54 protein-coding genes and 1 tRNA gene (2 of these 55 running past the window's edge) are annotated in these 56,453 nt (G+C 63.0%); 27 read left to right on the top strand and 28 right to left on the bottom strand.

Annotated features, from left to right (window positions below; translation table 11 throughout):
* Window positions 1–2, top strand: a 2-nt sliver of a protein-coding gene (locus RQI28_RS04640) for an SDR family oxidoreductase (RefSeq protein ID WP_311221386.1). It extends 952 nt beyond the left edge of the window; only 2 of the gene's 954 nt are visible here; the start codon falls outside the window, past its left edge; its stop codon straddles the left edge of the window (only 2 of its three bases are visible, at window positions 1–2).
* 28 nt (window positions 3–30) lie between these two features.
* Here RQI28_RS04640 and RQI28_RS04635 read toward each other — a convergent pair whose 3' ends face one another.
* The 3 genes from RQI28_RS04635 to RQI28_RS04625 all read right to left on the bottom strand — a co-directional run bounded on the left by RQI28_RS04635 (window position 31) and on the right by RQI28_RS04625 (window position 2,515).
* Complete coding sequence (locus tag RQI28_RS04635; protein WP_311230453.1) at window positions 31–681, bottom strand: DUF4124 domain-containing protein; 651 nt, start codon at window positions 679–681, stop codon at window positions 31–33.
* A gap of 96 nt (window positions 682–777) precedes the next feature.
* Complete coding sequence (locus RQI28_RS04630; protein WP_311221384.1) at window positions 778–1,389, bottom strand: hypothetical protein; 612 nt, start codon at window positions 1,387–1,389, stop codon at window positions 778–780.
* A gap of 214 nt (window positions 1,390–1,603) precedes the next feature.
* Complete coding sequence (locus RQI28_RS04625) at window positions 1,604–2,515, bottom strand: LysR family transcriptional regulator (RefSeq protein ID WP_311221383.1); 912 nt, start codon at window positions 2,513–2,515, stop codon at window positions 1,604–1,606.
* A 114-nt stretch (window positions 2,516–2,629) separates the two neighbouring features.
* Between RQI28_RS04625 and RQI28_RS04620 the strand changes: the two genes are divergently transcribed.
* Window positions 2,630–3,268: an NAD(P)-dependent oxidoreductase gene (locus tag RQI28_RS04620; protein WP_311221382.1), complete on the top strand. Its 639-nt coding sequence runs from the start codon at window positions 2,630–2,632 to the stop codon at window positions 3,266–3,268.
* Between the two features lie 108 nt (window positions 3,269–3,376).
* Here the strand turns inward: RQI28_RS04620 and RQI28_RS04615 are convergent, their stop codons facing one another.
* From RQI28_RS04615 to RQI28_RS04605, 3 genes are all read right to left on the bottom strand, one after another.
* Window positions 3,377–4,339, bottom strand: coding sequence for a chemotaxis protein (locus RQI28_RS04615; RefSeq protein ID WP_311221381.1), 963 nt, complete (start codon window positions 4,337–4,339; stop codon window positions 3,377–3,379).
* Window positions 4,340–4,607: 268 nt separating this feature from the next.
* Window positions 4,608–5,882, bottom strand: a complete 1,275-nt coding sequence (locus RQI28_RS04610; RefSeq protein WP_311221380.1) for a CaiB/BaiF CoA-transferase family protein — start codon at window positions 5,880–5,882, stop codon at window positions 4,608–4,610.
* 94 nt (window positions 5,883–5,976) lie between these two features.
* A complete protein-coding gene (locus RQI28_RS04605; RefSeq protein WP_311221379.1) occupies window positions 5,977–7,179 on the bottom strand; it encodes an acyl-CoA dehydrogenase in 1,203 nt (400 codons plus the stop codon).
* A 185-nt stretch (window positions 7,180–7,364) separates the two neighbouring features.
* Here RQI28_RS04605 and RQI28_RS04600 point away from each other — a divergent pair, with 185 nt between their 5' ends.
* From RQI28_RS04600 to RQI28_RS04590, 3 genes are all read left to right on the top strand, one after another.
* Complete coding sequence (locus RQI28_RS04600) at window positions 7,365–8,288, top strand: LysR substrate-binding domain-containing protein (protein ID WP_311221378.1); 924 nt, start codon at window positions 7,365–7,367, stop codon at window positions 8,286–8,288.
* A 146-nt stretch (window positions 8,289–8,434) separates the two neighbouring features.
* Window positions 8,435–8,662 (top strand): hypothetical protein, encoded by a 228-nt coding sequence (locus RQI28_RS04595; protein ID WP_311221377.1) that lies wholly within the window; start codon window positions 8,435–8,437, stop codon window positions 8,660–8,662.
* Between the two features lie 507 nt (window positions 8,663–9,169).
* Window positions 9,170–9,328 carry a hypothetical protein gene (locus tag RQI28_RS04590; protein ID WP_311221376.1) on the top strand — a complete coding sequence of 53 codons (159 nt, stop codon included), beginning with the start codon at window positions 9,170–9,172 and terminating at the stop codon, window positions 9,326–9,328.
* A gap of 103 nt (window positions 9,329–9,431) precedes the next feature.
* Here the strand turns inward: RQI28_RS04590 and RQI28_RS04585 are convergent, their stop codons facing one another.
* The 14 genes from RQI28_RS04585 to RQI28_RS04520 form a co-directional block, all read right to left on the bottom strand.
* A complete protein-coding gene (locus RQI28_RS04585; protein ID WP_311230454.1) occupies window positions 9,432–11,093 on the bottom strand; it encodes a histidine kinase famiy protein in 1,662 nt (553 codons plus the stop codon).
* A 485-nt stretch (window positions 11,094–11,578) separates the two neighbouring features.
* Window positions 11,579–11,851, bottom strand: a complete 273-nt coding sequence (locus RQI28_RS04580; protein WP_311221375.1) for a hypothetical protein — start codon at window positions 11,849–11,851, stop codon at window positions 11,579–11,581.
* Between the two features lie 780 nt (window positions 11,852–12,631).
* Window positions 12,632–13,657, bottom strand: a complete 1,026-nt coding sequence (locus RQI28_RS04575; protein ID WP_311221374.1) for an integrase — start codon at window positions 13,655–13,657, stop codon at window positions 12,632–12,634.
* Window positions 13,654–13,884 carry a DUF4224 domain-containing protein gene (locus RQI28_RS04570; RefSeq protein ID WP_311221373.1) on the bottom strand — a complete coding sequence of 77 codons (231 nt, stop codon included), beginning with the start codon at window positions 13,882–13,884 and terminating at the stop codon, window positions 13,654–13,656. The genes RQI28_RS04575 and RQI28_RS04570 overlap by 4 nt, the downstream gene beginning before the upstream one ends.
* Entirely contained in the window at window positions 13,875–14,396 is a 522-nt protein-coding gene (locus RQI28_RS04565; RefSeq protein ID WP_311221372.1) for a hypothetical protein, read from the bottom strand. Before RQI28_RS04565 ends, RQI28_RS04570 begins: the two co-directional genes overlap by 10 nt.
* Window positions 14,397–14,522: 126 nt before the next feature.
* Window positions 14,523–15,059: a phosphotransferase gene (locus tag RQI28_RS04560; protein ID WP_311221371.1), complete on the bottom strand. Its 537-nt coding sequence runs from the start codon at window positions 15,057–15,059 to the stop codon at window positions 14,523–14,525.
* A gap of 53 nt (window positions 15,060–15,112) precedes the next feature.
* Window positions 15,113–15,988 carry a hypothetical protein gene (locus tag RQI28_RS04555; protein WP_311221370.1) on the bottom strand — a complete coding sequence of 292 codons (876 nt, stop codon included), beginning with the start codon at window positions 15,986–15,988 and terminating at the stop codon, window positions 15,113–15,115.
* Complete coding sequence (locus tag RQI28_RS04550) at window positions 15,985–16,653, bottom strand: hypothetical protein (RefSeq protein ID WP_311221369.1); 669 nt, start codon at window positions 16,651–16,653, stop codon at window positions 15,985–15,987. The genes RQI28_RS04555 and RQI28_RS04550 overlap by 4 nt, the downstream gene beginning before the upstream one ends.
* A 249-nt stretch (window positions 16,654–16,902) precedes the next feature.
* Window positions 16,903–17,118 (bottom strand): hypothetical protein, encoded by a 216-nt coding sequence (locus tag RQI28_RS04545; protein WP_311221368.1) that lies wholly within the window; start codon window positions 17,116–17,118, stop codon window positions 16,903–16,905.
* Window positions 17,119–17,125: 7 nt separating this feature from the next.
* Entirely contained in the window at window positions 17,126–17,704 is a 579-nt protein-coding gene (locus RQI28_RS04540) for a hypothetical protein (RefSeq protein WP_311221367.1), read from the bottom strand.
* Entirely contained in the window at window positions 17,701–18,156 is a 456-nt protein-coding gene (locus RQI28_RS04535; protein ID WP_311221366.1) for a hypothetical protein, read from the bottom strand. The genes RQI28_RS04540 and RQI28_RS04535 overlap by 4 nt, the downstream gene beginning before the upstream one ends.
* Before the next feature lie 28 nt (window positions 18,157–18,184).
* On the bottom strand, window positions 18,185–18,328 hold the full coding sequence (locus tag RQI28_RS04530) for a hypothetical protein (protein WP_311221365.1): 144 nt from the start codon (window positions 18,326–18,328) through the stop codon (window positions 18,185–18,187).
* Between the two features lie 32 nt (window positions 18,329–18,360).
* A complete protein-coding gene (locus RQI28_RS04525; protein WP_311221364.1) occupies window positions 18,361–18,777 on the bottom strand; it encodes a hypothetical protein in 417 nt (138 codons plus the stop codon).
* 90 nt (window positions 18,778–18,867) lie between these two features.
* Window positions 18,868–19,632: a helix-turn-helix domain-containing protein gene (locus RQI28_RS04520; RefSeq protein ID WP_311230455.1), complete on the bottom strand. Its 765-nt coding sequence runs from the start codon at window positions 19,630–19,632 to the stop codon at window positions 18,868–18,870.
* Here RQI28_RS04520 and RQI28_RS04515 point away from each other — a divergent pair.
* On the top strand, window positions 19,631–19,879 hold the full coding sequence (locus RQI28_RS04515) for a helix-turn-helix domain-containing protein (protein ID WP_311221362.1): 249 nt from the start codon (window positions 19,631–19,633) through the stop codon (window positions 19,877–19,879). The genes RQI28_RS04520 and RQI28_RS04515 overlap by 2 nt on opposite strands.
* A gap of 209 nt (window positions 19,880–20,088) precedes the next feature.
* Here RQI28_RS04515 and RQI28_RS19715 read toward each other — a convergent pair whose 3' ends face one another.
* Entirely contained in the window at window positions 20,089–20,322 is a 234-nt protein-coding gene (locus tag RQI28_RS19715) for a KTSC domain-containing protein (protein WP_404976960.1), read from the bottom strand.
* A 408-nt stretch (window positions 20,323–20,730) separates the two neighbouring features.
* Between RQI28_RS19715 and RQI28_RS04505 the strand changes: the two genes are divergently transcribed.
* The 13 genes from RQI28_RS04505 (at window position 20,731) to RQI28_RS04445 (ending at window position 35,964) form a co-directional block, all read left to right on the top strand.
* Window positions 20,731–21,117 (top strand): hypothetical protein, encoded by a 387-nt coding sequence (locus tag RQI28_RS04505; protein WP_311221360.1) that lies wholly within the window; start codon window positions 20,731–20,733, stop codon window positions 21,115–21,117.
* A 63-nt stretch (window positions 21,118–21,180) separates the two neighbouring features.
* Window positions 21,181–22,098 carry a hypothetical protein gene (locus RQI28_RS04500; RefSeq protein WP_311221359.1) on the top strand — a complete coding sequence of 306 codons (918 nt, stop codon included), beginning with the start codon at window positions 21,181–21,183 and terminating at the stop codon, window positions 22,096–22,098.
* A 113-nt stretch (window positions 22,099–22,211) separates the two neighbouring features.
* Window positions 22,212–22,706, top strand: coding sequence for a hypothetical protein (locus RQI28_RS04495; RefSeq protein WP_311221358.1), 495 nt, complete (start codon window positions 22,212–22,214; stop codon window positions 22,704–22,706).
* A gap of 33 nt (window positions 22,707–22,739) precedes the next feature.
* Window positions 22,740–23,948: a hypothetical protein gene (locus RQI28_RS04490; protein ID WP_311221357.1), complete on the top strand. Its 1,209-nt coding sequence runs from the start codon at window positions 22,740–22,742 to the stop codon at window positions 23,946–23,948.
* Window positions 23,949–24,006: 58 nt separating this feature from the next.
* Window positions 24,007–24,870: a terminase small subunit gene (locus RQI28_RS04485; protein ID WP_311221356.1), complete on the top strand. Its 864-nt coding sequence runs from the start codon at window positions 24,007–24,009 to the stop codon at window positions 24,868–24,870.
* Entirely contained in the window at window positions 24,867–27,554 is a 2,688-nt protein-coding gene (locus RQI28_RS04480; RefSeq protein WP_311221355.1) for an LAGLIDADG family homing endonuclease, read from the top strand. Before RQI28_RS04485 ends, RQI28_RS04480 begins: the two co-directional genes overlap by 4 nt.
* A 2-nt stretch (window positions 27,555–27,556) precedes the next feature.
* The gene (locus RQI28_RS04475; protein WP_311221354.1) at window positions 27,557–29,650 is read left to right on the top strand and encodes a genomic island protein; all 2,094 of its coding nucleotides are present in this window, start codon (window positions 27,557–27,559) and stop codon (window positions 29,648–29,650) included.
* Window positions 29,651–29,664: 14 nt separating this feature from the next.
* Complete coding sequence (locus RQI28_RS04470) at window positions 29,665–30,615, top strand: hypothetical protein (RefSeq protein WP_311221353.1); 951 nt, start codon at window positions 29,665–29,667, stop codon at window positions 30,613–30,615.
* Between the two features lie 166 nt (window positions 30,616–30,781).
* Window positions 30,782–31,885 carry a N4-gp56 family major capsid protein gene (locus tag RQI28_RS04465; protein ID WP_311221352.1) on the top strand — a complete coding sequence of 368 codons (1,104 nt, stop codon included), beginning with the start codon at window positions 30,782–30,784 and terminating at the stop codon, window positions 31,883–31,885.
* A 71-nt stretch (window positions 31,886–31,956) separates the two neighbouring features.
* Window positions 31,957–32,370: a hypothetical protein gene (locus RQI28_RS04460; protein ID WP_311221351.1), complete on the top strand. Its 414-nt coding sequence runs from the start codon at window positions 31,957–31,959 to the stop codon at window positions 32,368–32,370.
* A gap of 81 nt (window positions 32,371–32,451) precedes the next feature.
* Window positions 32,452–32,796 carry a hypothetical protein gene (locus RQI28_RS04455; protein ID WP_311221350.1) on the top strand — a complete coding sequence of 115 codons (345 nt, stop codon included), beginning with the start codon at window positions 32,452–32,454 and terminating at the stop codon, window positions 32,794–32,796.
* A gap of 3 nt (window positions 32,797–32,799) precedes the next feature.
* The gene (locus RQI28_RS04450) at window positions 32,800–33,471 is read left to right on the top strand and encodes a hypothetical protein (protein ID WP_311221349.1); all 672 of its coding nucleotides are present in this window, start codon (window positions 32,800–32,802) and stop codon (window positions 33,469–33,471) included.
* A 75-nt stretch (window positions 33,472–33,546) separates the two neighbouring features.
* Entirely contained in the window at window positions 33,547–35,964 is a 2,418-nt protein-coding gene (locus RQI28_RS04445) for a hypothetical protein (protein WP_311221348.1), read from the top strand.
* Here RQI28_RS04445 and RQI28_RS04440 read toward each other — a convergent pair whose 3' ends face one another.
* Window positions 35,965–36,342 (bottom strand): hypothetical protein, encoded by a 378-nt coding sequence (locus RQI28_RS04440; RefSeq protein WP_311230456.1) that lies wholly within the window; start codon window positions 36,340–36,342, stop codon window positions 35,965–35,967.
* Window positions 36,343–36,431: 89 nt separating this feature from the next.
* Between RQI28_RS04440 and RQI28_RS04435 the strand changes: the two genes are divergently transcribed.
* The 3 genes from RQI28_RS04435 (at window position 36,432) to RQI28_RS04425 (ending at window position 39,063) form a co-directional block, all read left to right on the top strand.
* Window positions 36,432–36,932 (top strand): hypothetical protein, encoded by a 501-nt coding sequence (locus tag RQI28_RS04435; RefSeq protein WP_311221346.1) that lies wholly within the window; start codon window positions 36,432–36,434, stop codon window positions 36,930–36,932.
* 368 nt (window positions 36,933–37,300) lie between these two features.
* On the top strand, window positions 37,301–38,464 hold the full coding sequence (locus RQI28_RS04430) for an AAA family ATPase (RefSeq protein ID WP_311221345.1): 1,164 nt from the start codon (window positions 37,301–37,303) through the stop codon (window positions 38,462–38,464).
* Window positions 38,464–39,063, top strand: coding sequence for a DUF4276 family protein (locus RQI28_RS04425; protein WP_311221344.1), 600 nt, complete (start codon window positions 38,464–38,466; stop codon window positions 39,061–39,063). The genes RQI28_RS04430 and RQI28_RS04425 overlap by 1 nt, the downstream gene beginning before the upstream one ends.
* A 188-nt stretch (window positions 39,064–39,251) precedes the next feature.
* Here the strand turns inward: RQI28_RS04425 and RQI28_RS04420 are convergent, their stop codons facing one another.
* Window positions 39,252–39,539, bottom strand: coding sequence for a hypothetical protein (locus tag RQI28_RS04420; RefSeq protein WP_311221343.1), 288 nt, complete (start codon window positions 39,537–39,539; stop codon window positions 39,252–39,254).
* 171 nt (window positions 39,540–39,710) lie between these two features.
* Between RQI28_RS04420 and RQI28_RS04415 the strand changes: the two genes are divergently transcribed.
* The gene (locus RQI28_RS04415) at window positions 39,711–47,993 is read left to right on the top strand and encodes a PLxRFG domain-containing protein (protein WP_311221342.1); all 8,283 of its coding nucleotides are present in this window, start codon (window positions 39,711–39,713) and stop codon (window positions 47,991–47,993) included.
* A gap of 69 nt (window positions 47,994–48,062) precedes the next feature.
* Window positions 48,063–48,323 (top strand): hypothetical protein, encoded by a 261-nt coding sequence (locus RQI28_RS04410; protein WP_311221341.1) that lies wholly within the window; start codon window positions 48,063–48,065, stop codon window positions 48,321–48,323.
* A gap of 129 nt (window positions 48,324–48,452) precedes the next feature.
* Here RQI28_RS04410 and RQI28_RS04405 read toward each other — a convergent pair.
* A tRNA-Leu gene (locus RQI28_RS04405) sits at window positions 48,453–48,537 on the bottom strand.
* Between the two features lie 43 nt (window positions 48,538–48,580).
* Between RQI28_RS04405 and cysM the strand changes: the two genes are divergently transcribed.
* The 3 genes from cysM (at window position 48,581) to RQI28_RS04390 (ending at window position 50,408) form a co-directional block, all read left to right on the top strand.
* Window positions 48,581–49,486 carry a cysteine synthase CysM gene (gene cysM / locus RQI28_RS04400; RefSeq protein ID WP_311221340.1) on the top strand — a complete coding sequence of 302 codons (906 nt, stop codon included), beginning with the start codon at window positions 48,581–48,583 and terminating at the stop codon, window positions 49,484–49,486.
* Between the two features lie 111 nt (window positions 49,487–49,597).
* On the top strand, window positions 49,598–50,152 hold the full coding sequence (locus RQI28_RS04395; RefSeq protein WP_311221339.1) for an NUDIX hydrolase: 555 nt from the start codon (window positions 49,598–49,600) through the stop codon (window positions 50,150–50,152).
* Window positions 50,153–50,180: 28 nt separating this feature from the next.
* Window positions 50,181–50,408 (top strand): sulfurtransferase TusA family protein, encoded by a 228-nt coding sequence (locus RQI28_RS04390; protein ID WP_311221338.1) that lies wholly within the window; start codon window positions 50,181–50,183, stop codon window positions 50,406–50,408.
* 84 nt (window positions 50,409–50,492) lie between these two features.
* Here RQI28_RS04390 and galU read toward each other — a convergent pair whose 3' ends face one another.
* The 4 genes from galU to RQI28_RS04370 all read right to left on the bottom strand — a co-directional run.
* Window positions 50,493–51,374 carry a UTP--glucose-1-phosphate uridylyltransferase GalU gene (gene galU / locus RQI28_RS04385; RefSeq protein ID WP_311221337.1) on the bottom strand — a complete coding sequence of 294 codons (882 nt, stop codon included), beginning with the start codon at window positions 51,372–51,374 and terminating at the stop codon, window positions 50,493–50,495.
* 140 nt (window positions 51,375–51,514) lie between these two features.
* Window positions 51,515–54,388, bottom strand: a complete 2,874-nt coding sequence (locus RQI28_RS04380) for a valine--tRNA ligase (protein ID WP_311221336.1) — start codon at window positions 54,386–54,388, stop codon at window positions 51,515–51,517.
* 266 nt (window positions 54,389–54,654) lie between these two features.
* Window positions 54,655–56,112: a hypothetical protein gene (locus RQI28_RS04375; protein WP_311221335.1), complete on the bottom strand. Its 1,458-nt coding sequence runs from the start codon at window positions 56,110–56,112 to the stop codon at window positions 54,655–54,657.
* A gap of 102 nt (window positions 56,113–56,214) precedes the next feature.
* Window positions 56,215–56,453 carry the 3' end of a VOC family protein gene (locus tag RQI28_RS04370; RefSeq protein WP_311221334.1) on the bottom strand. It continues 388 nt past the right edge of the window, so the window shows 239 of its 627 coding nt (coding positions 389–627); its start codon lies beyond the right edge, outside the window; its stop codon occupies window positions 56,215–56,217.

Below are 56,453 nucleotides of genomic sequence, written 5' to 3'. Positions count from 1 at the left end.
GAACTGGCTGCGCGCGCAGCCGCAGCTCATTTACTTGGGGTAGACGTTGCCCTGCCGGTCGTAGCACCGGAAGACGTTGCACTGCGTGATCTGTGCCGGCCGGCTGGGCGCAGGAGACGGCGGCACGACGACGGGGGGGTGCGAATAGTAGGGGTAGGGCGGGGACGTGTAGGGCGTCGCGTATGCAGGTCGATTGGCGCGTGAGCGCTCGGCGTCCAGATAGGCGGCGGGGCTCAGGCAGGCCTGGTCGGCCTGCCGCTGGGCGTTGTCGAGCCGCGAGGCTTCATCGACCATGCCGCGGCCCAGGGTGCTGGTCACTTCCTGCAATTGGCGGCGGGCGTTGTGGCACTGGGCTGATTGCGACGGATCTGCTGCCGCTTCACGCCGGGGCTGGGTACGGCGCTCGCGCGCTTCACGGGCCTCATCCCGCTTTTCCTGCTCGGCCTCAGCCTGCAGACGGTCATGCCGCCGCTCCAACGCTTCGGCGGCTTGTTCACGTTCCTGGCGAATCTGCTCGGCCGACTTGCGGGGCTCCACCTCGCGTGCCGCCGTGCCGTTGCCGCAGTTGCCGTCGGTGTAGGTGACCTTGCCGGTGGCCGGGTCGGTGCAGCGCAGCACCTGGGCTTGGGCGGTATTTGCCAGGAAAGGGACCGCCAGCGCCAGCAGAGCAGCCGTTGGCAACCAGCGGCGAGCCCGTGACCGCATGGCCGGAAGTGAAACAAGCAATGGAGCGGAGGTCATAGGACTGGTCAGTGGTAAGCCCGAACGCCACGCACCTTAACGCCAATCGGGCTTCTGGTTGCCTTCGCCGCGGCGGCGGTTGTTTTCCATCTGTTCCCAGGTGCGGCGATTGCGCTCGGCTTCGTCGCGCCGGTTGCGCTCGATTTCAGGGTTGGGATGGGGCGGCAGGCGGTTGGCGTTGCGTTGCACGCGCTCATCGCGTTGGCGTTCCGCGTCGCGCCGATCGGCATCACGGCGAATTTCCTCGCCACGGCGCCGGTCGTCCCATCGGCGGTCAGCCTCACGGCGGTCGGCTTCGCGCCGGGACGCATCGCGGCGCTCGTCGTCGCGTCGGCGCGCTTCCCAGGCCTGGCGGTCACGGCGCTCGCGCCAGTCGTCGTCACCCCGCTGCCAGCCAGGGCGCTGCGTGTAGATGGGCACCGGAACCGGCACGACCTGGGGGCTGGAATAGATGTAGCGCGGCGACTGCTCGTACACCGTGACCGATGAGCTGGTCGATGGATAGCTGCTGACCGGATAGCCATTGGACGGGTAGTAGCTGCCGCCCTGGTCGTAGTACGGATCGCCAGGCACGGCCGCGCAACCCACGGCCAGGCTGGCCACCACCGTGGCAGTGGCAAGGCGAAGGACGGATGGAAGGTTTGGCATGGCTTGTCTCTTTCTTGCAAGGCGCTCAAAGCGCAGGGTGGCAGCAGCCGCTGGTGGTGCGTCTGAAACATCTTGGTCGTCTGACGCGCTGCGCACCATTTTGGTTGACCCCGACCCCGGTGCTTTGTCGGGCTTTGCCGGGTCTTCACGGTTGTTTCGCATTGTGGGGCGGGGTTATTTGCGCCCATCGATGGCACTTTCGCCTGTTTGTCACTCACTCGCTCACGCCGGGTTGCTGCTGCAGGTAGGCTGCCAAGGCGGCGATGGCCTGGCGCACCTTGGCTGGCTGGGTGTCGCGTTGGGGCGTGACGGCCCAGATGCGCAGTCCATCCACCGGCCCGAAGTGCCACTGCGGCAACAACCGCACCAGCCGGCCGCTGGCCAGCGCGTCGTGCACGTCGATGCTGCCGACCAGTGCCAGGCCCAGCCCGGCCTCGCACATCTGCTGGATCGACAACTGGTTGTTGCTGGCAATGCGCGGCTGTACACGCAACGCCTGTGCCGGCGCGCCGGGCGGGTGCACCTCCACCAGCAAGGCGCCGTTGTCGCGCGCCAGGCCCAGCCAGGGTTGCGCCAGCAATTGTTCGGGACTGGCCGGTGTGCCGTGCTGCGCCAGGCATTGGGGCGCGGCGCACAGCCACCATTGCAGCGTGCCCAGGCGCCGGGCGGCCCAGGTGGAATCTGCCAGGCCGCCGAAGCGCACGGCCAAATCCACCCGCGACTGGATCAGGTCGATCGGGGCGTCGTCCACCAGCAGCCGCAGCCGCAGGGCAGGGTGCTCGGCCAGCAAGGTGCCCAGCGCCGGCGCGATGTGGCGGGCAAAGCCGACCGGGGCGGCCATGCGCAGTTCGCCGCTGGGCTCGTCGCGCGATGCAGCCAACTCGGCGCGGGCCTGCTCGGCCGCCGCACACATTGCGGCGCACTGGGCGTGGTAGCGCGCGCCGGCTTCGGTCAGCGCCAGCTTGCGGGTGGATCGGTGCAGCAGCGTGACGCCGCCGGATTGCTCCAGCAGCCGCACCTGTTGGCTGACTGCCGAAGGGCTGAGCCCCAAGGCGCGCGCAGCGCCGCTCATCGAGCCGTGCTGCACCACACTGGCGAAGAGCGCCATGCGTTTCAGGTCATCCATTGTGAAGCATGCCTTCAAAGAAAAGGCTGAAAAAGCCTTCTAGTGCGTCGATTGTGCAGTCCATACGATAGCGACATCGCCACAACGGCATTTGTCGACCCAAGGGAGCTTTCCATGAACATCGCTTTGATCGGTACCGGTTTCGTCGGCGCCGCCGTGCTGGATGAATTGCTGCAACGTGGCCACCGCGTCACCGTGCTGGCACGCAGCCCTGAAAAGATCGCCGCCCGCGACGGCCTGACCGTGGTGGCCGCCGACGCACAAGACGCGCCCCAAGTAGCTGCCGCCGTGCGTGGCCATGACGCGGTCATCAGTGCCTATAACCCCGGCTGGACGGTGCCTGACATTTACGACCAGTTCCTGCGTGGCACCTCGGCCATTCTGGATGGCGTGCGCACCGCAGGCATCAAGCGGGTGCTGGTGGTAGGTGGCGCGGGCAGCCTGTTCGTGGCACCGGGTGTGCAGCTGGTGGACACGCCCGACTTTCCGGCGGAATGGAAGTCCGGTGCGCTGGCCGCTCGCGATGCGCTCACCCGCCTGCGTGAACAAAAGGATCTTGAATGGACCTTCCTGTCGCCGCCCATCCTGCTGCAGCCGGGCGAGCGCACCGGTCGGTACCGGCTGGGCACCGAAGCGCCTTTGATGAATGGCGACCAGCCCGGCAGCATCAGCGTGGCGGACTTGGCGGTGGCACTGGTCGATGAGGTCGAAGTGCCCAGCCATGTGCGCCAGCGCTTTACCGTAGCTCACTGAGATTGCTATAAAAAATATAGCTGCCAGCGCTTGATGGATAAGCGCTGCAGCACTATTTGACTCATATTCTGCACAAGGTGCGGAGGCCAGCGCAGAAGTCGGCGCAGATCAGGCTGGCAGCACCTTGCGCATGGTCTCGGCCAGGTCTTCCGCGACGAACTTGGCCACGTAGCCGTCGGCGCCTACGCTGCGCACGTGGTCTTCGTTGGCCGAGCCCGACAGCGACGAGTGGATCACCACCGGAATGTGCTTGAACCGCGCGTCTTGCTTGATATTGCGCGTCAGGGTGAAGCCGTCCATTTCGGGCATTTCCAGGTCGGTCAGCACCAGCGCCACGCGGTCGGTCACGCTCTTGCCTTCGGCCTCTGCGCTGCGGGCGATGGCGTTGAGCCGGTCCCACGCTTCCTTGCCGGACTTGGTCATTTCGTACGGTGCATGCAGCGCCTGCAGTTCCTGCTCGATCAGCGTGCGTGCGACGAAGGAGTCGTCAGCCGCGAGGATGATGCTGCCAGGCTTGAGCTTGAGCCGCGGGCCCACCTTGGCCGGGTCGACCTGGTGGGCGTCGGAGGGCGACACCATCTGCAGAATCGCTTCCACGTCCAGCACCTGGGCCAGGCGCGAGCCATCGGTGTTGCCGTCCAGCCGGGCGATGCTGGTGACTAGCTTGCCGCCGGTGCCGCTGCTTTCCGCCGACAGCACCTGCTTCCAGTCCAGCCGCACGATGTCTTCCACCGACTCGACCGCGAACGCCTGCGTGGTGCGCGCGTATTCGGTCACCAGCATGATGTTCAGGCCCGTCTGGGGCTTGCAGCCCACGATGGAGGGCAGGTCCAACACCGGAATGATCTGCCCGCGCAGGTTGACCACGCCCAGCGAATGCGGGGTGGAACCAGCGATCGGGGTGATGTTGGGCATGGCCACGATCTCGCGGATCTTGAACACGTTGATGCCGAACAGCTCCGACTTGCCCAGCGCTTCGTCCTGCCCTAAGCGAAACAGCAGCAATTCGAACTTGTTCGTTCCGGTGAGATTGGTGCGCTCGTCGATTTCCTGCTGCACGGCTGCTTTCATCACTGCTCCTTCGCTTCGATGCGTCTGCTTACAAATTGGAAGATGGTTGGCATTGTGGCCCCATCGGGCGCCGCGTGCGTGCCTGGTTTTCACCCGGTCGGGCAGATTGCATGCCAGCGGGTTTGGACGACGCTTTGGCGCAACGGATCAGCCGGCAGCCAGGCATGGCAACGCAGCCGGGTTCGCCCCCTTCGGATGGGTGGCACCAGCCCGCAGGCGAACCCTGTGCACCGATGAATTTACGGGCGCGCCTTCAAAGAACGCTCTGCTACAGAATTCCAGCGTCGCGCAATGTGCGGATACGCGCGGCGTCCAACCCCAACTCTTTCATCACCTCGTCGGTGTGTTGCCCCAGCGCAGGCGGGGCATGGCGCAGCACAGGCGGGTGGGCCGACAGGCGCAACGGGCTGGCCACCGTTGTCACCGTCGCCACGCCGTCGCCGGTCTCGCCGGGCTTCCAGCGTGGCAGATCCACGCGCAGGCCGCGGGCTTGCACCTGGGCGTCGTCGAAAGCTTGGGCGACGGTGTTGACCGGGCCGCAGGGCACGGCCTTGTCTTGCAGCAGGGTGATCCAGTCGGCCGTGGTGCGGCTGCGGGTGACGTCTTCCATCAACGGAATCAGTTCGGCGCGGTGACGCACACGCAGCGTGTTGGTGGCAAAGCGCGCGTCCTGGGCCCACTGGGGTACGCCGGCCGCGGCGCAGAACCGTGCGAACTGGCCGTCGTTGCCAATGGCCAGCAGCATGTTGCCGTCGGCGGTGGGAAAGTCCTGGTAGGGCACCAGGCTGGGGTGGCTGTTGCCCATGCGGCCGGGCGATTCGCCCGTGGCCAGAAAGCCCGATGCCTGGTTGGCCAGCACGGCCATGCCTACGTCCAGCAGCGCCATGTCGATGTGCTGGCCTTCGCCCGTGCCGGTGGCGGCGTTGTCGCGCGCATGCAGTGCGGCGAGGATGGCGTTGCTGGCATAGAGGCCGGTGAACAGGTCGATCACGGCCACGCCCACGCGCAGCGGGCCGCCGCCAGGGGCGCCGTCGGCCCGGCCGGTGATGCTCATCAGCCCGGTCATGGCCTGCACCATCAGGTCGTAGCCGGCGCGCTCGGCATAAGGGCCGTCTTGCCCGAAGCCGGTGACCGAGCAGTAGATGAGGCGCGGGTTCAGCGCGCGCAGGCTGCCATGGTCCAGGCCGTACTGCTTGAGCCCGCCGACCTTGAAGTTTTCCACCACCACGTCGGCCTGCAGCGACATGTCGCGGATCAGCTGCTGGCCTTGGCTCGTGGCCATGTTGATGGTGACCGAGCGCTTGTTGCGGTTGCAGGCCGTGAAGTAGCTGGCCTGGGTCGTGTCGTTGCCCTCGGCGTCCTTCAGGAAGGGCGGGCCCCAGTGGCGCGTGTCGTCGCCGGCGCCGGGGCGCTCCACCTTCACCACGTCCGCGCCCAGGTCGGCCAGCACCTGAGTGCACCAGGGCCCGGCCAGCACGCGCGACAGGTCGAGCACACGGATGCCGGCCAGGGCGCCAGCCGAGGGGACGGAAGGGTGGTTCATGCGTCGGAAGGTAGTTTAATGATGAAATTGGCCTCTAGCGCTTATTGGATAAGCGCTGGTAGCTATCATATTAATAGCTTCCGAGCTGCGTGGGTCAGAACGCCGCCAGGCCGGTCTGTGCACGGCCCAGGATGAGTGCATGCACATCGTGCGTGCCTTCATAGGTGTTCACCACTTCCAGGTTGACCAGGTGGCGCGCCACGCCGAACTCGTCGCTGATGCCGTTGCCGCCCATCATGTCGCGCGCCACGCGGGCAATGTCCAGCGCCTTGCCGCAGTTATTGCGCTTGATGATGGAGGTGCCTTCCACCGACGCGATGCCTTCGTCCTTCATGCGGCCAAAACGCAGTGCGGCCTGCAGGCCTAGAACGATCTCGGTCTGCATGTCGGCCAGCTTCTTCTGGATGAGCTGTGTGGCGGCCAGCGGGCGGCCGAACTGCTTGCGGTCCAGCGTGTACTGGCGCGCGGTGTGCCAGCAGAACTCGGCCGCGCCCATGGCGCCCCAGGCGATGCCGTAGCGCGCGCTGTTCAGGCAGGTGAAGGGGCCTTTGAGGCCTTGAATGTCGGGGAAGGCGTTTTCTTCAGGCACGAACACGTCGTCCATCACGATCTCGCCGGTGATCGATGCGCGCAGGCCCACCTTGCCGTGGATGGCCGGCGCCGTCAGGCCCTTCATGCCCTTGTCGAGCACGAAGCCGCGGATGGGGCCAACCACATCCTTGCCGTCGCTGCCTTGGATGACTTCCTTGGCCCACACCACGAACACGTCGGCCACCGGGCTGTTGGTGATCCACATCTTGGTGCCCTTGAGCCGGTAGCCGCCAGCCATCTTGTAGGCGCGAGTGGCCATGCTGCCGGGGTCGGATCCGTGGTCGGGCTCGGTCAGGCCGAAGCAGCCGATCCATTCGCCGCTGGCCAGCTTTGGCAAGTACTTCTGCTTCTGCGCCTCGGTGCCGAATTCGTGGATGGGCACCATCACCAGCGAGCTTTGCACGCTGGCCATCGAGCGGTAGCCGGAATCGACGCGTTCGACCTCGCGCGCGATCAGGCCGTAGGCCACGTAGCTCAGGCCGGGGCCGCCGTACTGTTCTGGAATGGTGGGGCCGAGCAGGCCGACTTCGCCCATCTCACGGAAGATGGTGGTGTCCATCTTTTCATGGCGAAACGCATCCAGCACGCGTGGGGCCAGCTTGTCCTGGCAGTACGCGGCGGCGGCGTCGCGAATGGCGCGCTCGTCGTCGGTGAGTTGCTGTTCGATGAGGAAAGGGTCGTCCCATTGGAAAGCGGCGTGGGCCATGGTGTGTCTCCGGTCGGTTGTCTGAGAGGGCTTGCAGGCACCAAATGCATGAACAGCATGTGATGACTGATGTTGGGCATGCTACGGATGCGGGTGCGAGCAAGCAAACGACTTGTTGTCATCCATGAATGCGCAAATGGAATATCTGGGTGCTTTGGTGGGTGATCTGCAGTACGCTCGCGACCATGCATCGCCACCTACCTTCCACCCAGGCGCTGGCCTGTTTCGAAGCTGCGGCCAGGCACGAGAGCTATACCCGCGCCGCACAAGAGTTGCTGTTGACGCAAAGCGCGGTATCAAGGCAGATCCTGGCGCTGGAAGAAGGGCTGGGCGTGCAACTGTTCAGGCGCACCCGCCACGGCGTGGTGCTGACCCCCGCCGGCGCCCGCTATGGCCGGCAGGTGGCGCGCTGGCTGCAGGGGCTGGAGCGCGACACGCTCGACGTGATGGCGCACCAGGGCCGGGGCGGGGCGCTGTCGCTGGCGGCAGTGCCCACCTTTGCCACGCGATGGCTCATTCCGCGCCTGCCGCAACTGGCCGCGCTGCATCCGGACATCGTGGTGCACATCGACACCCGCACGCGCCCATTCTTGTTTGCCGACACTACCTTCGACGCAGCCTTGTATGCCGGCACACCCACTCAGGTGGCGCAATGGCCGGGCGTGCAGGCGCAACTGCTGATGCACGAAGACGTGGTGCCCGTGTGCAGCCCACGGCTGCTGGAATCCGCCGCGCCGCGCGGTACCGGGCGCGCGCACCAGCCGGTGTCCGCGCAGGTGCTGGCGCGCATGCCGCTGCTGCAGCAAAGCACGCGGCCGCTGGGCTGGCAGCAATGGTTCGGAGCGATGGGGGTCGACGCGCCGCGTGCGCTGGACGGCCCGCGCTACGAACTCTTTTCCATGTTGGCCGTGGCGGCTACGCACGGCCTGGGCGTGGCATTGATGCCGCCGATGTTGATCGAGGCAGAGATTGCGCGCGGCGAGTTGGTGGTGGCCTGCCCACGCCCGTTGCGCGGCGAGCGCGCCTACTACCTCATCAGTCCGACGGCGGTGCAGGCGCCTGTGCTGGCTACGTTTGCTGCGTGGTTGCAGGACAGCGCCGCGACTTGAGCGCTGAGGGGCTTTGCGCTGGCGCTGACGATTGCGCCACTGGCAGAGCGCGGCTACGCTGTCAGGCAAGGTCTGGGGCAGGCATCGAGCCAGAGTCGCTCCAGGCTGGCGATTGCGCATAACCGAACCAGGAACCAGGAGCCTTCATGACAGCTATTCCTTCCACCTACCACGCACCCACTTTCGAGCCGACGGTGGACGAGATCGAAACCCTCAAGCAACTGGAGCTCGGCCGGGCCATCAGCGTGCCGGATGCCCTGAAGCACCATCTGTCGGGACGACTGCTGGACTGGAAGCTGATTGCCCATGGCGCGGGCGGAGACCTGCACATCACCGACGCCGGACGGCAGATCATCAAACGGCAAGACAACTGATCGTTCAAGCCCTTCGGGTCAAGCTTTAAGCCGCCGTTGCGTGATGCGCACGGCGGCTTTTTTATGGGTAATTACGTATCGGCAACGGGTTTGGACATGGGAATCGCCGTCGTCCTACAAGAACACTACGCCCCTCCAATTTAATCTTGCGGGCATCGGAAGGCGCCTTGGATGCACTTCCGATTTCTCCGTACCGGGTCTCGTACCTGCTGGCGGTACGAAGCTGACCCAACGGCAGGCTGCGAAGGCAGTCTCCGTCAGCGAAGAGGATGGTTTGAGGGCGCTCCTTGCGGTGGCGCTGACAATCTCGGTCGCATGCCGGCGCTTTGTCTACCTGCTCATCCGTCGGGTTTCTGATGATCAAGCCTATTGAAGGAGTGACTTATGAAGCAAGCCTTGACGGTCGTAGCCGGGTTCGTGTTGTTCTCGAGTCTCGGTATCGCTTACTTGGCTGCTTCGGTCATGGCAAGCGTTTGACCGTGCCCAACCCTCCCGCTGGATAAATCCATGATTGTTTTCACGTTGCACCGCCGCTGTATTCCGCCCGTGAGCTTTATCGCTTCGGGCAAGCCGGGGCAACCCGTGGAGCCCGACGTGCCAGGGGTGCCGCCGGAGCCTGCTGACACGCCGCCTTACTTGCACGGCTTCGGCAAGTTGCAACGTTAACTAACCTAATTGGTAGATCGCTCAGGTTGCCGTGCTGCAGCAACTTCATTCGAGTGATGACGCCGCCACTGTGGCAGCAACGCGATGGGTTTTTGACCTTCGCTCAGCTGTGGTGCACGGCCGCACGCGCCGCTGAATGGCCATCCAGCGCCATTCGAACGCGGCGGGCCAGGTCCCCCATCGCATACGGTTTTTTCAGAACGTCAAATTCAGCGCCTTCCGATACGTCGGTGATGTTGCCATCGCCTGAGTAGCCTGTTGTCAGCAGCAGCGCGATGCGGGGATGGCGACGGCGCACTTCGCGCGCCAGCACAAAGCCGTTCATGCCGCCCGGCATCAACACATCCGAGAACACCAAGTCAGGCGCTGGAGAAGGGTGTGGCGCATCAAGCCGGGCCAACGCCTCGGCCCCACTGGTGACGATCTCAACGGCGTAGCCCAGATTCTCGAGCATGGCGCCAGCAAGGTCAGCCACCTCTTGCCGGTCGTCCACCACCAGCACGCGTTCGGTGCCGCCACGTTCTGCAGGTCTGTCGTCCTGCCCCGTTGGAGGAAGCTGCATCGCCTTGCTGGTGGCAGGGAAGTACAGCCGCACTGTCGTGCCCACTCCGACCTCTGAGTAAATGTTGACCGTACCGCCCGATTGCTTTGCAAAGCCGTACACCATGGATAGGCCCAGCCCTGTGCCTTCGCCTTCCGGTTTGGTCGTAAAAAACGGGTTCACTACCTGCTTCATCAGTTCTGGCGGAATGCCTTCGCCCGTGTCGGTAATCGATAGCGTGACATAGGTGCCGGGCTGCAGTCCACCATGGGTGATCAAGTCGGCACCCTTCACTTCGACGTTGTCGGTGTGAATCGTCACGTGCCCGCCGTCAGGCATTGCATCGCGCGCGTTGGCGACGATGTTGATGATGGCCACTTCCAGCTGCGTGAGGTCGACCTGGCAGTTGCCGAGATCAGGATGAAGTTCCATCACCAGCTGAATTTGACCCGTCAATGTTTCTTCAATCAACGAGCGAATGTTCTGCGCAGCCGCGTTGAGATTGATGGGCCGCCCCTCCAGCCTCTGCTTGCGCGCGAAAGCCAGCAGTTGCTGGGTGAGCGTCGCCGCGCGCTTGACCGCCTCGCTCGCGCTGCCTACGCTGGTCAGCACCGCTTCTGCATCTTTGCCCGTTTGCACGCGCCGCTTCGCAATCTCCAGGTGTCCGGAAATCACCTGCAGCAGATTGTTGAAGTCGTGCGAGATGCCACCGGTCAACTGGCCCAGCGCTTCCATCTTCTGCGCTTGCGCCAGCGCCTGTTCCGCATCGCGCCGACGGCTAACGTCAAGCTGCGATGCAAAGAAATAGACCAGCTCCTGCTGCTTGTTGTAGACGGGCGAGACGAACAGCGCATTCCAGAATGACGAGCCATCCTTGCGGTAGTTCAAGATCTCGGTCGTGAACTCCACACGATTCTCAATTGCCTCCCGGAGTGCCGCCACAGTCGACGGATCGGTGCCTGGCCCCTGGAGAAAGCGGCAGTTAGTGCCAAGAATCTCTTCGCTGGAGTATCCGGTCATCGACAGGAAAGCCCGATTCACGAACACGATCGGCTGATCAGGCTGCCGAGGATCCGTCACCAACATGGGCATGCGGGTGGTTTCAATGGCGGTGAAGAAAATGTCGTCTTCGTGATGGTTCAACGTGCGTACGTCTGAACCGGCCATTGACACTTCGGGAGCCTTGGAGCCGACAATGGGGGGCTTTTCGCCTTGCGAATTCATGCTGCATTAAATCAGCCGGGTGGCCCTTCGCTGTAGGCCGAGTGGCTTTTTCCTGTGTCGGTCAGTGGCGCAAGAGGCGTGAGGGAAGGGTTCTACGGCTGGGAAAGCATATAGGGCCTCTGCGGTGGTTCATCCTTGAACAGACCAGCGGCAGCCGGGTGCTGACCCACGGCCTGTCGCGAGTGACCTTCTGGGATATCTCGCGTCGAATGGGCCTGGACAGGCCTGTCTTCCCCAACATGAAGGTGGGTCTGGAACGGCCAGGCAAGCGCCGTGCACAAGCGATGTATGTTGGAGAGGTTCGGGGTGCCGGATTGAGCGCGAGAGCTTTGTTCGGATGCGTGTCTGGCGAGGTTCAAACCGGCAAAGGCCGGCTAGTCCGTCCCTGCCTTCGACAGTCCATGCGAAGTCAAATCTCGATCATGCGCAATTTGAGCAGCATGCCCGAGCATGGGGCGTCTACATCCACCCCTGTCGAGTTGAAGCTAAGCCGATTCCCGGTTGCTGCTCGCTTCAATTTCACGCAACATTTCGTTGGATTTCTCCAGTGCTTCTGCCGTCTCGGCCAACTGCTGCCCTATTTCGTCAGTCCGCTCCACCGCGGCCAAAACATCCGGGTTTGTTTGCGCCGAAGGCACCTGTGTACTGAGGACCGCATGCACTACTTCGAGCTCGTTCGAAGCCGACTTGATCTGCTCAACAGCTTCGACGTTCTGGCTCAAAACCTCGGGGATGGCGGTATTGCTGTGTGTACTCATGGTGCGGCTTCTTTTGGACTGCGAAAGATTACAGTATTTAACGCCACTGAGGACGATCGGCGCCGCTATATGAAAGCGGGAACGTCAACGCTCAATGCCAAGTATGGAAACATCCTCAATAGACAGTCGCAGGATGCTCGCATTCCGTTGAGGGCGATTTTTCATCGAAGACAGTCAACCATTCATGGCACCTTGTTGAGTCTCCGGAAGACATCGCCAGTGCAGAGGTTGTTGCGTGCGCCACAAAGTCAACTCAAGCAACTCGTCCCCCGTTGACCTCTTCCTCCCAGCTCACTCGAGTCTCGACGTACTTTCGGAGGTTAGAGGCAGAAAGCCGGGCCAATATGCTTTCGTTCTGGGCACCCATGCCACCGAGGAAATGCGTGGCGCTTCCTGACGTTGAGCGCCGACGGCATTTTCGACAAGTCGACTGACGTCGATATATTCATTGATCGATGCGTAGCGATTAACCGAGCCTGATCGGGCTTGGGGTGCTACTCGCAGGCTCAGCCGCAGCTTTCCACCTTCGATTCGCAAAATATCAGGAGGAGAAGCGGTAGCGGCACGCCGCATGCACGTTGCGGAAATGAATGCAAAGCACATTCCTAAACCATAGCAAGAAAGCCATGGTGCCCGGGGCCGGAATCGAACCGGCACGCCTTGCGGCGGGGGATTTTGAGTCCCGTGAAGAAATGAGGATTGGCGCGGGTTTCCAGGCAATCTGTTCCGCAAATCTGGGTGTACCGGCTCCCTCTGTGAGAGACGCGATGCGGAACGTGTTCAGCCTACCGGTTTGAGCTTCCGGACGCCGCCGTAATGGCGTTCCGTGATGCGCTTGTCCGAGTGCTGCAGCAGCTCAGATGCCGCGTCCAGGTTCTCCGATTTCTGAGCAGCGCGCTTGCGCATGTCCCGCAGGTAGAGCGCCCTGATGGAGCGCACCAAGTCGTCGTCGTTCGCCAAGCCGGCCACCACCACCGCCCGGTCTCGAGCCAGATCCCAGCGATATCGTAGCTTCGTGAAGTTGAGCGGCTTGCCGTCTGGAGTGGACAGGAGCATCAGGTGATCAGCGGCAGTGGCCCGCCTGCGCTGCAGCAGGCCGGGGAGGGTGGCCGAAAGGCTCATGTCCCATTCCGCCTCCTTGCCCGTCTTGCTGGCCTCCAGGTGAAGCACGTCGCCGCGAGGCATAAGCACGGTGATGCAGTCGGTCAGGCGCATGCCCGTCGCCGCCCCCAGCTCCATGCAGTCCTTCAGGACCTGGTCTCCCTGAGCATAGATGGCTGCATACAGATGGTCGGGCACCTTCATCTTGCGCGGCTTTTCCTTGTTCTTCCACTTCGACCGCTCCATGCCATGCGCTGGCCAGGGCAGGGATGTGTAGCCTTCGACGCGGGCCCAGTTCCAGATGATCGATAGCAAGGCCATTTCACGGTTGCCCTGCGTCTTGGCTGTGCGCTTGCGGAGGTAGGCACTCAGGATCGGCAGGGTCACCTGGTCCCAGGTGGACGGTCCGAACACAGGGCGGATGCGCCGTAGGTGCTTCGTGTAGCCGGCCTTCGTGACCTTGCTTTCATAGCCCGGAAGTACCTCGATCTCCCAAGCGGCGAACGCCTCTTCCATGTGGCCGGCGATGGAGGGGCCGGTCTCGTGGAACAGTTCTGCCCATTTCCGCAGCGCCAGGTCGTAGTCCGTGCCCAGAGAGACGTCTGGAAGTCCCTCCGGACGCATGTCGTAGAAGTAGTAGGTCACCACTTTTCCGCTGGCGCGCTTGCGGGTGTGGGATCGCAGACGAGGGTGCGCGTTGGTCATACGACCGCCGCTAGGTTCACACCGCGCGCTGGCGTCACTACCCGGCCAGCGAGCCACTCGCGAGTGTGGAACCGGCTCACGAGGAGGCGGGTGCCCCGGCGTCGGTAGGGGATGCCGTCTTGCGTCAGGATGCGCTCCTGTTCGTCGATTTTTGCCGTGCCGGTCAGGTCGCGTAGCTCGGAAGGCTGCAGCAGTTCGGTGGCCAGCGGTTCAGGCTTCAAGGACATTCTCGCTCTCCTCTCCCTCGACTGGCGGTCCGTTCTTCTGCCTGCACCTTCCTGATGGTGTTGATCTTTGCCAACGCCGCGCGCGCTGCGACCAGATCTGCGCACTCAGTGGCCAAATCGGCCAACGTGAACCCCTCCTTTTGGCGGAGGAGGAACACTTCACGCTGCGCCTGCACAGCGTGCCAAAGCGCTTTTGTGTCGGCGCGTGTCAGCTGCGGAGTCGTGGACTTGCTCTCGGCCGCGCGCCGCAGGGCGTGCACCTCGGCTCGAGATGTGGCGTACAAAATGTACGGAATGGTGCCCACTCCGCCGCGTCCGGCCACCATCAACTGGCTGGGCGCCACACCCTGGGCGTGAGCGAGCAGCGCCTGCAGGGCCATGTCATAGGCTCGCTGAGTCGCGCCATCTACCTTCCCCCGGCATGTGGCGAGCTTGCGCGTCTCGTGCAGCAACTCGTGAACCAACCATTCATGCTCGGCGATCCATACGTCTCTGTCGGCTTCATCAGTCATGGCCGGGTCCTTGTGCTGCTGCGCTGGCTTTCATCAGCTTTGCCGTTGGGTGACGCTTCTGAATGTGCAGCGAGCTGATCTGCGCCGGTACGTTGGCCGGTGGCATATTGTGGGAACGGCAAAAAGTCATGGAGCCATCTCCTCGCGCTCTGCTTGGTACAGGGCCTCGGCCATCTCCAGCAGTCGCACCGGATCAGGCGGCGAGCCGGCCTCTCCGACCCTGCCCGCGATCTCCGCGCAGAACTGGATTGCCAGTGCCTCCTGCTTGGGCGACATGACGTCGAATCGAGGCTGCCAGCTTTCGAGCGCCTCCAGTTCCGCCAGCTCATTCGTCAGCACCTGCACCTTGGCGCGCGCTTCCGCCAACCTCTGAAAGGGGATGGGGTGTTTCCCATCACGCGAGAGGACCTTCGGCACTGCAGGTCCAGCAATCTTGAGGGTATGTGCATGCAAGTCAGCGTGCGTCTGGCCGAGCTGTTCGAGAAGTCGCTTGTCGTGTCTGCTGCTGGAACTGGCCACCACACTGACAGCGTGGTGAAGTAACTGGTGCAAAAGCGCCGTGTGTTGTTCAAACCAAGCCGAGACGTCGATGACTTCCGGCACTTCGGCCAGCAGTGCGGCGGCGCTGCGGGCCTGCTGCTTGGCCGCCTCGTCGACCTTCATTGCGGTCACAAGGCTTGGGGATGTAGCTTGTGCGCTTTGTGGGTGTTGGAGCATCAGACCACCTTCACCGTTGTCAGCGCAGCCTGAGCCGTACGCACACAGTTCAACGCCACGTCGAAATACATGCACACCCGGCCTTCGCTCCACTTGCCGAAAGTGAAGCCATGGGCGAACTCCAGGTGCTCCAGCAGGTCGACCAGCTGGCTAGCTTCGAAGGTGCGCGAGCGCAGATCGTCGGGCAGCTGCTGAGTGAGCCTCATGATTTCCAGGTGTAGTCCCGACAGCAGCCACTGCGCGTGCTTCAGCGTGCCGTGCAAGCCTGGGCACTTGTCCGACTCATCAATCCCGGCGTCGCCACCGAACACGTGCACGAGGGTATGCAGAACCGCTGCCGCGCGGGCGAAGCGACAGGACAAGCTGTCGTGCACATCGCTGGGCAGGACTGATGCGCCGTCAGCAGAAGGTGTCTCGACCGGTGGAGCAGCGCGTCGTCTCGCGACTGCTGCGGGGTAGGTTTCCCAGCCGTCCAGCACTCCGGGGTCATTCGTGAGCGCCACCAGTGGCATGCGCGCCTGTTCAATGAAGGAAAGGCGTTCAGGGGATGGAGCATCGCCGGGCACCTGTAAGGCCGCCTTGATCAGCGAAGCAATGGTGTAGGTTTCGTTGACCGTGGTGGCCTCGCCGGAGTCGTAGAACTCCTCTGGGCGACGGCTCATCGCATCAGCGAGATAGTGGGCCGCCCGTAGCAGTCGCTCACTCTCTCCGGAATAGCAAATGGACTCGTCGGTGCCTGCGGCGCAGAGCAGAGCCTCGACCAAGTCTTTCCGCCATTGCACGGCCTGGTCGGGCGTCTTCGACGCTGGCGTGCCGACTACGCGTACTTTGCGCTCCGGCTCGGCGCTCCGGGTCGGTGCTGCGATGGCGCTCATGCTGCACCCCCGGCCATCTGTTTGATCAGCGCGCTCTGCCGCTGCAGGACATCCGCCAAGCCTTCATCAACTCGGCAAGTAGGCCAGTCCGGGTAGTTGTACGCGATGTTCTTCTCGTATAGCTCTGCGCGAAATGACGGGTAGCTCTCCGCTGCCAGGTGGATCTGGTCCAGCGTCGAGTTCGCCTTGATGCACCATTCCACCAACAGGCCTGCGCGCTCGGCTTCTGAAGCCAGCGACTCCATTTGGATCGCAGCGGGCGCCCGGCGGAATGGCGCTTGCGGCCACTCGCGCCGAGCGAAGCTGCCGCACGCGGCCTGCAGCAACTCCGTCCGCGCCACGTCGTCGTATTCTTCCAATGCGGCGCACACTGCAGACACCGCATTGCAAACCGCCTTCAGCATCGTCAGTGAGTGGCCGGCGCTGTGGGTCCAGCCGTGGATCACTGCCAACTCGGCAGCCGCAGTAAGACTGTCGCGTGTCCAGAGAGTCTCGGCGAGGAGGCTGGTGGTGTCTTCCCAAACCGGCTCCGCGTCGCCGATCAACAGCACTTGCCGCAGACCTTCCTTTGCGTGTGTGACCAGTTCGCCTGCGATGTCGGAGGGCAAGGGGCCGCTCGTTGGATCGACGAGTTCGAAGAGCGCGTCGAACACCGGGTCCAGCACGGCCCGAACCGGTGCGCGCCAGTCCGCTGGAGCTGAAGTGCGGGCCGCCGCTGGGCTGAGCGCAGGTTCAGTCTTTCGATTGCGCGTTGTGGGCTTGGTCGCTGCCGGACTTGCGTCCGTCACGGGGCGCGCGATAATCGCGTTCATGATTCGTTCCTGGTAAGGGTTGGATCTAGAAGCCGGTTTGCGGGTCCAAGCGCATACCGGCTTCGCCGTTTCTGGGTGGCTGCTTGCGCAGCGGCATGGTCGTCACTCCACTGCTTTCGGCCAGCGCTTGAGCCGCTTCAACGCGCGGCTGATAGGCAGCACGCGGTACACGGCCAAGACGCCGCCGATGTTGCGCAGGACGACGTAGTCGTGCCCGCCGGCATTGGCCTGGCCGCTGAGGTCGGCCGCGGGCTGCTGGGCGCCGAGCTTGCCGGTGTGCAACTTGATCGCGCGCTGTGTCAATTCGTCGAGGTTCATATGGGCCTCACTGCACGGGATGGACGTTCCCTGCCTCGACCTTGTCGCCGAACCGTTCGCGGATTTCGTTCTCGACGTTGGCGACTGGCATGCCCAGCTTCTCCGCGATCTGCTCCGCTGAGAACACCGGTTCGCCCGCATCGTTCACGAACTTGGTTTTGGGAACCAGGTCCAGTTCCTTGGCCTTGGCCAAGAACTTCGCATACACCTCAGGCGGCGCGTGCTTCAGCATCTCTTCAAAGAGCGGAATGGACTCAGGCGCTTCGCGGTAGCACGGGCCGTGCTTGGCACGGAATTCCTGCAGCGCGCGGCCGGCAGCGAGGAATTTCATGTGGCGCAGCTGCTCAACGTACTCTGGCTTCGTCGCCTGCAGTTCGTGAGCCGACAGGCCCTGAGCGAAAGCTGCATCGCCGTTCCCGATGCAAGTCACGAAGCAGTCGTCGCACCAATCGGAGAACTCGGCAGGGTCGGTGCCCAGGTCAGCGCAGATCGCCTGGATCTGCTCAGTCGTGCGAGGCCCGTGGTGAGTCTTCGCTTGGCAGATTTCACACAGACCTTTCATGGCCAAGGCGACGCCGGGAGTCATGCAGCCTCCGAGGCAAGTTCGTCCATGCGTTGCTTGATCGCATCGGCGTGATTGCCAGCGACGTGCTTGTGGAACTCCAGCCAGCTATGCACGGCCGTCAGCTCCAGTCGCGTTAGGTCAGCTAGTCCCAAATGCTCCACCCGACCGTTGCGGATGACCGCGTAGGCGTCCTGCTCCACAAGATCGTCCCGCGTTGTGTGGGGTGCGCCGGGGATGATCGGTTCGAGCAGGTCGTCCAGCGCTGTGACTGTCTTGCTGAGCTCGGTCAGGGCCTCCTCTGCGCCTTCGCATTCGGGAGTCGGGATGTTGGCGCTCTCCCACTCGGCGGCTACGCGCATCGCAGCTTGGACGATGGGCAGGATGACCGGTAGGGGGGCGGTGGTCAGGTCGAGGGCCATCAGTGGGCCGGTGCCGCTGATGGAAGTTATGACGGTGGGTTGGCTGGTGGGCATGTTTGCTTCAGGTGGTTGAGGAAACGGTTCAGAGACGTTGGCGCGCCGCGCCCTCGACTTCGGCGCGGATCTCGATGGAGGGGCGCCGGCGGGCGATCTGGTGGTCGCGCCAGAGCAGCGCGACGGCCCAGGACAGCGATGCAGGAACGCTGGCGCCAGCGCGGCGGCGCATGGCTGTAAGGCGGAGGAGGGCGGAGAGCGACTTCATGCCGCAGCTCCAGCGGTGGCCGACTGCTGCTGAGCGACGACAACACCATTCATTGCACGCCGCACGCGCAGAGCATGTTCGCGGCCCAGGCCATGGGCCAGCGCCATCAGGCCGGCTTCGAGGGATTCGGGTGTGGGCTGGCCGGCGCGCAGCAGGGCAGCAGCTTGGCTTTCGAAATCAGGCGGGATGGGAGCGGTTGAGTGGACTCGGCCGCTTTCGGCTTGAGCGTCGCACCAGTCTGCCAACGCACGGGTGTGCTGCGCCCATTCTTCCGCTGTCGTGGCGGCAGTGCGAAGGCCGCACGCAGCGGCGGGCCAGCGGCTCGATTCAATGGCGTTCAGCGCAAGCGCGCAACGTCGGCTTTGAGATTCAGGTGCCGCCTGCAATAGGGCGGCGAGGTCGGTGGTCGGCATCATCACTCCATCTGAGCGCCACGACATGCGGCGCACTCAGCTGAAGTTTAGAACCTCTGAATATCAACAGTCAAGCAATACTGAACAAAGTTAAGATTGACTTGTCCTGGAGTTCTGGGAGTTAGGTCGCCACTGTCTTGCAGAAACGATGGCGACTACGACATCCATCCTCCGCACATCGTCGCGAGCGATTGACACTCTGTCGCCTGTCTCCACCACCTCGAAGGTGAGCGTCCCGTCCATCTTGTCCGTCAAGAACTCGGCGAATGTGAGTTTGTCCTCGCCAACCAGTTCCAAGATGCAGTAGTCACTGAATCCTGGTTTTGCGTTTCGTTCAAGCACTAAGAACTGCCCGTCTTTGAGTGCCGGCGACATCTTGTCTCCTCGCACGCGTACTGCATAACCATCGTGTACGCCTGAGCCGAGAATTGTTCCGGCTCCAAGCATCTCGTCTATCTCGCAATGGCCGCGAAAGAAATCCACCGCTCCGATAACCTGCAAATCCACAATATTGCCACCCCTGCCGCCAAGCGAATAGTCCGTTGTGAGTGCATTCGGATCAGGCGGCAATCTCTCAGGCATAGGAAACCCGGTGTGCTTCGAAATCTGGACTATCTGCTCATAGCTCGGCTTGTGAGCTCCGCTTTCCCACATGGCCACATTTCCTTTTGACCGGCCCACGGCATCGCCCAACTGTTGTTGGGTCCACTGCCGGTGTCTGCGGGCAGTCTTGATCCACTCATTAAGTTCCATGTAGGCAATCGTATAGTTTTGCTGATCTCCATTGGTCAGAAATACTTTACCTTGGGATTCAGAAATCCTATACTGCCTCGAGTCTGCAAAGGTTTTGAGCATGGAACATCCGATCGAAAGGGCCGCAAAATTGTTGGGGAACCAGACCCATCTTGCCGCGGCATTGAAGGTGAGCAAGGGCGCGGTGAGCCAATGGAAGGAGCCTAGTGGTCGAGTCCCTGCTGAGCATTGCCCTGCCATTGAGAGACTCACTGGTGGAGCAGTCCGTTGTGAGCAACTCCGCCCCGACATCGAGTGGAGCGTCCTGCGTCGAGAGATGGCGCCTACTGCCGAGGTGATCCATGGCTGAGCAGCCCCGACCTTCCTTGGTTGGTGACGCACATGCGCCGGCTCCAGGTCGGGGCAACACCATCTCGGTGGTTGACACCCTGGAGTTTGCAAAGCGCGAGTTCGTCTTCATCGGCGGCTGCGTGGTCACCGACAGGCCAGACCTGCCGCTATCGCCTGACACCAGCTGGACGTCCGACTTCTCGCTCGTGGTAGCAGCTATCGACGATGTCATCGACCAACTGGTGGGCGTGGGTCGCCGTACTGGTCTCGAATGTGCTGGTTGTAGTACGAACCAGCCGACGCGGCCGATTTCAGCCCGGACCAAATATGTGCCGGCACACCTGGATAGTCGTACGGCTGCAGAGGAGCGCTCGTGAACCACAAGCGCAAAAGCCGTCTGTCGGGATCGTATGTAGCCTTGACCAGGGTTCCCGAACCTGGGAACGAGCGTGACTCGACCATTTTTGTCTGCCCCTCTCGGTGATGGTTGTGTGAGAACTCCATCGTACGACCGGGAGAGGGCGGGCACCCTTCGTCATCACCGTCCCTCCCGACCTGCGGCCGCGAACCCCCAGCGCGGCGCATTCCCTTCCGACCGTGCCTGCGCGGCCCGGTACTCCAGGCGGAGCTCACCAGAAATCCACCGCATCTCCAGCTTCGCTGTGCTTACGACCTGCGTGGATAGCCCTGTCGCAGGGTCCACATTCAGCGAGAAGGCGGTCCGGGTGGAAGAGTGGAAGGGGCTAGCTTTTGATGTCGAACGGTGCATCTCTTCAGTCCTTTCGTGCCGTGATTCGGCGATGACTGAAGTCTCTTTTTTTTGGTCTGAAGAGGCACCCCTTTTGACCCCTAACGTTTATGGAGCCTTCGATGAAGCTCTTCTATGACGACGAGTTCGACGCCATCGCTACAGCCATTGGCAACAGTGGCAAGGCGTTCAAGGATGTCGCTTCCCACATGTTTCCTGACATGAAGGTAGAGAGTGCCTACGCCCGCCTAAAGGCCTGCTGCAATCCCACTGGCGACCAACGGCTCACGTTCGGTCAGGTGCTGCGCCTCATGGCGTTCTGTGAATGCTATGACCCGCTGTATCACGCATGCGACGACACGCTCCACGCCCGGCCTGACCGCAAGGCGCCTGAGGACGAAGCCGTAAAACTGGTCGAGGTGATGAACTCCGCGGCCCAGACCATGGAGCGTGCTATGCGTGCTATGGAACAGCTCAAAGCCCGCGGTGGCATCCGGGCCGTGGTATGACAGAAGTCCTGCAAGAAGCTCAAAGAGTAGCGATAAGGCATTGCGGCATGCCCGGGAGCCTCCATGGCTAACCAGTGGCTCCGCTTGTGGCACGACATGCCAAATGATCCGAAGTGGCGCACGATTGCCCGCCACTCAAAGCAGCCCATCAGCCTGGTTCAGGCGACGTTCATTCATCTGCTTGTCGATGCGTCACGCAATGTCACGCGCGGTCACGCTGATGTCACGGCCGAAGATTTAGCAAGCGCGCTCGACTGCGAAGAAGAGCAGATTCAAGCCATTCTCGATGCGATGCAAGGCCGTGTTCTGCATGACATGGAAATATCCGGTTGGGAAAAGCGGCAACCACGAAGAGAGGACAGCAGTGACGTGGAATCTTCCGCAAAGTCAGCAGCAGAGCGGAAAAGAGCGCAACGCGAGCGTGAAAAAACTGGTGCAGGGGAGGGCTTGTCACGCGATGTCACGGCAACGTCACGCGATGTCACGCTAGATAAAGATAAAGATAAAGATAAAGAAGAGGAGAGAGGTACCTCCTCTTCACTTCGTTCAGAGGAGGGTAGCGCCGCTTCCGCGACGACTCCCACCCCTGCCAAACCGAATCGAGAAAAACGGGCTCAGCGCACGCTCGCCGTCTTCCTGGCCGACTGCAAGGCTCAGTCCGTCAAGCCCGTTCCCGACGACCACGCCATCCGCCGCTGGGCGGCCGACGCCGGCATCACCGACGAGATGCTGCAGGTGGCCTGGCTTGCGTTCCGTGAGCGCTACGTCGACGACGCGAACAACCGCGGCAAGCGGTACAAGGACTGGGCTGCGACCTTCGCCAACAGCGTGAAAGACAACTGGTTCGGGCTGTGGTTCACGTCCGAAGCGGAGGGCGTGCAGTGGGCCACCAAGGGCCTGACCCGCAAGCAAGCGCTGGACGCGAACCGCGCTGCGAGGGAGAAGCCACGCGAGCAGGAAGCCGGCCATGTCGTCGTGTGAGCGATCTGCCAACTGGAGGATGAATGGCACCCGGGTGTTGTCCTGCAACCGGCCCAGTGCGCGCAGCGTCAACCGCGCGCCGAATTGATTCAGCATTTCGAGGAGACCTACCCATGACCACATCATTCGCAGCACTTTTCCCTCAGCCTGTGCAGAGCATCCCGCTGAAAAAGGACAAGCTGGCCAAGTCGACATCCCAGGTGATCTGGGACACGATCCTCGACCTGCATCGCCAGGAGCAGGTCGCCACCCGCGAGCTGCTGGTGGAGCTGACCGGTTACAAGATGACCATCGTCGACGACCACGTTAGTCGGATGATCGAAGGCGGGAGTTTGCGCAGAGTGCGTGCCGGCGTTTATGTCCCAGTGCCGAGGTATGACCCACCGCGGCCTGTCTCAGCCTCGATGACCACAGACGGGTTTTTCATCCTGGAGGTCGGCGAGCAAGTGCTTGTCCTGCAGCCGAAGGAAGCGCGAATGGTCGGTGCTTTGATGGCGGGCCAGTTCGCCCAGTTCAGCAACATTCAGAGCGGCCACGATCTGAACCTCATCGTGAATGAGGTGCAGCAGGAACTGCGGAAGCTGAAGCGTGATCTTGGGGAGGGATAGCGCGCCGACTATAGTATTGCCAGAGGGGGTGAAATGCTTACGGTCTATCTCGACAGTCAAGACTATTCGGTGCTTTCGGATGCCGTCCTGAAGCCGGAACTGGTCCAAATCAGACGCAACCTGCTTGCACACGCTCAGTCTGGCGAGGTTCGTTTCGTATTCTCTGGGTTGGTCGTTTGTGAAGCTGTACCGACAGGCTCGCACGCGGTTGACTACGCCATTGCGCGCGGAGATTTGCTGACTGAGTTGTGCCGCCGTAGTGCTCTGCTTTACCCAGCCGATCTCTTTGAAAAAGAGGTGCGCGCCCTGGCAGGAAGAAGTGCGCTACCAAGAACAGCGGTCGTTGGGGTGAAGGATTGGTTCCCAAGCATTGAATTTGACGACCCGCTTCCGCTTTCAGAAATGATGAGGCAAAGCTTTGAAGCAGACCACGATGTGAAAGCGCTGCCAAGGCAGCAGCGTCGAGCGGCAGAGCGGAAAATGTTCAAGAACGGGGCGTTGAGACCGGCGTTGCATGAGGCCATCCGTGCGACGGCGACCGAAACATATGTAGACGGCATCCTAGCCAAGTGGCCAATGGACCGGAAGAATGCAGAGGTATTCAAGCGGTATGCGTTGGGCGAAGCCACACGGCACGAAGCGTCCGAAGCGATGGGGGAATCGCTGAGAGATCCAAGTTGGCTTATGCGATGGTTCACTGAAAATCCGGAACTCGCTTTGCCTCTTGCAGACATCGTCCGCAAACCTGGTCGCGAATTGGGATCGCAGTTGCGAGGGCTGATTGCCCTAGCCGAAGAATTGAAAGCCATGCCTGCGGGAGACACCTCCAAACCTAATCTATGGGAGGAGCTTCCAATCAGTACGAAGAGAGACTGGCAGACCCGAGTCGACACTCAGGTGGTCGGTATCGTGCGGAGTGTCGCCGCAAAATGCGGCATACAACTGTCGGAACCGATAACCACTTTGGAAGTGGGTCAGTTCTGTCCAGGAATCGATGCGACGATGCGCTCGATGATGTCTTCGGTTTGGGATAACGTCGGTGGTCGCCGGCGGACGTTACCAACCGACAGCCAAGTGCCAGATGCAATGCATGCGATGTACGCGCCATACGTTGACATCTTCCGAGCAGATGCCTACATGGCACCGCATATCCAGGCGCAAGTGAAGCGCCATGGCACATCGGTGGTGCAAAGGCTAGTTCAGTTGCCGGCAGAGATCGAGCGAAGGCTAGCGGCAGCATAGGCAGGCTCCCCCCTTATAGGGTTTCCAGTTTCCATGCGTTGCCGGAATCATCCGGTGTGTGGAAACCAAACAGCACAAGCCTGCCGGCCTCCCCCCCGCCTCGACCTCACCCGTGGATTGGGAGGCAGTGGCCATTGCCTACTGCACCACCCGCCAGTCCGCACGGGAAATCGGTGCCGCTCACGGCATCTCGCACACGGCGGTTCAGAAGCATGCCAAGGCAAAGGGATGGACCAGGCCTGAGAAAAGGCCCGGGCTGGTCCCGGTTCCGCCCAAGGTAAAGGCCCCATTAGCTGAAGAGCTAGCTGCTGAGACGCTCTCCGGCACTGAGCTGAGCATGCGCCGGGAACGCTTCGTCGTCGAGTACTTGATCGATCTGAACGGCACCAAGGCGTATATGCGTACGGTGCCAGGCACACCCGAGAAGAGCGCCAGCACTCTGGCGTCGCGCCTGTTGGGAAAGGTTGAAGTGCAGGAGGCCATTGCTGCCGAACGCGCCAAGACCTCAGCCCGGCTCGGACTATCAAGAGATCGGGCCCTCGCCGAATACGCGAAGCTGGCGTTTTTCGACATTCGGCACGCGTATCACGAAAGCGGGGCGCTGAAGCTGCCGCATGAAATGGACGGGGAAACAGCGGCCGCTATCGCAGCGTACGAGACCGTTGAGCTTGATGGCGGTGGAAAGGACAGCTCCCCACTGATGGTGCGCAAGGTCAAGTGGAGCGACAAGCGCGCCGCCCTGGACAGCATCATGAAGGCCCAGGGGTGGAATCGATCCGATGTTGGCACCGCTGAGAACCCGCTGGTGATTCGTGACATGACGGACGCCGAACGCGCGGTGCGCATGTCGACATTGCTGCAGGCAAATCCAGGGCTGCTCTCAACGCTGGGCCAGTTGCTTCGCACGCGGGGTGCTGAATGACGCTGGCAGTGCCCACCACCGCAGAGCTGCTTCAGGCGGTCCAGGGCCTGGATGCAGAGGCTCGTGCTGCCCTCGACGCGTTCTTGATGATGGCCGACCCCTCGGTTTGGGTGCCACAGGCTGGGCCGCAATCCATGGCGTACCACTCACCCGCCGACGTCGTGTTTTATGGCGGTTCAGCCGGAGGCGGGAAGGGATTGGCGCTGGACACCCCTTTGCCCACGCCAACTGGCTGGACAACTATGGGCGAGTTGCAGGTAGGTGACTGCGTGCTCGCTCCGGACGGGGCTCCGTGCCGCGTGGTCGGCGTCAGTCCGGTTCAGCAGCGCGAGTGTTTCAGACTACGGTTCGACGATGGCGCGGAGCTCGTGGCTGATGACGTGCACCGGTGGGTCACTTTCAGCGCTGCCGAGCTTTCGTCGCTGACACGCATGGCGCCGGATTGGCGCGCGAAGCGCAGAGCCTCGCGACCCTCTCGGATCGGTGGAAACAAGTCGCCCGCGTTCACGGCGGCCCTCATCGAGAGAAACAAGGCGCGGGCTGCCGCTCACGTGCCGGACGTCCCTCGTGGAACCATGCGCGACACGGCAACGCTGGCTGCCACGCTCCGCTCGGCTTCAGGCCGAGCGAATCATGCGATCGCCATCAACGAGCCGATCCAACTGCCCGAATCGGACTTGCCCATTCCTCCGTATACCTTGGGTGCTTGGCTAGGGCATGGCGCATCGGCCAGTGCCCAGATCACGGCGCGAGATCTGGAGGTCATTGACCGGATCCGCGCCGATGGCTTCGAGGTCCGAAGCTACTCGTGGGCGGACAACCAGCACAACATCATTGGCCTGATGCCGGCACTTCGGGCTGCCGGGCAGCTGAAGAACAAGCATGTGCCCGCCAGCTACCTGCGGGCCAGCGCCGGGCAACGCCTGGAATTCCTCCGAGGCCTGATGGACACCGATGGGTATGTCGCTCCGGATGGTGGAGCCGAGTTCAACAGCACGCACGAAGGCATCGCCTGCGGCGTTCTGGAGCTGGCCAGGTCTCTCGGAATCAAAGCCACTATGCACAAAGGGCAGGCCAAGTTGAATGGCATATGTATGGGCGAAAAGTGGCGCGTGCTCTTCACCACCACCGTTCCAGTTTTCACGCTGCCCCGGCAACTGGGCCGCATGAAAAAGCAAACGCGCCGCACAACTTCCTTTCGATACCTAGTGGACTGCAGCGCCATTGAGAGTGTGCCCACACGCTGCATCAGCGTGGATAGCCCCAGCCGACAGTTCCTGGCAGGCGACGCGATGGTGGCCACGCACAACACGGACCTGCTGCTGGGCCTTGCCCTCACCTCGCAGGAGCAGAGCATCATTTTCCGGCGCGAGGCCGTCCAGCTGATCGGCTTGGAAGAGCGGATGACGCAAATCCTCGGCTCGCGCGACGGCTACAACGGGCAGGACCATCTCTGGCGGCTACCAGGTAAGAAGATCCTGGAGTTTGGGAGCGTCCAGAAGGCTGGCGACTGGAAGAAGTATCAGGGCCGCCCCCATGACCTCAAGGGCTTCGACGAGATCACCCACTTCACCGAGTCGCAGTTCAGAACCCTGATTGCTTGGAAGCGCACTGGCAATGCAGGGGTGCGCCAGCGTGTGGTGTGCGCAGGCAATCCGCCGACTGAGCCTTCTGGCGAGTGGGTTAAACGGTACTGGGCCGCATGGCTCGATCCTCAGCACCCAAACCCTGCCAAGCCAGGTGAGTTGCGCTGGTACATCTCGAACGACAGAGGTGAAGACCTGGAAGTGCCTAACAACTCGCCAGTGATGGTCAACGGTGAGATGGTCGTGCCGACCAGCCGTACCTTCATCCCGTCTAGAGTGGATGACAACCTGTTCCTGACCACTACGGGCTACAAGGCCACGCTGCAGGCGCTGCCAGAACCGTTGCGCTCGCAGATGCTCCGAGGAGACTTCAACGCCGGTACTTCAGATCCAGTGTGGCAGCTCATCCCCACAGAATGGGTGAAGGCCGCTCAGGCCAGATGGAGGGAGCGTGATACCAAGGGCCTCATGACCGCCATGGGCTTCGATCCTTCGCGCGGTGGGCAGGACAAGTCGTCAGCTGCACGCCGGCATAGGCAGTGGTTCGACAAGATCATCACCGCACCGGGCGTGGTGACGAAGGATGGCCCATCAGCTGCAGGATTCGTCGCGCCGCTGATCCGAGATGGCGCGGTGGTGTGCATCGATTCAATCGGTATCGGCTCCAGCGCCCTGGACTTCATCACGGGCTTGGGCCTGCATGTGCACGCGGTGGTGGGTTCCGAGGGCAGCGCCCTAATGGACAAGTCCGGCCAACTGCGCTTTCGTAACAAGCGGGCCGAGTACTACTGGCTGCTACGCGAGGCGCTGGACCCTACCAATCCAGATCCCATCGCGCTTCCGCCTGATCAGGAATTGCTGGGTGACCTGACGGCCCCCCGATACAAGGTGGTGACCATGGGGCGCAGCGCAGCGATCCTGGTCAGCAGCAAGGACGACATTCGCCTTGTGCTGGGCCGCAGCCCGGACAAGGGCGATGCGGTGGCCATGACCTTCGCGGCCGACATTCCCAAACCCGAACCCAAGCCGAAAGCCAAGAGCTGGCGAGATCGCCTCGCAGCCTCTGGTTCCGACCACTGGGACCAAGCGACTGCATGACTATGAACGACACATCACCGACCAGCCTCGCGGACGGCGCGGCGCGCGAGAACTGGGCACGCTACCTGTACGGCAAGGATCGTGGCCACATCGACTACCTGCCGCATGCAGCGCGCTGCGAGGACATGTACCTGGGCGGAGGGCGGCAGATCACTCCAGAGCAGCGCGCTGCGTTGATCGCTGCACGCCGGCCGGGGTATGAGTTCAACCAGATCATGCCCAGCGTGAACAGTGCGATCGGCTACCAGATCCACAACCGCATGGACATCGCGTTCAAGCCGCGGGGCGGAGACTCGGACCTGTTCAAGGCCACCATCCTGTCCAAGGTGGCGATGCAGGTGGCGGACCTGTGCGCCCTGCACTGGCACGAGACGCAAGTCTTCAGCGATGGCCTGATCCAGCAGCGCGGGTACTTCGATGTGCGGATGTCCTTCGACGAGAACATCAAGGGCGAGATCGTGGTGGGCACGCTGGACCCGCTCGATGTGATCCCGGACCCTGACGCCAAGAGCTACGACCCCGACAAGTGGGGCGACGTGATCATCACCCGTTGGCTCACGCTGGATGAGATCGAGCAGATCTACGGCAAGACGGCCAGGAAGCGCGCTGAGTCCAGCAACGACGCAGGCGAAGACTTCGGGGATCTCGAAGACGGGGCGGATCGGAACAAATTTGCGACCCGCAAGGATTGGGGCTACACCGATGCGTGTGCCATCAAGGAAGACGGGCTCGACCGGTACCGCGTCATCGACCGCCAGCGGTTTGTCTACGAGTTGACACCTTGCCTGGTGTGGCCGGGTACGGGCGACGTGCAGGTGGAAGCCACCATGGCCGCCGACTCTGTGGCTGACGCGCTTGCCAATGGCGCGGTCAAGGCCAAGCGCATGCGCCGTCGGGTGAAGTGGACTGTCACAACATTCACCGCCACGCTTCACGATCACTACAGCCCCTATGAGCACTTCACCGTGGTGCCGTACTTCGCTTACTTCCGCCGTGGCAAGACGGTCGGGATGATCGACAACGCGATCGGTCCGCAGGAGGTTCTGAACAAAGCCGTTTCTCAGGTGGTGCACATCGTCAATTCCAGCGCCAACAGCGGCTGGGTGGTGGAGGAGAACTCCGTCACCAACATGACGATGAAAGAACTGGAGACCCGAGGGGCGCAGAACGGCCTGGTGATCGAATACAAAAAGGGATCCAAGCCGCCTCAGAAGATCCAGGCGAACCAGGTGCCCACCGGCGTGACGCACCTCATCGACCGTGCGGACAAGGCGCTGAAGGATGTCACCGTGCCCGAGGCCATGCGAGGCGTGCAGGGACCAGAGACCTCAGGCATCGCTATCCAGTCGAAGCAGTTCGCCAGCCAGCAGCAGTTGGCCGTGCCGCTGGACAACCTGGCCTACACCCGTCAGCTCTTGGCCAAGCGCATTCTGAAGCTCATCCAGCGCTACTACGACACGCACCGCATCTTCCGCATTACCGAGACGGACCCGAACACCGGAAAGCCGAAGGAGGAGCTGGTGGAGATCAACAAGTTCGACCCAGCCACGGGCGGCTACATCAACGACGTGACCATCGGCACCTACGACGTGGTGATCACCGAGCAGCCCATGCAAGTCACGTTCCAGAACAGCCAGTTCCAGCAGGCGCTGGAGATGCGCAAGGCCGGGGTGCGGATCAACGACGCAACGATGGTCCGGTACTCCAACCTGTCGGACAAGCAGGAGATCCTGGCGTCCTTGCCGGGCGACCAGCCGCCGGCCGATCCCACGGTCGATGCACGTGTCCAGTTGCTCAACGCACAGACACGCAAGACCGATGCGCAGGCTACCGACGTCAAGGTGAAGACCCAGTACAGCGGCGTGCAAACAGCCCAGGTGGTAGCCCAGATCCCTGCCACTGCAGCGCTGGCTGATGGCCTGCTGAAGTCAGCGGGCTACGTGGACCAAGACGCTGGCCCCATCGTGCCTTCAGTACCAGACGGGCTGCCCACCTTGGACATGCCGCGCAACACCGACCCCATGAATCCAGCCAGCCCCGCCGTGGGCGCGAGCGACGGAATCGAAACCCTGGCCGCAGATGGCCTGCAACCCTGAAGGAGAACGAGACCATGAACATCCGTGAACTGAAACGCCGTCTGCTGCCCTACAGCGGGTACATGAAGCCCGACGAGGATGGATCGTCGGGGACCGGTAACGCTACCCAGGAAGAGGCACTGGACCTTGGCAACGATGATCAGCCGAGCAGCGGCACGAGCGAGACAGCGGCACCAGCACCGGCCTCGGCACCTTCGGCAGCGGCTGCCAGTGATGCCGGTGCGGGGGAGGGCGCCGGCGCAACTCAAAACGTGCCCTACGCGCGCTTCCGGGAAGTGAACGAAAACAGGCGTCTGCTGGAAGAGCAACTGGCGGCCGCGCAGAAGGAGGTTCAGGCGCTCAAGGCAGGGCAGCAGCCAGCGGCTGCGCCAGCAGCGGCCGCAGCTCCGGCCCCAGTCGCCTTCGATGTGGATGCCGCCGAAGAGCAGTACGCCCAGGCGCTGCTGGACGGGGATGCCAAGGGCGCTGGCGCGATTCGGCGTGAGATCAACCAGCACATCGAAAACTCGGTGATGCAGCGGTTTGAACAGACATCGCAGCAGCAGCAGGCGGCCGCCAAATCTCAGGACGTCGTGGCAAGCGCGCTTCAGGCGTACCCGTGGCTGGACCAGGACGAAGGCGCCGTTGCGCTGGAGCTGATTGAGGCCAGTGTGAAAGCCAAGACTGCGACGGGCATGCCTCGGCACCTGGCCCTGGCGGACGCCATTTCCACCATTGCCCCGCGCTTCGCTCCGGACGGCACCCCCAGTAAGGGATTGCCCGATGGGGGTGCTCCTGCCGACACTCGCCTGGAGCGTGCTGACAAGCGTGGCGCAGCGGACTCTCTGCTGCAGCCAGCAGCTGTGCAGGCGGGCATGGGCAACCGTGCCACGGCGTCCAAGATTGACGCGACGAAGACGCTCACCGACGAGCAGATCACTGGGTCGTCGAAAGCGGAGCTGGATAGCGCACTCGGTCTCGCGTAGCACCTCAAGGCTGGCAAGGGCTCACCCACCTTGCCAGCGTCACACCGGGTTGCCGCCTCTGACGGGCGTTAAACAGTCAGGCGCTCTTGGCCGTCACCACAGCCATGTTTTCCGCAGATGGGCGGCGTCATGTCCCGAGAAGTAATCCTACTGATTGGAGATAGACATGGCATTCACTGCATTCGGCGAGTTGACGCCGGTTCAGAAAATCAACTGGTCCCGGGTCGTCTGGAAGGCCGCGCGCGACCAGATGTTCCTCAAGAACTTCATGAGCGACACGGGCAACAGCGTCGTGCACCGCATCACCGAACTCACGGCGACCGAGAAGGGCACCCAGTGCTTGTTCCAGCTGGTTGCCGACCTGGTCGGAGACGGGGTGCGTGGTGACGACGAGCGCGAGGGCAATGAAGAGGCGATGGACGCGCACAGCCAGATCATCCAGCTCGACCAGCTCAGCCACAGCGTGAAGAACAAAGGTCGTCTGGATGACCAGAAGAACGTCATCAACTTCCGCTCCCAGGGCAAGGACAAGCTCTCGTTCTGGCTGGCCCAGCGCACCGACCAGCTGGCATTCCTCACGATGTCGGGCATCAGCTACGCCTTCGAGAATAACGGCGCGCCTCGCATCAATTCGGTGTTCCCCGCGCTGACGTTTGCCGCAGACGTGACCGGGCCTTCGGCCAAGCGTTCGCTGATGTGGGACGGCACCAGCCTGCAGGCATCGGCCACTGGTTCCATCACCTCGGCATACGTGCCGAAGTACAACATGATCGTGGACGCCATCGCCTACGCGAAGGAGCGTCGTATCAAGCCTTTGATGGCGGGCGGCAAGCCGTACTACGTGATGTTCGTGGCCCCGGGCACGCTGGCCGCCCTGAAGAAGGATGAGTCGTATCAGCGCGCTGTTGTGGCTGTGGCCACGAAGGCCGGCATGGACTCGCCCTGGTTCACGGGCGCCACCGTGACCGTGGACGGTGCTGTGATTCACGAGCACACGCTGGTCTACAACACCAAGGGTGCGGCGAACGGTTCGAAGTGGGGCGCTGGCGGCAACGTGAATGGCACGCGCACCCTGCTGTGCGGCTCTCAGGCGCTCGCGTTCGCTGACATCGGCGACGGCAACTGGATCGAGAAGCTGTTCCAGTACGACAGCCAAGTCGGCTTGAACATCGACCGGATGATTGGCTTCAAAAAGCCTGTCTTCCCATCGATCTACGACGGCAGCGACGAAGACTTCGGCCTGCTGACCATCGACCACTACCTGCAGTAAGCAGATCTGCCGGCCGGGGCCTCGCGCTCCGGCCGCGCTCCTCTTTCCCCCTTGTTGTTGAAGGAATCATCATGCCCATCAAGAAACTCACCGGCCGCCAGGAAGTCATCGCGGCCACTGCTGACTTCACCTTTGCCGACGTGACCAGCGGCACCTACGCCGCGGCAGTAGATGTGCCAGCAGGCGCCATCGTCGTCGGCGGCCATCTGGCCATCACGACCATCTTCAACAGCGCGACGACCGACCAGTTCTCCATCGGTGACAAGGTCGGCGCGAACGCTGCTGCAGCTGCCACCTATGCAGCCCAGTCGGCTGACATCACGGCGCCAGGCGCTGTCCCCATCGTGGCCACCGGCAAGAAGTACGCCGCAGCTGCAACCGTCGGCATCGTATGGACTGGCGCTGGCGCCGCTCCTTCTGCAGGCGCTGGCCGTCTGACCGTCCTCTACATCGTGGACGGGCGCGCAGCCTTCAGCCAGGGCTGATCTTCATCTCTCGTGGTCGGGTCATCGTGACCCTTCGCCCGGCGGCCTCACATCCGCCGGGCTCTTTTCAAGGAACCCATCATGAAATTCCGCTCCCCATCTGACCAGCCCATCCACGTCGCACTCACCACCGGGCACACCGCCGTAGTCCCCCCTGAGGGCGTGGTGCTGGACAAGATGTTCCACAAGGAAGCCAGCGCACGCGGTGCCGTCGCTTTCGATGACGTCGGCACCACCGTGCTGACGGCTGAAGACCGCAAGGCCGCCATCGCTGCAGCGCTCACCGGCATGCTCGATGGCAAGGCCGAAGACGACTTCACCGGCGAGGGCAAGCCCAACCTGTTGCGCCTGAGGGCTCGGCTCGGCTTCGCTGTCCCTCGAGAAGAAGCAGACGCTATCTTCACCGAGCTGACGGCCAAGGTGTAAGCCATGAAGGTAGCGGACTTCATCGATGACTTTCGGAGTGCGGTGGGTGACAACGTTCAGCCGCATTTCTGGTCGGATGAGCTGATCGTCCGCTACCTGAACGAGGCAGTGCAGGAGGCATGCGAGCGTGCCAAGCTCATCGAGGATCGCCTGACGCCCGATGTGTGCACCATCGCCATTGAGCCCAACCTCTCCACCTACCCGCTCCACGCGAGCGTCTTCGAGATCAAGCGCGTCACGCTACGAGGCAGGCCGCTTGATGAAACGAGTGTCGAAGAGCTGGACGAGGACTGCTGCGGCTGGGAGAGCATGAAGGGCCTTCCGCGGTGGTTCATCTTCGATCAAGCCAGCGGCTCGCGACCCGCAAGCTTGCGCCTGGTGCGCCTTCCCACCCAGGCCGATACGCTGAACCTGACGGTGTACCGCGGCGCCCTCAAGCCGCTGAGCGCCGATCTCGGCCAGGGACGGCCCGAGATCCCCGAGCGCTTCCACGAGCGGCTCATGGACTGGGTACTGCACCGGGCCTACCTCAAGCAGGACGCCGACACATTCGACCCGGCAAAGGGTGCCGAGGCGCTGGCGTTGTTCGTCCGAGCCTTTGGCGAGCGTCCGGATGCCAATCTGCAGCGCAAGCAGCGCGATCGCCGCCCACCCATCGTTCGCATCAACTGGTGAGCGTCGCGCCAGTAGGGATTGGCACATCTGCTTTGGGCCAGAAGAATTCCCCGAGACTTTTCAAAGGCCACCACCATGCGCAGAACACTTGCCCAAATCGCCGCCGGCACGCCCGCTCATCACTACCGCGACGGCGGCCCCGTGCGCGGACCTGGCACGGGCACGTCGGATGACGTGCTCGACCGCGTGCGCCCAGGCACTTTCATCATGCCGGCCGACAGCACGCAGGCGGTGGGCCACAACGCTTTGGCCAAGGCCGGCGAGCGGGTGCCGGTACGCCTGAGCAACGGCGAGCACAAGCTGGCGCCTGAGCAGGTGTTTGCCATCGGCCTGCAGACCCTGGAGCAACTGAAGGATGCCACCCACAAGCCGGTGGCCGAGCGCCCCTCCAAGGGCCGGCTGGATGCTCGTGAACGGCTGATGCGCTTAGCCGATGGCGGCATGGTCAGCGACGTGACTCGCGTAGGCAACAGCTACAGCGGCGGGAACGTGGGTGGTGACATCACCATCAATGGACGGGCGCCAAGTGGCACGTTCTCCTCGGCGCCTTCGACGATTGCCCCGCCAGCTCCGAATCCCGCAACTGTCATGGCGCCGGCCGCACCGCAACCTGCAAGCCTGAGCGCTGCAGCGACATCCGGATCTCCGGGTGGCACCGGCCAGACCTCTGTCGGCACCGATTGGGCAGCACGCAACGCCCAGCAAGACGCCGATACCGCAGCAAGCTCCATCACGAACCGCGGCTCGGCTGCTGCGCCCGTGGGCCAAGCTGCCAGTACAAAGGGTGGTGCTGCAAATCCACCTTCTATGTCCTTCGATCAACTGGTGCAAGCCGGGATGCTTGGCAAGCCCCGGAAGACGACAATCGACCTGGGCATAGGCTCCTCCAGCTCTGGCCTGGGACTGCAGAACCTTGGATCGATGCGCTCGGGCTATGCCGATGGCGGCGCTGTGCTGGATAACGAGCAGCGGCAGCGCCTCATTTCGCAAATCCCTGCTGGCGGCCAGCAATCCCCAGCTGCTGACGGATCCCAGGAACGTTGGTCCAACACAGAAACTGGCCGCAACCTGTCGAACATCGCGGCTGCGCTGCCGGGCTCCTGGGGCGGCGCGATTCCCGCGGTGGCCAAGACGGGCGGCGCGATCAGCGGCGGCATCAATGCAGCGACGCGGCTCATGAACGCCGGCGCCGGCGCAGCGGCGATCAGCGCCTTGCCTGGCTCTGCTGCAGCCCAGACTCCTTCTGCGCCGTCGGCCGGGGCGGGGCGCGGCTTCACGAACCCGGCGTCAGTGAATCCTGCGGCACCGCCTCCTGTGGCGACTTCATCCTTCGAGCCCGCCATGCCCAGCACGAGCCCTGCGCCCACCACCAACACCGTCACGCGCGTGGGTAACAGCTACTCGGGGTCCAACGTGGCCGGCGACATCACCGTGAACGGGCGCACGCCCGGCGGCGGCTTCATGAACACGGGCGACACGTCGGCCGCGCCTTCGCCGGTGGGAATGACACCCGAGGCTGCAGCGCGAGCCGGCTTGCTCACCAGTGCCACGCCGGTGGGCTACAACCCCGCCTACGACACGCGGCTCACCGGACAGGGCGCGCAGGAACGTCTGATGGCTGCCGGGACGGGACTCCCACCGCGCGGGCAGGTCAGCCAGCAGAACATGACGGCGGCCGACAATTTGGCCGCTCGACAGGGCGAGGCCGCACGTGCTCGGCTGATGGCGCTGGCGACGGGCCCTGGCTCCGGGCCTGTACAGCCTGGCAGCTTCACCGGCGGCTCCTCGGGTGTCATCGGGTCCAGCAGCACCTACGGCAACATGCTTGGCCGCTCGCCGGAGCAGCGCTTGCGTGACGCCGCGGTGTCGGCAAGCAGCCTGACGAATCGCTCGAGCTGGGGCGGGCGTGGCGCCGAGAACAACGCTGACATGCTGGCTTTCAGGGCTGCACTGCAGCAGGACAGCGACATCCGCCAGAACCAAGCGGGCCAAGATCTGGAAGGCCTGCGTCAGTCGGGGTCTCTGGCGCGCGAGGGTCTGCAGCAGACGGGAGCCACAGAGCGCACCAACATCTCCGCTCGCCGCGACGATGCTGCCAATCAGATCGCGAAGGGAAGGCTGACGCTCGAGCAAATCGCAGCTGGCTACACGAACCGGTCTGCAGACCGCATCGACCGAGCGCAGGTGGAGCTGGAGAACGCCCGGACGCCGGAGACTCAACGCTCAGCGCGCGAACTGCTCATGGCCTTGGCCGGCCGGGCGCCGCAGAACGAGTGGGGTGTTCAGGTCACGCCCACCACCAAGAACGCCGATGGCAGTTCCACGCAGGGCAGCGTGTGGCGGTACAACAAGCAGACTGGTGAAACTGCGAGGGTGGATGCTGGGCAACCGGCGGACATCGGAAAGGATCCGCGTGCAGTGGCGATCCGGGACAACGCCAAGTTGTCGCCGCAGCAGAAGCGGGCAGAGCTACAGCGACTCGGGTATCTCTGATCAGCGCTTGCACTCGCCGAGAAACTCGCCGATGTCGGTGCAGGGTTTCGCGGCTGGTGCGGCCCGAACGGTAGGCCCATCCACCGCCACCTTCCCCAGCAGCACTGGTGCGATGAATGCCAGGGGCACCAGCACCACGCCCAGCACCAGCCAGCCTTTCGAGGACTGGGTGCGCCCCTCGCGGTCAGCGGGCCACTTCAAGAACGACACGAACCACAAGACCAGGATGCCCACGATGGGCACAAGCATCAGCAGGGCCCAGGCACCGTTGAAGCCTGCGCGCTGCAGGATGCGCCAGGTGGGGATGACGAGTAGCGCCATGAGCGGCATGAGCATCAGTAGGACGATGAACCAGTGTGTTGGGCTGAATGTTCCCATGGGGCCTCGTGAGAAGAAGATCTGGTGCGGTACAGGATAGCGTTCGCTGGCTGCTGTCACACTTGCGCATTCTCGGAGGACAGATCGCCATGGAACTCGATGAATTGGGCAAATTGGCCAGCATTGCCTCGGCAATCGGAGCGCTTGTCGGGGGAATCATTTCGTTCTTCGTCACATGGGGCTGGAAGGTTTGGGAGAAGTCCGATCGAATTCGGGTGGTTTACGGGCACTCCCGCTTTATGGAAACCCCGAACCAAGGCATGCACGTGGTCAATCTTCGTGACCACCAGATTGAAGTAGTGGACTTCGGTTTCATTCATGAAGATGGCAGTCTTATCTCTGTTCCTGCACGTTTGCAGGATCCTGCGGAAGACGATCCCAGGTATCCAGCGCGCGTCTCTGGAGTGAATCCTCTTCCGACACGGAATGACCGATACGAGGTCTCCATCTATCTGGGGTGGCGTGTAGTGGGTGCGTATGCGAGAACTTCGACTCAGGTCCGCCCTCGCATGCATTTCCGTCCGGACACAGGCTTGCTCCGTCGCATCTTGATCAGACTGCTTCAGATGAAGCACAGTCAGTACTGCTAGGGCTCCTCTCGAGCAGGTACTGCGCGCGCGATCTGCATGTCGCAGCAGATGCGCAAGTCGGCGGCGTAGCTCTGGCAGAGGCCAGGACCGCCGCCGGCGGATTTGCTCTCCTTCTGACACTGATTGGCAGACTGCTCGGTGGTTGAGACGGCGTGTAATGCACGGAGTTTTTACTTTGGCCGCCCAGTGTTGCGGAGCGCTACCGGCTGAGCGCCAACTTAGCAGCATTGACGGGGGAGTTAGTGTGGACTCTTCCTGCTTTTCCGGCCTTACGGCAGAAGCAGCCGTCCGCTACTGTGCGACACTCCTGACCGCAGAAGTGTCCTCACATCCGTACCGCGAAGGGGCTCGGCAGCGTAAGGTTGTAAATGCTTAAAAAGCTGGTAATTAAAAAGTTTAAGTCTTGCGAGAATGTTGAAATATCCGATATCGGAGAATTTCTTGTACTTGTGGGTAAAAATGGCGTCGGAAAAACGAATATTTTCCGTGCTTTGCATTGGGTTTCGCGGTCTGTGAGTTCTGGCATGGTGTCCCTCGAAGAAAGCGCAAACCTTGAGACCCGAAGTGTGGAAATTGAAGTGCTTATTGATGGCAAGCATCTGGTTTATCAGATTGAGGTGGGAGCCAATCTTGTAACGGAAAACAATACTCCTCGGTTGGATTTCTTTGTTGAAGAATCACTTTATGCAAAACTTACAAATGGATCTCGTGATCGTATTTTTGAGCGCCGCAATCAAGAGCTGACCGTCGGAATCGAAGGTAGTAGGCTGCCTATCGGAGAGAATTCAATTGCAAGTCTATCGATCATTTCATTGTTGCCCACCCATACGGTCATGCCCGTGGTGACTGGATTTGTGAGATTTGTCTCTAAATTCAGCCACAATCACTTGGATACTCTCGCCAACGAGCGCACATCTCGATTTTTAGCTGCAGAGGATTTTCTGAAATGGCAGAAAACTTCTGAGCTGAACGCGGCGCGCCCGTCAGATACTGAAATGCATCTGCTCGATTTGAAGACGCGTAACTCGGGTCTTTATGAAGAGTTGATAGTTATGTTGTGTCACATTGGAATTATTGACTCATTTGATATTGTGAGTGTAGGTGTTGATACTCAAGGCAAGCCTCGGTTCTATGTTTTCAACTGGATGCCGAAGTATCAGGCGTCAGGTGAATCACGTGGTTGGAATGAGCTATCTTTTGGCACGCGCAGGTTGATCAAGTTGTTCGTGGCGTTCTTTTATCAGGACGACAGCGTCTTTATGCTTGAGCAGCCTGAGGATGGTATTCATGCAGGCCTGCTTCACGAGATTCTGCCAATGCTTCGGACCTACGTTGCTGAAAGGCAAATCTTTATGGCGACGCATTCACCGGAGGTCATGAATGCGGCACGTCCAGAGGAAATTAGAATAGTCCATTCTGCTAGTGGAGTGACTTCCGTGCGCGAGTTGTCCGAGGACGAACTCGATGCTGCTTGTAGCTACCTCCAGGATGACGGCCCCCTGTATAATTTTATTAGCATGATCGAGGGATAATGTTCGCGATATTGGCGGAGGATAAATCGGACCACGCAATGCTCAAAGAGATTGTTTGGAGTCTCTGCGGAAGTAAGAGTGTTTCAGTTGCTGGGAAGGGTTTTGGGTCTGGTTCTGAGTTGCTCAATGATGGCGCTCGTGAATTGCGCTTGTTGGCAAGTTTTAAAGCTGTGCGTACAATTTTTGTGTGTCATGACGCCGATTCTCTTGATCCAGCCGCAAAGCAGCAGGAAGTTATTCGTAGAGTAATTCAGCCGGTGACTCTAGAAGGTAAGGCGGCGATATCAATCGTGCCGGTGGCTATGATCGAGTCTTGGATACTTGCCGATATTAATGCTTGCCGAAAAGTGTTCACATCCCTGCCACGGTCAAAAGATTACGTGAATCCTGAAAACATTCGGCATCCAAAAAGTGAGATTGAATCGATCTGTCGTAGTAGGGCAAAGCCTCTATATTCAAACGCGACTCATAATAAATTGATTGCTCCTTATCTCGATCTTCAAAAGGTTTATAAAAAGTGTGATTCTTTTCGCGCATTCGCTACTGCCGTGGACAGCACATTTGGTCGGCAAAGACCGTCAAATTACTGGGCGGTCTAAGATTTTATCCGGTGTTTTCCTAAATTCTGCACCCCGGAATAACTACACGAAGTGTTAATGCTGCAGCGCCTGTGAGACAAAGTGGCAATCACGTCAATTGCTTTTGGCTTATTCAGCTTAGTGAATGGGTTAATAGAGTCAGCTCAGCAATTTGCAGCGAGGTATGGAAGGGCCGCGAAAGCGTTTTCCTAGAACGCCTTCTCAGCCCACTTCCCGAATTTGGCCAGCGCCAGTCCGATGCCCGCCCCGAACACCGCCAGGCCGATCCCAAAACCAGTTGTCGGAATGGGGAGCGGAATAGACGCCAGCACCTTGTCCAGTTCCACGAGCACGCCTGTCTTGCGCTCCACACGGTCGACGCGTGAAGCCAATTGCCAGCCGATCAGGGCGAGCGTGCTGCAGACTGTGAACATCACGCGCCCGATGTTCCGCCAGCAGCGCGGGCAGGAAAAGAGAAGCTGCAGCAGGTATTCCATCCACAGATTGTCGTTGGACGTGGAGATCGTCCAAAGCAGCACAACGTCCTGAGACGCCGCTCCCCCTGACTCCCACGCTGCGTGTATCAACACTCAGCCTGCTGATGAGACCGCAGGCCACCCAACCCCGTAGGGTTTGCTTGCCTCCCCCCGGGCCGGAAGACTGGGGGCATGAGCCAAATCGATGACTTCCTGAATGGTACGTCTGCCCCACAGGCGCCCGCTGGCGAGCCCAGCCAAATCGACGCGTTCCTGAATCCTCCTCTGAAGAAACGCACCCTTGCGTCGGTCGCGAACGACACAGTGATCGAGGTTGCAAATGCGGCTGCCGGCGGCGTGTCCGCGGCAGCCAACTTCGTGCGGCCCGGCAACGCGGTCTCTGGCTGGATCGACAAGAACATCGTTGAGGCCGGCGAGGCCAACCAGAGCGATGCGGTCAAGGCGGAGAAACAGCGCTTCCGCCAGGACGTGAGCAACGCCGGTGGCGCTCTGGACGAGGTTGGCGCTGTCGGCCGCTACGTGGTCAACAACCCCGGACTGGCGGCTGCCCAGGCTGTGGGCTCCTTCGTGGGCCCGGGCGCAGCCGTGAAGGCCGGGCGCACCCTGGCATCCATTGCTGGCCTGAACGCGGCGCGCGGCGGCCTGGCTGGCGGTGCTGCAGCCGGTGCTGCCATGGCGGGCGGGGATGCCGCAGGCACTGCCTACGAGCAGTCCACCAACGCCGGCGCCACGGACGAGCAAGGGGTGGCGGCCGGGCGCCAGGCGAGCATGCTGCCCGCCGTGATCGGTGGTGTCGGCGGCGTGGTGGGTGCGGAGCGCCTGGTGGCCGGAGCGAAGGGCTTTGCCGGCAACGCCGTCTCGCGTGCGCTGAAGACCGGCGCGGTGGAGGGCACCCAGGAGGCGATCGAGGAAGGCGTAACGCAGTACGAGGGTCAGCGGGCTGCGATGCCGTACGACTCGACTATCGACCCCAGCAAGGGCGTGGCCGCAGCGGCTGCGATGGGCGCGGCGCTGCGCGGGGCGACGGGCAGCGGCGTGTCGCTGCTCACTGGCGGGCACCCCGCTTCAGCATCAGGTGCGCAACCCAACCCCAACGCGCTCAATGCTGAGCCCGTTGCCGCGCCGGCCCAGCGCCCCAGCGAAGCTATGGGGATCAACCCCGAAGACGGTGTGATGTCCCGTGCAGCCGCCCTGGCGGCAGACATGGAACTTGCACCGGCACCGCCTGCGCCCACGGCGGAGGAACAGCGTGTGCAACTGGAAGACGCCATCGCCCGCCTGCCTGAGCTGCAGCAGCGCGAGGCGCGCATGGAGCTTGCGGACGCCGACCGTGAAGGCCTGCCCGCTGGTGTGCGCGCCATGCGCAGCGCTCGGGTGCAGGAGCTGGTCGACGGCGCACCAGCAGCGCCGGTGGAGCTGACGCCGAGTGACATGGAGCGCGGCCGAGTGCTGCAGAGCTTCGACGCGCGCGCGGGTGTGCAACCGCCGTCCCGACTGGAGCTGGAGCAGGACGGCCTTTCCAACGGCGTCGAGGGGTTGGAATTCAATTCCGATCCTGCTCGCGAGGTGCTGGCTGATCCATCTGCGGAGCGAGTCTTCCAACTGGCGCTCGAGGCCGAGCTCACGCCCGGCCAGCCGCTGCAGTTGAATCAAGCCCACGCACTCCGCCGCGGTGCAGCCGAAGCGGGGATTCCCGTTTCGGTGGTGCCGCACCCCAGCGGGCGCGGCTACGACGTAGCGCCCACTGCGCGCCTGGATCCCGCTGCGCGGGCGGCCATGCCGCAGGAGGAGGCCGCCGCCCAGCTTTCCTACGACCAGAGCGCCACAGGCCGGCTGGTGGCCGCACCTGACAGCAGCGTGCGGGCGGAGATCCGGCCCGAGGCGGTCGCGCGCGGCAACGCAGCGGCGGCGCGGCGCCAAGAGGTGGAGGCCGAACGCCAGAGCCGCACCGAGCTGGGCCTGAGCAACATCACGCCCGTGGCACCGGTGACCGAAGGAGGAAATCCTGCTTTGCGTCAGGTGTCCTTCGACAACGCGCCCACCGGCCGCATGGTCGCGGGTGCAGACGGCGTGCGGCAAGAGCGCCGAGCCGAGGTGGTGAACCGTGCCAACCAGCCCGCGCCTGCACCGCAGACCGTGGCCAGCACCAGTGGCGCGCCGTTCCCCTCACGCCAGTCTGCCCGGCGAGAACTCCAGCGCCAGCAGTTGGCCAGCACCCATGAGGTCATTCCGGCCGGTGGCGATGAGACGCTGGGTTTCGTGCTGCAGGAAAGGGATCGAAATCAGGGTGCCGCGCTTACTGATCAAGCGCAGGGCGCTATTGAATCAGTAGCGAGACGTGCAGCGAACTGGCGGACCAACGCCATGCAGGCCAACCGCGTGGCGCGCAGCATGGGCCTCTACCCGAAGGGCAAGCGCCTCGCAGAGGTGGTGGCCGAGATCGATGCAGTCGACGCTGACAGTGCGGGTGCCGTGTCCGACGGATCGAACTTGGCCGCTGGCCGGGTCGACCTCGCTGCTCTGCGCGCTGCCAACGGCCCCTATCCTCCGGGCGCTGCGATGCGTCTCGGTGAGGGGCGCTGGATACCGGGGGTGAAGGTCGGCGAGTCTGGTAGCTGGGCAATTGACGGTGCGCCGGAGTTCGCAGACGCGAGCTCAGCATCGGCCTGGGGCAAGTACGAGCAGGCGAAAGGCCGGCCAGGTGCTGACCTGCGGGCGCTTCAGCAGTTGCAGGATTCCATCCCCGGCAGCACGCGCGGCGAGGGGGCGGCCACCACCACGGTGTCGCCCACCGATTTTGCTCCTGAATTGGTAGCTGAAAGCGCTGATGTGCAAAGCGCTGGCGATACATCCGGGGCGCGTCAGGGGGGTGGCCTGCTGCAGGATCGAGCACCACGGTCTGGCCCACGCCCAGAAACTGCAGAAAATCAGGCTCCAGCGCTTGCAGCGAAAGCGCCAGCAGCTACAAATTCAGGAGCGGATTACGCAGCCGCTGGCCCACGCCCACCGCGCGCAGCAGCACCACGTCCCACCACCAGAATCGAGGACTTCGGCGAGGAGCTGAAGGGCGCCCGCAAGATGCTCTACGCCGAGGTCTACGGCGATAGCATGGCTCAGGCCAAGGAGCTGGACGCCCAATCGCACCCGCTCTCGAAGACGTGGCCCGAGCCCGACTACGGCAAGCTGCTCGACGGCGGCACGCCGCCGGCCGCCGTGGCGATGGCCCGCGCGCTGCGCGACGCTGTGCCCACGAAACCGCAGTCGACGTGGAAGCTCAAGGGCTGGACCAGCAGGATGGAGTCCCTGCGCGGCTTCGCCGAGGACCTGGTAAGCGGCACCATGGACACGGCCACCGTCGCCGAAGCCGTGCAGCGGGCCAATCTGCGAGGCGTGACCAACCAGGCCGCCCTCTACGAGGCCATGGGTCACGAGCGATCGCTGAAGGGCATCGAGCTGGCAGACCACAGCTACTCGCTGTATGAAGGCCAGCGGTACGTCCCGCCGCGCACCATCTGGACCGTGTCGCGCGCCGCCAAGGGCACGACCTTCGGTAACTGGCCGCGCGAACTGGCCAAGGGCGACACCCGCGAGCAGGCGACCAGCGCCTTCCAGCGCCGGGCGGCTGAGCTGCTGGCCGACCAGCAGGCGCCCACCCGCGGCGCGACGTTCGAGATCTACGGCAGGCGGGCGGGCGGCGCTCGCGAGTTCTACATCGGCAAGAAGATCGGCGGCAAGGTGGCCGAACTGAAGTCGGGCTTCGGCGACATTCAGGCCGCGCGCCAGTACCTCGCCGGCAAACAGAGCGAGCTGGAAGACCTGTTGGCCAAGTTCAAAGCCATCCCGCCGGTGCGCTCCACCACCAACTCCCCGCGTATTGGCGAGGATTACCGCAAGGGCGCCGACGTGACGCCCGAGCAGTTCCAGAACGCCTTCGGGTTTCGCGGCGTGCAGTTCGGCAACTACGTGGAGGGCGGGCGCCGACAGCAGGATCTGAACCAGGCGTATGACGCGCTGATGGACCTGGCTGGAGTGCTGAACCTGCCGCCCAAGGCCCTGTCGCTGGGCGGGCGCCTGGGCCTCGCCTTCGGCGCGCGCGGCACCGGGGGCACCGACGCGGCGGCGGCCCACTACGAGCGCGGCAACGTGGTCATCAACCTGACCAAGCGCGAGGGCGCGGGCAGCCTGGCGCACGAGTGGTGGCACGGCCTCGACAACTACTTCTCGCGCGAGCGCGGCGACGGCGCCAGCTACATGACTCAACAGGAGCAGGGCGGCGAGGGCGTACGCGAGCAGATGCGTGCGGCCTTTCGAGAAGTGAACGGGGCGATAAACCGCACCCGGATGCAGGAGCGCAGCCGCAAGCTGGACGACCGGCGCACCACGGCCTACTGGACCACGAAGCCGGAGATGTCGGCCCGGGCGTTCGAGAGCTACGTGATCGCCAAGCTGAAAGATCAGAACGCCGGCAACGACTACCTGGCGAACGTAGTGCCGGCCAGCGCCTTCGCTCTGGAAGGCGGCTACCCGTACCCCACGGCTGGCGAACTGCCTGTGATCCGAGGCGCCTTTGACAACTTCTTCCAGACGGTCGATACCCGCGAGGGCGACGGCGGGGCAGTGGTGCTCTACAGCGCCAGCGACGCGGCGCAGCCCGGGCGCGGGCTATCGCTTGAACAGGCCCAGCAGGCGGTGCAGCACGCCCTTGCGGGGTTGGCCAATCCGCCACCAGTCGACGTTGTGGGCCGGAGCGAGGAGCTTGGGATCGGTGCGCCGGACGGCGTAATGGGGGCGGCGATACCAGGCGAGGGCCGGATCGTTGTCGTGGCCTCCGCTCACGGGAGTGCTGACGCTATCGTCGAGACGGTTTTCCATGAGATGTTCCACCTGGGTGTGCGCAATGTGTTGCCGGCCCCCGATTATGTGCAGGCGATGCTGGACCTGGCAAAGCGCGACAGCCGCGTGCAGGAATACGCGGACCGGTGGAAGCGCGAGGCGCCGGACGCTCAGCAGCAACTGCAGGCTCTGCGCGACCAGGGGCACACCGGCAGCGAACTCACCGCCCAGTACCAGGCCCTGTCCATCGAGGAGGGCTTGGCCGTGGTGGCCGAGGAGCTGCGCGCCCAGAAGCAGGCTGGTACCAAGCTGGGCCTGCGCGTGCGAACGCTGGCCAACTGGCTGGCCGGCGTGGCCGAGCGCATGGGGATGGATGGCTTGGCCAAGCGGATCCGCGGCATGACCTACAACGAGGCCGAGCGCTTCGTGCTGCGGGCCATCGAGCATGCCGGCAGCCGCACGGGCGCCCCTGCCGGCGTGCGGTTCCGCGCTGTGGACCAGACCCAGAGCCAGGCGTTTCAGCGCTGGTTCGGCGACAGCACCGCAGTGGACGGCGCTGGTCAGCCACTGCGCGTATTCCATGGCACCGGCGGCGACTTCAGCGTGTTCAGCCGCTCGCGGGCTGGGGCCACGACGGGCGCCGGCAACACCGGGACGGGCTTTTTCTTCACAAACAACGCCGAGGTGGCCGGGAACTACGCCCGCATGTCGCAGGATGCTCAGGCCATCATGCCGGCCTACCTGTCGCTGAAAAACCCCCTGCGCCTGGAAGCCGAGAACATGATGGCGGCTGACAAGCTGCTGCTGTCGGGCCTGAAGCCGGGCAACGACGGCGCGATCATCCGAGTGGCCATGCGCGACGGTGGTACCCAGACGGTCTACATGGTTCGCGAGTCCGGCCAGGTGAAGTCCGCCACCGGTAACCGGGGCACTTTTGACCCGGCCAACCCGGACATCCGGTACCGCGCCAAGGACGACACCCCCACCGCCGAGCGTGTGGGCAACGCGCTGAAGTCCGTGACGGTCGCGAATATCAAACAGCAGGCCGGCTACAAGGCGGCCGACTACCGCGGCCTGGGCCTTCAGCTGCTGGGCCGCCGCCAGCTCGTCGACGTGTACGGCGGCATGCTGCCGGAGATGCGCAACTACAGCGACTTGATGGCGCGCATGGACGCCGACAAGAACGAGGCGGGCTCTGGTGCTGATCAGCTGGCGCAGGACTGGGCCAAGCTGCCTGACGAGCGCGTGCTGGCCGAACTGATGCACGACTCCACGCTGGCGCAGATCGATCCCTCGCGCGACTTCGTGGCCGGTGACAACAAGACCGACTGGACCCGGCTGCAGGCGCGCTACAGCGCCCTCACGCCCGGCGCCAAGGACGTGTACGCCCGGGCCCGCGACACCTACCGCCAGCACATGCGCGATGTGCGCAGCGCCATCAAGGAGCGCATCGAGCGCACCGAGATCAGCTCCGAGCGCAAGGCCACCATGCTCAAGCGGATGGACGACGAGTTCTTCGGCCACATTAAGGGCGTCTACTTCCCGCTGGCCCGCTTCGGCCAGTACGTGGTGGTGGTCAAGGGCGCCGACGGAAAAGTGGAGAACGTGAGCCGGGCCGAGACCATGGCCGAGGCCGATGCGTCGCGCCGGCAGCTGCAGGATGCCTTCCCAGCCACCAAGGGTTACACGGTGGGCAAGGTGCTCAAGGCCAAGGACTTCGTGGCCGAGCGCGATAGCGTGGGCCGCGGCTTCATGGAGCAGCTCTACGGCGTGCTGGACAAGCAGGGCATGGACACCAAGCAGCGCGCCGAGCTGGAGGATGCGCTGGGCCAGCTGTATCTGTCCTCGCTGCCAGACCTGTCCTGGGCGAAGCACGGCATTCACCGCAAGGGCACGGCCGGTTTCAGCCAGGACGCGCGCCGGGCCTTCGCTCAGAACGTCTTCCACGGCGCCAGCTACTTGGCCAAGCTGCGTTACGGCGACCGCCTGCAGGACGAGCTGGGCGAGATGCAGCGCCGTGTGGACGCCGGCTCGACCGACAGTGGCTTCGACTCCGTGAAGGCGCAGCAAGTGGTGGACGAGATGGTCAAGCGCCACGATGCCGCCATGAATCCCAAGACGAATGCAGTGTCCACCGCGCTCACCAGCCTGGGCTTCATGTTCCACCTGGGCCTGTCGCCGGCGTCGGCCATGGTCAACCTTACCCAGACGGCGCTGGTGGCCTACCCAGTGATGGCGGCGAAGTGGGGCTTCAAGAATGCCAGCACCGCGCTGCTCAAGGCCTCGGGCGAGGCCGCCCGCGGCAAGAACGACATCACGGCCAGCCTGAGCGGCGAAGAGAAGGCTGCGTTTGACGAGGCCGTGCGCTCGGGCGTGATCGACGTGACCATGGCGCACGACCTGGCCGGCATCGCCCAGGGCGAGGACCAGAACGTGTCGTACAAGCTGCGGCCGGTCATGCGTGCGGCGAGCTTCCTGTTTCACCACGCCGAGAAGTTCAACCGGCAGGTGACCTTCGTGGCCGCCTACCGTCTGGCGCGCGAGGCCGGCGCCGGCGACAAGGCAGCGTACGAGCAGGCCGTGCAGGCCACCTATGACGGCCACTTCGACTACAGCTCCAACAACCGTCCACGCGCGATGCAGGGCAACGTGGCGCGAGTGCTGCTGCTGTTCAAGCAGTACGGCCAGAACATGGTCTACACGCTGGCCCGCAACGCGCACCAGTCGCTCAAGGGCGCCACGCCGGAGGAGCGCGCGCAAGCCCGCAAGGCGCTGGGCGGCCTGCTGACCATGCATGGCCTGGCCGCCGGCGCCCTCGGCCTGCCCATGGTCACGACGCTGCTGGCTGCCGCGTCGATGCTGGGGGGCGACGACGACGAGCCCTGGGACGCACAGGTGGCGCTGCAGAACATGCTGGCCGACACCTTCGGGCAGAAGCCGGCCGAGGTGATGGCCCACGGCCTGTCGCGGCTGACCCCCTGGGACATCTCGGGCCGGGTCGGTCTGGACAAGCTGATCTTTCCCGACGTGCAGGAAGGCCTAGAAGGGCAGCGCCTGGGCGAGTCGGCGATGGCTGCCGCTCTGGGCCCGGTCGCCGGCATCGGCATCAACGCGCTGAAGGGCGTGCAGTTGATGGGCGAGGGCCAGTACCTGCGTGGGCTGGAGTCGATGGCACCCAGCGTGCTGCGCGGGCCGCTGAAGTCCTTTCGCTATGGCACCGAAGGCGTGCGCGACAAGTCAGGGATCGTGGTACAGGACGAGGTGGACGGCGCCTCGCTGCTTGGCCAAGCTGCCGGGTTCTCGCCGTCGGGCGTACGCAACGCCTACGAAGGCAAGAGCGCGATCGTGCAGCATGACCGCGCACTGCAGGCGCGGCGCAGCGCCCTGGTGGAGCAGTTCGCCATGGCGGCCATGGCCGGGGACGAGAAGGGCAAGGCCGATGCCCGTGAGGACATCGCCCGGTTCAACGAGAAGAACCCGAACCGTCGCATCCAGGCGATGCAGCTGGCGCAAAGCGTGAACATGCGGCAGAAGCGGATCCGGGAAGCTGAGGAGGGTGTGTACTTGCCAAGCAAGCGGCGCGATGCGCTTGAGGCTGGGAGGTTCTCAGCTCCGAATTAAGGACGGATCAGACCCGGATCACGACAGCTCTGTCTCGAGCGACTGCTGGTGGGCCGATACGATGGCGGCATGATCACCGCCACTTACCTTTTCACCCGTGATCCCGTCCATGGGTTTTTCCGTCAGAACACGGCAGCCACAGATTCTCTGAACGTGCTGATTCTCTGGCGTGACGCTGCTGGTGGTCGGACTTACAAGCTACTGGAGGATGCCGGCGAACGTTTGGTTGCTCGTATCTCGCTGCAGACATCCGACCAGCCTTCAGCCGCGGACGACATGGAACGGCTGTGCCGCGATTTTGGTATTGCGCGGACCGTGCAGGAAGGATGAAATGCCGCCCAATGTCTGCTGAGGTGGGCGCTTTGACAGTTGCAGTTCGGAAGAGAGCGAAGTGCGCGATGCGGAACATGCGCGGAACTGAATGCGGAACACATTCCTAAAACCATAGCAAGAAAGCTATGGTGCCCGGGGCCGGAATCGAACCGGCACGCCTTGCGGCGGGGGATTTTGAGTCCCCTGCGTCTACCAATTCCACCACCCGGGCGACGCGAAGATTGAAGCTTCGAATTATGGCACAGTAGTAGCATATGAAGACCTATCCGACCATCGAGGACGCCATCGGCCGCACGCCATTGGTGGCATTGCAGCGCATTGGCGCGCAGGACAACGAAGTGCGTGGCAACGTCGTGCTGGGCAAGCTGGAGGGCAACAATCCGGCGGGCTCTGTGAAAGACCGGCCAGCACTGTCGATGATCCGTCGGGCGGAAGAGCGCGGAGAGATCAAGCCTGGCGATACGTTGATCGAGGCGACCTCTGGCAATACCGGCATTGCGCTGGCGATGGCGGCGGCCATCAAGGGCTACCGCATGATTCTGATCATGCCGGAGGACCTGTCCATCGAGCGTGCGCAGACCATGAAGGCCTATGGCGCCGAGTTGATCCTCACGCCCAAGAGCGGCGGCATCGAATATTCGCGCGACTTGGCGGACAACATGGTCAAGCAGGGCAAAGGCCGGGTGCTGGACCAGTTCGCCAACCCCGACAACCCGCGCATCCACTATGAGACCACCGGCCCCGAACTGTGGGAGCAGACCGACGGCCGCATCACGCACTTCGTGAGTGCGATGGGTACGACCGGCACCATCACGGGGGTGTCGCACTATCTGAAAGAGAAGAACCCGGCGATCCAGATCATCGGTGCGCAGCCCAAGGAAGGCTCACGCATTCCAGGCATCCGCAAGTGGCCCGAGGAATACCTGCCCAAGATTTTCGACCCCCGCGCGGTGGACGAGACGATCAATGTGGGCCAGGACGATGCTGAAGACATGTGCCGGCGCCTAGCGCGAGAAGAAGGTATCTTCGGCGGCATTTCTGCCGCAGGTGCGTGCTGGACGGCGCAGCAGATTGCCAGCCGGGAGCGCAACGCGACCATTGTGTTCGTGGTGTGCGACCGCGGCGACCGCTATCTTTCCACTGGCGTCTTTCCGGTTTGATGCACCCAGCCACTTTTTAGCCAAATCGGCCTCTAGCGCTTTATCAGTAAGCGCTAGGTGCTATTAAATAAGTAGTACCAGCCAACGCCATTGCTAACGCAGAGCGCACCCATGGTTTACGAAACCCGTTTCTGTACCCACTGTGCCACGGCGCTGGAGCGAATGACGCTGCTGGAAGACGGCGGGCCGACCGAGCGCCTGCGCTGCCCGGCCTGCGGCTGGACGCACTGGAACAACCCTACGCCGGTGCTCGTCGCCATCGTCGAATACGAAGGCCAGGTGCTGCTGGCGCGCAATGCGGCGTGGTCGGGGCGGGCGTTCGGGCTCATCACCGGGTTCATGGAGGCGGGCGAATCACCGCGCGAAGGCATTGCCCGCGAGATCAAGGAAGAAACGCAGCTGGATGTGGACCAGGACGCCTTGCAACTCGTGGGTGTGTATGACTTTCAGCGCATGAATCAGGTGCTGATTGCCTTCCATGCCGTGGCCCAGGGCACGGTGCGGCTGTCGCCCGAACTGGTGGAATACCGGCTGATACCACCGCCCTCCGTGCTGTGCTGGCCCGCGGGCACGGGCCATGCGTTGGCCGACTGGCTGCGCACGCGGGGGATAGAGCCGCGCTACGCTGATTTCCAGGCGCCGCGCAGTGCGGACGACGCGGCTTAAAATGCGTGTCTACGTTCAGGAATCACCGATGCACATCCACCAGGAAATCGACACCCGCGGCCTGAATTGCCCGCTGCCTATCTTGAAGGCCAAGAAGGCCCTGGCGGGCATGGACAGCGGCCAGTTGCTCAAGGTGCTGGCGACCGATATCGGTTCGCTGCGCGACTTCCAGGCCTTTGCCAAGCAGACAGGCAACGAGCTGGTGGAGCAGCAGACCGTGGGCGAGGAATTCATCCACGTGCTGCGCCGGCGCTGATCCGTCTCTAGCAGCGCGTCAACGCGACAATGCAAAAGGCCCGCAATGTGCGGGCCTTCGTATTTCTGCTGCTGAGGAGCAGGCTCAAAGATCAAGACCCTTGAGGTACGAGCGAAACTCGGCGCCCAAGTCAGGGTGATCGAGTGCCAGTTCCACGTTGGCTTGCAAGAAGCCTTCCTTGCTGCCGCAGTCGTAGCGCTTGCCGTCGTAGCGATAGGCAAACACCTTTTCGCGGCGCATCAGCGCGGCGATGCCGTCGGTCAGCTGGATCTCGCCGCCCACACCACGGGGCAGCGCCGCGATTTCGCGGAACACGCCGGGCGTGAGGATGTAGCGTCCCGCCACGCCCAGTCGCGAAGGTGCGTCTTCCGGCGCCGGCTTTTCGACCATGTGCGACAACTCCAGCAGGCGGTCATTGACTGCCTTGCCAGCCACGATGCCGTAGCGGCGCGTGTGGTCGTCGGGCACCTCCTGCACGGCCAGGATGGTCGCTTGCCATTCGGCGAACTGGTCCACCATCTGCTTGAGTACTGGCGGTTTGCCGACCATCAAGTCATCGGCCAGCAGCACGGCGAAGGGTTCATTGCCGACCACGCTGTGTGCGCAATACACCGCATGGCCCAGTCCCAGCGCCTTGGGCTGGCGAATGTAGATGCATTCCATGTCGTCCGGCACGATGGAACGCGCCAGTGACAGCAACTCGTCCTTGCCCTTGGATTCCAGTTCGGACTCCAACTCGTAGGCCGTATCGAAGTGATCTGGAATGGCGCGCTTGTTGCGGCCATTGATGAAAATCATCTGCCGGATACCCGCCGCATAGGCCTCTTCGACGGCGTACTGGATCAGCGGCTTGTCCACCACGGGCAGCATCTCCTTCGGCTGCGCTTTGGTGGCTGGCAGGAAGCGGGTACCCAGGCCGGCAACGGGGAAAACGGCCTTGCGGATCGTGGCGGTGGATTCGGTCATGCAGTTCGTTCGGGGGAAGAATGAAAGTCGGTGGCGATCATAAGGGCCCAGCCAGTAACGCCATGTAGTCTATTGCGCCAAAGGGCGTCGGGCGGCCGGCGCAGACGGCAGGGTGCCGGCCTGCGCTGTACCAAGCCCCTTCAGCCCAACCGTGCCAACTGGTCTTTCAGGCGAGAGAGCGTGACGCCGAAGTCGGCCACGCGCTTCTTTTCCTGGTCGATGACGGCAGGCGGCGCCTTGGCGACGAAGGCCTCGTTCGACAGCTTGGCACCGGCCTTGGTGATCTCGCCTTCGATGCGGGCCACTTCCTTGGACAAGCGGGCCTTCTCGGCGGCCACGTCGATTTCCATGTGCAGGCACATGCGCGCCTCACCCACCATGGCCACAGGGGCCGCCTGTGCGGCGGCGGCCCAGGCGGCTTCGTCGTCAAACACCTTGACCTCGCTCAGCTTGGCCAGCGCTTGCAGCACAGGCGCGGCGCCGCGCATGAATTCGGTGTCGCCCACCACGAAAAGCGGTAGACGGGTGGCGGGCGATACGTTCATCTCGCCGCGCAGCGTGCGGCAGGCATCGACCAGGGACTTGAGCCGCGCCACGTGGGCAATGGCGGCTGGGTCGATCTTCTCGGGCTGCGATTGCGGATAGGCGGCGATGCTGATCGACGCACCAGCGCGACCGGCAACGGGCGCCACCTGTTGCCACAGCCCTTCGGTGATGAACGGAATGATCGGGTGCGCCAGGCGCAGGGTCGATTCCAGAATGCGGATCAGCGTGCGGCGGGTGGCGCGTTGCTGTGCTTCGTTGCCGGTCTGGATCTGCACCTTGGCGATTTCCAGGTACCAGTCGCAGAACTCGTTCCAGGCGAAGTCGTAGATCGTGTTGGCCACGTTGTCGAGCCGGAACTCGGCAAAGCCCTTGGCGACCTCGGCTTCGACCTGCTGCAGCAGCGACACGATCCAGCGATCGGCCTGGCTGAACTGCACGTACTCGGCGTCAGCCAGTGCAGATGCCTCGTCGTTCAGCCCGCAGTCACGGCCTTCGCAGTTCATCAGCACGAAGCGGCTGGCGTTCCAGAGCTTGTTGCAGAAGTTGCGATAGCCCTCGCAGCGCTTGCTGTCGAAGTTGATGCTGCGGCCCAGGCTGGCTAGCGCCGCGAAGGTGAAGCGCAGCGCATCGGCGCCGTAGGCGGGAATGCCTTCAGGGAATTCCTTTTGCGTGTTCTTGCGCACGGCGGGTGCTGTCTCGGGCTTTCGCAGACCGGTGGTGCGCTTGTCCAGCAAGGGTTCGAGCGAGATGCCGTCGATCAGGTCCACGGGGTCGAGCACGTTACCTTCCGACTTGCTCATCTTCTTGCCCTGTGCATCGCGCACCAGGCCGTGGATGTACACGTGCTTGAACGGCACGCGGCCCGTGAAGTGCTTCGTCATCATGATCATCCGGGCGACCCAGAAGAAGATGATGTCGTAGCCCGTGACGAGCACGGAAGAGGGCAGGTACAGGTCGTAGTCCTTGGTGGCGGAGGTGTCGTCCAGCGCCTCGGGCCAGCCCAGGGAAGAGAAAGGCACCAGTGCGGACGAATACCACGTGTCCAGCACGTCGGCATCGCGCGTGAGCTTGGCGCCCGCGCCGGCCTGCGCCTGAGCGTCTGCTTCATCACGGGCCACGTACACGTTGCCGGCTTCGTCGTACCACGCCGGAATCTGGTGGCCCCACCACAGCTGGCGGCTGATGCACCAGTCCTGGATGTTGTTCATCCACTGGTTATAGGTATTCACCCAGTTCTCGGGCACGAACTGCACGTCGCCCGAGGCCACGGCATCGATGGCCTTCTGGGCGATGCTCTTACCCGTGGGGTCTTGCTCGCTCACCTTGCTCATGGCAACGAACCACTGGTCGGTCAGCATGGGCTCGACCACCTGGCCGGTGCGAGTGCAAATGGGCACCATCAGCTTGTGCTTCTTGGTTTCGACCAATGCGCCGATGGCGTCCAGGTCGGCCACGATGGCCTTGCGGGCCACGAAGCGGTCCAGGCCCTGGTACTTGGCCGGTGCGTTTTCGTTGATAGTGGCTTGCAGCGTCAGCACGATGATCATCGGCAGGTTGTGCCGCTGGCCTACCTGGTAGTCGTTGGGGTCGTGCGCAGGTGTGACCTTGACCACGCCGGTGCCGAATTCCTTGTCCACGTAGTCGTCTGCAATGATCGGAATCTCGCGGCCCACCAGGGGCAGCGTCACCGTCTTGCCGATCAGCGCCGTGTAGCGCTCGTCCTCGGGGTGCACCATCAGCGCCACGTCGCCCAGCATCGTCTCGGGGCGCGTCGTTGCCACCGTCAGGCTGCCGCTGCCATCGGTGAGCGGATAGGCGATGTGCCAGAGCGAGCCGTCTTTCTCTTCGCTCTCCACTTCCAGGTCAGAGACAGCGGACTGCAGCTTCGGGTCCCAGTTCACCAGGCGCTTGCCGCGGTAGATCAGGCCCTGCTGGTACAGCTTCACGAAGGTGTCGGTCACCACCTTGGACAGCTTGTCGTCCATGGTGAAGTATTCGCGGCTCCAGTCCACGCTGTCGCCCATGCGGCGCATCTGCGTGGTGATGGTGTTGCCCGACTTTTCCTTCCACTCCCACACCTTCTTCACGAAACTCTCGCGGCCCAGGTCGTGGCGGCTCACGCCTTGCTCCTGCAGCTGACGCTCCACCACGATCTGCGTGGCGATGCCGGCGTGGTCGGTGCCCGGCACCCACAGCGTGTTGTGCCCCAGCATGCGGTGGTAGCGCGTGAGGCTGTCCATGATCGTCTGGTTGAACGCGTGCCCCATGTGCAGCGTTCCGGTCACGTTCGGTGGCGGCAGCTGCACGGCAAAGGCGGGCGCGTTCGCATCGGGCTGCTGCGTGCCGCGATGGCCCGCTACACCGTAGCCCCGGCGTTCCCACTCCGGCCCCCAATGGGCCTCCAGGGCGGCGGGCTCGAACGATTTGGACAGGCTTTCAAGGCCGGGCTGCGAAGGGGTGTCACTCATGGCGGGCAGATAAAAAAACGGCACCTTGCGTACAAGATGCCGTCTGGTTGGCAGAGGGCGTTTGCGCCGATTTTACCGGGCGGCCCAAAGGCCTCGGGTCGCGCAGCGCCAGCCGGTGCGTACAGGCCGTATTTAATGGTCAAATCGGCCTGTAGCGCTTGAAAGGTAAGCGCTAACAGCTATTAATATGGTAGCAAACGGCGCGCCTGAGTGCCAAGTGCTGCGCGCCATCTTTGCAAGAGCGGCCTCCGTTGCGCCCTTCGGGATCACGGATTGCGCGCAGCCGTTCCCATCGTGCGCTGAACCTTCATCACCGCATTGCCTTCGCTATTGCGTTCCGAGGTGACCACCAGCCAACGCCCTGCGCCGTCTCGCAACACCTTTTGAGGCACGGCGGCTGACGACTCCTGGGTCATCACCCCTTGATTGCCGAATTGGCTGTCTGGCGTGCCGTTCGCGTTGAGGGACACCCAGACAGCACGGTAGCGTTGCGCCACGCCGCCGCCCGATGCGTCTGCGGCCGCGGATCCGTAAACCACCATGCTGCCATTCGCTTGGGTGAAGAGAGATAACAGCCCGAAATTGGCAGGTACGCCGATGCGTGCGATGCCTTGGCTTCCAAACGATGCATCGATGGTTCCGTTCGCCTGGAATTTGGCGACGCTGAGGCGGCAACTGCTGGCCCCGCAGGTGCGTGCGCCGATGACGAAGCCACCATCGGGGTGCGGCTGCAGGCGGAACTCCTTGAGGTCTTCACCGAAGGAAGTCCACCCGCCAGCGGTCTGGGCTTGCTGGCTGCTGCCATGCACGGCAATGCACAGGCCGGGATCCGACGCGGGGTCGGGATAGACGCGGCCTGGGAAACCGCCAGCGCTGATGATGTTTCCGTTCGGCAGTGCCAGCACGGCTTCGCCGCCGGCTGCGCAGGGAAGCGATGGCTGTGGTGTGTCGATGGGTTGTGGTGGACCGACGTCATTGAAAGCCACATCAGGCTGACCGTCTGCAGACAGGCGCCGCAGGGCACGACGGAAGATCTGGAGGGGCTCGAAGTGGTTGGAGGTCAGCAGCAACGGCTTTTGGTCAGACTGGATGGCCAGCGACAGGTCGGTCATGTTTCTCGAGATGAAGCCCTCGCCGACCCCTTGAGTGCCAAACGGGTTGTCCAGCGTGCCCGCAGGCGTGAGCCCGACCACCGTGTTGTGCCAAGACCCCGTTGCGCCCGACGTCGTAACGCACCTCAACTGAAAATCCGGAATGACACACGGCTCGTGCGCCATGACAGCCACCAGGATCCTGCCGTTCGATTGAACCTGCACGTCGACAAGGCGGTCAGAGCCTTTCACAGAAAAGCGCGACTCGCCATTCAGGCCGAAGCTTCGGTCGACGGCCCCGTCGACGCCCACTCGCATCACATAGGCTTGTGTCGTCTCAAGGCCCCCGACATTCGGGAGTGGCATCGGCACCGTTACTCGGCTGCCGGCGATCAACAACTTGCCGTCCGGCTGTATCCCCAGGGAGCTGCCCAGGGGAAGCGTGGCAACGCCGTTTTCACCGTAGGTCGTGTCGACCCTGAGCGAGTCGTTGATCGTCACGGGTGTCGGCTCGCGACCGCCACCGCCACCGCCACCGCCACAGGCCGTGAGACCCAATCCGACCACGAAGGTGGCCAGCCACGATGCTTTTGTGAACTGGCGGATGGACGAAGTGGCTCTGGTTGACTGCATGCGCAAGCTCCTGACGTCTGGAGAGAAGGACCGGCCATTGTGCATAGCCACGAAGACTTTCCTTCCAACGAAGGGGATACCGTTCGCCCGACTCGATGGTGATCAGTGGCTATCTTGCAAAAACTCGGGCCGATCATTGCGCTGAGGCTTGAGCGGCTCGGCCACCTTGCCCACCGCACGCTCTCGGCGCCACTGCTCCTTGCGGGCCGTCCACTCTTTCAAGCGTGCATGGGCCACGGTGCTGTCCTTGGCCATGGCATCGGCATCGGCCAGTTGCGCGGTCAGCTCCAGGCGAATGCCGTTGGGATCGAAAAAGTAAATGCTCTTGAAGATGTGATGGT

Source organism: Acidovorax sp. WCS2018Noco2-16, from assembly GCF_031843945.1.
In the GTDB taxonomy this organism is placed as follows: domain Bacteria; phylum Pseudomonadota; class Gammaproteobacteria; order Burkholderiales; family Burkholderiaceae_C; genus Paracidovorax.
This window is presented reverse-complemented; position numbering and strand designations above follow the sequence as displayed.

Coding starts and splice junctions, on each gene's coding strand:
- RQI28_RS04540 (WP_311221367.1), bottom strand. CDS start 17,704: ATGACTCCCGGCGTCGCCTTGGCCATGAAAGGTCTGTGTGAAATCTGC.
- RQI28_RS04380 (WP_311221336.1), bottom strand. CDS start 54,388: ATGAGTGACACCCCTTCGCAGCCCGGCCTTGAAAGCCTGTCCAAATCG.
- RQI28_RS19715 (WP_404976960.1), bottom strand. CDS start 20,322: ATGGTCGAGTCACGCTCGTTCCCAGGTTCGGGAACCCTGGTCAAGGCT.
- RQI28_RS04590 (WP_311221376.1), top strand. CDS start 9,170: ATGATTGTTTTCACGTTGCACCGCCGCTGTATTCCGCCCGTGAGCTTT.
- RQI28_RS04465 (WP_311221352.1), top strand. CDS start 30,782: ATGGCATTCACTGCATTCGGCGAGTTGACGCCGGTTCAGAAAATCAAC.
- RQI28_RS04605 (WP_311221379.1), bottom strand. CDS start 7,179: ATGGCCCACGCCGCTTTCCAATGGGACGACCCTTTCCTCATCGAACAG.
- RQI28_RS04575 (WP_311221374.1), bottom strand. CDS start 13,657: ATGACCAACGCGCACCCTCGTCTGCGATCCCACACCCGCAAGCGCGCC.
- RQI28_RS04390 (WP_311221338.1), top strand. CDS start 50,181: ATGCACATCCACCAGGAAATCGACACCCGCGGCCTGAATTGCCCGCTG.
- RQI28_RS04545 (WP_311221368.1), bottom strand. CDS start 17,118: ATGAACCTCGACGAATTGACACAGCGCGCGATCAAGTTGCACACCGGC.
- RQI28_RS04410 (WP_311221341.1), top strand. CDS start 48,063: ATGATCACCGCCACTTACCTTTTCACCCGTGATCCCGTCCATGGGTTT.
- RQI28_RS04525 (WP_311221364.1), bottom strand. CDS start 18,777: ATGCCGACCACCGACCTCGCCGCCCTATTGCAGGCGGCACCTGAATCT.
- RQI28_RS04415 (WP_311221342.1), top strand. CDS start 39,711: ATGAGCCAAATCGATGACTTCCTGAATGGTACGTCTGCCCCACAGGCG.
- RQI28_RS04470 (WP_311221353.1), top strand. CDS start 29,665: ATGAACATCCGTGAACTGAAACGCCGTCTGCTGCCCTACAGCGGGTAC.
- RQI28_RS04520 (WP_311230455.1), bottom strand. CDS start 19,632: ATGCTCAAAACCTTTGCAGACTCGAGGCAGTATAGGATTTCTGAATCC.
- RQI28_RS04375 (WP_311221335.1), bottom strand. CDS start 56,112: ATGCAGTCAACCAGAGCCACTTCGTCCATCCGCCAGTTCACAAAAGCA.
- RQI28_RS04430 (WP_311221345.1), top strand. CDS start 37,301: ATGCTTAAAAAGCTGGTAATTAAAAAGTTTAAGTCTTGCGAGAATGTT.
- RQI28_RS04440 (WP_311230456.1), bottom strand. CDS start 36,342: ATGGGAACATTCAGCCCAACACACTGGTTCATCGTCCTACTGATGCTC.
- RQI28_RS04570 (WP_311221373.1), bottom strand. CDS start 13,884: ATGTCCTTGAAGCCTGAACCGCTGGCCACCGAACTGCTGCAGCCTTCC.
- RQI28_RS04435 (WP_311221346.1), top strand. CDS start 36,432: ATGGAACTCGATGAATTGGGCAAATTGGCCAGCATTGCCTCGGCAATC.
- RQI28_RS04445 (WP_311221348.1), top strand. CDS start 33,547: ATGCGCAGAACACTTGCCCAAATCGCCGCCGGCACGCCCGCTCATCAC.
- galU (WP_311221337.1), bottom strand. CDS start 51,374: ATGACCGAATCCACCGCCACGATCCGCAAGGCCGTTTTCCCCGTTGCC.
- RQI28_RS04535 (WP_311221366.1), bottom strand. CDS start 18,156: ATGCCCACCAGCCAACCCACCGTCATAACTTCCATCAGCGGCACCGGC.
- RQI28_RS04555 (WP_311221370.1), bottom strand. CDS start 15,988: ATGAGCGCCATCGCAGCACCGACCCGGAGCGCCGAGCCGGAGCGCAAA.
- RQI28_RS04630 (WP_311221384.1), bottom strand. CDS start 1,389: ATGCCAAACCTTCCATCCGTCCTTCGCCTTGCCACTGCCACGGTGGTG.
- RQI28_RS04620 (WP_311221382.1), top strand. CDS start 2,630: ATGAACATCGCTTTGATCGGTACCGGTTTCGTCGGCGCCGCCGTGCTG.
- RQI28_RS04560 (WP_311221371.1), bottom strand. CDS start 15,059: ATGAAGGTCGACGAGGCGGCCAAGCAGCAGGCCCGCAGCGCCGCCGCA.
- RQI28_RS04625 (WP_311221383.1), bottom strand. CDS start 2,515: ATGGATGACCTGAAACGCATGGCGCTCTTCGCCAGTGTGGTGCAGCAC.
- RQI28_RS04515 (WP_311221362.1), top strand. CDS start 19,631: ATGGAACATCCGATCGAAAGGGCCGCAAAATTGTTGGGGAACCAGACC.
- RQI28_RS04615 (WP_311221381.1), bottom strand. CDS start 4,339: ATGAAAGCAGCCGTGCAGCAGGAAATCGACGAGCGCACCAATCTCACC.
- RQI28_RS04420 (WP_311221343.1), bottom strand. CDS start 39,539: ATGGAATACCTGCTGCAGCTTCTCTTTTCCTGCCCGCGCTGCTGGCGG.
- RQI28_RS04460 (WP_311221351.1), top strand. CDS start 31,957: ATGCCCATCAAGAAACTCACCGGCCGCCAGGAAGTCATCGCGGCCACT.
- RQI28_RS04480 (WP_311221355.1), top strand. CDS start 24,867: ATGACGCTGGCAGTGCCCACCACCGCAGAGCTGCTTCAGGCGGTCCAG.
- RQI28_RS04500 (WP_311221359.1), top strand. CDS start 21,181: ATGGCTAACCAGTGGCTCCGCTTGTGGCACGACATGCCAAATGATCCG.
- RQI28_RS04475 (WP_311221354.1), top strand. CDS start 27,557: ATGAACGACACATCACCGACCAGCCTCGCGGACGGCGCGGCGCGCGAG.
- RQI28_RS04565 (WP_311221372.1), bottom strand. CDS start 14,396: ATGACTGATGAAGCCGACAGAGACGTATGGATCGCCGAGCATGAATGG.
- RQI28_RS04600 (WP_311221378.1), top strand. CDS start 7,365: ATGCATCGCCACCTACCTTCCACCCAGGCGCTGGCCTGTTTCGAAGCT.
- RQI28_RS04610 (WP_311221380.1), bottom strand. CDS start 5,882: ATGAACCACCCTTCCGTCCCCTCGGCTGGCGCCCTGGCCGGCATCCGT.
- RQI28_RS04450 (WP_311221349.1), top strand. CDS start 32,800: ATGAAGGTAGCGGACTTCATCGATGACTTTCGGAGTGCGGTGGGTGAC.
- RQI28_RS04395 (WP_311221339.1), top strand. CDS start 49,598: ATGGTTTACGAAACCCGTTTCTGTACCCACTGTGCCACGGCGCTGGAG.
- RQI28_RS04530 (WP_311221365.1), bottom strand. CDS start 18,328: ATGCGCCGCCGCGCTGGCGCCAGCGTTCCTGCATCGCTGTCCTGGGCC.
- RQI28_RS04490 (WP_311221357.1), top strand. CDS start 22,740: ATGCTTACGGTCTATCTCGACAGTCAAGACTATTCGGTGCTTTCGGAT.
- RQI28_RS04455 (WP_311221350.1), top strand. CDS start 32,452: ATGAAATTCCGCTCCCCATCTGACCAGCCCATCCACGTCGCACTCACC.
- RQI28_RS04505 (WP_311221360.1), top strand. CDS start 20,731: ATGAAGCTCTTCTATGACGACGAGTTCGACGCCATCGCTACAGCCATT.
- cysM (WP_311221340.1), top strand. CDS start 48,581: ATGAAGACCTATCCGACCATCGAGGACGCCATCGGCCGCACGCCATTG.
- RQI28_RS04495 (WP_311221358.1), top strand. CDS start 22,212: ATGACCACATCATTCGCAGCACTTTTCCCTCAGCCTGTGCAGAGCATC.
- RQI28_RS04595 (WP_311221377.1), top strand. CDS start 8,435: ATGACAGCTATTCCTTCCACCTACCACGCACCCACTTTCGAGCCGACG.
- RQI28_RS04425 (WP_311221344.1), top strand. CDS start 38,464: ATGTTCGCGATATTGGCGGAGGATAAATCGGACCACGCAATGCTCAAA.
- RQI28_RS04580 (WP_311221375.1), bottom strand. CDS start 11,851: ATGAGTACACACAGCAATACCGCCATCCCCGAGGTTTTGAGCCAGAAC.
- RQI28_RS04585 (WP_311230454.1), bottom strand. CDS start 11,093: ATGAATTCGCAAGGCGAAAAGCCCCCCATTGTCGGCTCCAAGGCTCCC.